Below are 55,174 nucleotides of genomic sequence, written 5' to 3' on the forward strand. Positions count from 1 at the left end.
GACAGCCGCCCTTCGGCCAGGATGCGGGTCAACGCCTCGGACGCGGGCTGGCCATACGCGAGCGCATACACCATCAAGCCTTTGGCGCTGTACAGCTTGCCCTGCACGGGCATGCGCAGCGGAAACACCACCGTCTTGGTGATCGACGGTTCCAAGTGCAGCAGACGGTAAAAGTCGCGGTTGCGCTCGGCCGTCTGGCTGTCGTTGTTCGGGCTATTCTTGTTGTTCGTAAAAATCCACACGATGCCGGAGGCGGACTGGAACGGGCCCGTGATGGTCTTGGTGACGGCTTCCTGGAAATCCGTGTCGGCCAGCGCGCCACCGGCGCTCTTGCGCGCCAGACCGAGATTGGCCAGCTGGCCAGCCACGCCGGCGCCGCCCTGCCCCTGGCCGATCAGTGCGGGCGACACATTGCTGCCGCTGCTCTGGCTGAAGGCCAGCGTATAAACTTTATCGGACGGGTTCGTGGCGGCCTGCGCCACAGCGCCCACGAGGGCTTTCAGCTGCGACTGTTCATCCGTGTAGAACGGCTCCATCCAGCCCGAGTTTTGCACGAGAAACGCTTGCTGGATGCCGGCCGCCTGCACGCTGGCGGTGGCGAAAAAGGCGGCGCAGGCCGCGATCAGGACGCGCGCTTTCATGCCTGCAAGGCCCAGCCATCGATGCGCGACAGCAGCGGGTGGTACGCCCACAGCATGCCTTCATGGACAAACAGGCGCACACGCCACGGCTCGCTGACGGCAAACGTGTGAAACACGGTTTCGCGCAACTCGTCGTCCTGCACCAGCTGGGCCGCCAGGCGCTCGTTCGAGCGCAGCACGCTCGACAGGCCGGCACTGGTGGCAAACTTGACGCCAAAGACGCTGTTGCCAACGCTCGATTCCAGCAGCGGCATGACGGCCTGGTTCTTGCCGCCATCGTCGCCGTGTTCCGGCTCTTCCCACGGCGCCGTTTTCAGCTTGGTGGCGAAGCGGTAATTGAAGCTGCCCGAACACAGACGCGGCGCCAGCGCATCGGCCCGTTCGGCCTGCGCGCCCAGTTTCACGTAGACATAGGTGCCACGGCTACGCTCGAAGCACAGCTGCCACAGGCCGCCGTCGCGCGACACGTAGGGGCTGCCGAATTCGAAATGCGGCACCAGCCCTTCGGGCCACGGGGTGAACGACGCGGCCACGTTGCCGTCCGGCTGCAACTGCAAGCGCAGCTGGCCGTTGGCGCACGGCCACACGGCCATGCGGTTGTAGGCGACGGGCGCGCTGACGCTACCCAGGTCGACCATGCCGTCGAGCAGCACGTCGCTGCCCGGCTTTTGCGCGGCGTCAAGGTTGACGAAGCGGATGCGGCCATCGTCGTCGCGCAGCGGTGCCCACAGCCGGTTCTGGAACCAGACGGGGCTGGCGATGCACGGCGCGCCGCCCACGTGCTCGACCACGTAGGTCAGCGATGGCACGTCGGGACGGATGCAGGCGAGGCCGTGGCTGGTCGGCAAGACCAGCACGCTATTGAATTCCGGCACCAGCTCGGCGCGCCAGGCGCCGTGGGCCAAGTCCGATTCGGCCAGCAGGCTGCCATAATCGGGGTCCAGCGCCAGCCAGCGTTTCGAAGCGGGCAGCCACGCGTGCAAGACGGCCTTGCGCGGGTCGAGCGCCAGCAGCGCGGGCGCGCTGGTGCCGAACTGGGCGGAAAAGAATTCATATTCGCCGGGCGGCGGCATGGGCAGCGAGGCATCGGCTTGCGCATGCTCTTCGCGCGCGCGCTGGTCGGCCAGTTTCAGCGGCACGCTGGCCTGGCGCAAGCCGGCCGGGCCAGCCGGCGGCACGTCGCTGACGGGGTGTGCGCCATAGGGCGGCACCCACGGCGGGGTAATAGAAGTGTCGGGCGGCGCTTGCAAGGCCGCGCCAGAAACGGGGTCGAACGAGAATTCGGGCGGAAACTGGCGCACGGGCGCGTCGGCGGCCGCGGGCAGGCGCCGCGCCAGCATCAGCTTGCCGATATCGGCATGGCTCACCAAGGGCGAGACGTTCTGGCCGTCCGCGCTGCGCTGCATGCTCCACGCGCCGTCGTCATCGACGTACCAGGCGCCGGAGGGCAGTGGCCAATCCCCAGAAGTTTTATGATCCATTTATTTTCTATGACAAGCAATGCATATCAGACGGTGTAACGTGCTGGGGCGGTCGAAACGAAGTCGCAGCCCTGGCAGTTCTCATAGTAACGTCTTTTTATCTGTATGGAAACATTGACGAGCTTCCTCAGCCCTGCTGCGCCCGCACTTTCGTCAACAGCTTGGTGGTCGAGCGGTCGTGCTCGAAATCGATGGCCACGGCCTGGCCGCCATACGCGAGCACGGCCTTGCCTTCCGGAATGGCCGCCATGTCGTAGTCGCCGCCCTTGGCATAGATTTCCGGTTCGATGTCCTGCACCACTTCCAGGGCGCTGTCTTCCGAGAATGGCACGACCAGGCTCACCGATTCCAGCGCGGCCAGCACGGCCATGCGGTCTTCGCAGTTGTTCAGGGGACGGTCGTCGCCTTTGCCCAGACGTTTCACTGAAGCATCAGTATTCACGGCAACGATCAGCGAAGCGCCCAGCGCGCGCGCCTGCGCCAGATAGGTCACGTGGCCGCGGTGCAAAATGTCGAACACGCCGTTCGTCACCACCACCGGTTTCGGCAGGGCCGCGGCGCGGGCGCGCAGTTCGTCACGGCCGCACAGTTTGTTTTCAAAGTCAGGCATGGATATCTCTTGTTGGGTTAATTTATGGTCACGCTCAGGCGTGGCTATCGCTTTGGATGCCGCCGGCATCGCGGCGCCAGGCATCGATCAAGGCCAGAATCGCCGGTTCCAGGTCCTCTTCGGCGATGCGATCTTGCCGGTTGTAAATCATCAGCGCATACACGCCGGCCAGGCGGCTGACGGGCGGCGACAGCGCATATTCATTGCCGCGCGCCGGTTGCCTGGCGCGCCAGTAATTGATCGCCGCTTCCAGCGCCTGCATCCGCAGTTCCATCGCCCTCTCCCTCCGCCGCCCGGTCCCGCATTATAGGGGGCGATCCGCTACAATACGCCATCGGCGCCACAGTTTCACGTTTGCGCCACCTTTCATTCATTGCAAGTAAGTACTTCCTGTGTTTCAATCAACCTATGACACTGACTGAACTGAAATATATCGTTGCAGTCGCGCGAGCGAAGCACTTCGGCCATGCCGCCGAAGCTTGCTTCGTTGCCCAGCCCACCCTGTCAGTGGCCATCAAAAAACTCGAAGACGAATTGGGCGTGGTCCTGTTCGAACGGGGCGGTGCGGAAATCTCCGTCACGCCGCTGGGCGCGCAGATCATTGCGCAAGCCGAGCGTGTGCTGGAACAGACGGCCGCCATCAAGGAACTCGCCAAGCAAAACAAGGATCCACTGGCCGGCCCCCTGCGCCTGGGCGTGATCTACACGATCGGCCCCTACCTGCTGCCGCCCCTGGTCAAGGCCATGATAGACCAGGTACCGCAGATGCCTTTGATCTTGCAGGAAAACTTCACGGTTCGCTTGCTCGAATTGCTGCGCCAGGGCGAACTGGACGTGGCCATCATGGCCCTGCCCCTGCCCGACCACGGCATGGCGATGCAGGAACTGTATGACGAGCCCTTCGTCGTCGCCATGCCGCGCCAGCATCCGTGGACGGCGCGTGACAAAATCGCCGCGCAGGATTTGAAATCGGAAACCATGCTACTGCTGGGCAATGGCCACTGCTTCCGCGACCAGGTGCTGGAAGTGTGCCCCGAAATGGCGCGTTTTTCATCGCCCGGCAACGGCATGCAGCGCACGTTCGAAGGTTCTTCACTGGAAACCATCCGCCACATGGTGGCCAGCGGCATCGGCCTGACGGTCTTGCCGCGCGCCTCCGTCGCCAATATGCACGCCACAGACGGCATGCTCGAATACCGGCCGTTCGCGGAACCCGTGCCATCGCGCCGGGTGGTGATGCTGTGGCGCAAGAGTTTTACGCGCAAGGCCGCCATCGACGCCCTGTGCGCGGCCATCGCCAGCTGCAACTTGCCTGGCATTACCCCCTTGTGCGAAGACGACGAATAGTACATTTACATACTATTTGCGATAATCGACCTTTCTCTTCAACAAGATCGAGTCTTCCATGAACAAGCTGGCGCTGTATTTCCGCCTGATACGGCTGGACAAGCCTATCGGTACCGTATTGCTGCTGTGGCCTACACTGTGCGCGCTGTGGCTGGCGCAGCAGGGCGTGCCGGACTGGCGGCTGCTGCTCATCTTTACTCTCGGCACTTTCCTGATGCGTTCGGCAGGCTGCGCCATCAACGACTACGCCGACCAGGATATCGACAAATTCGTCAAGCGTACGGCGGAGCGCCCCATCACCAGCGGACGCATCAGCGGCAAGGAAGCGCTGGCCGTGGCCGGCGTACTGACCGTGCTGGCCTTTTGCCTGATCCTGCCCTTGAATGCGCTGACCAAGCAACTGTCCGTGGCCGCCGTCATCATCGCCGGCACCTATCCCTACTTCAAGCGCTTCTTTGCCATTCCGCAAGCGTATCTCGGTATCGCCTTCGGTTTCGGCATTCCCATGGGCTTTGCCGCCATCACGGATTCCGTGCCCGTCGTCGCCTGGCTGCTGCTGCTCGGTAATGTCTTCTGGGCCGTGGCCTACGATACGGAATACGCGATGGTCGACCGCGACGACGATTTAAAAATCGGCATCAAGACGTCGGCCATTACCTTCGGCCGCTACGACGTGGCCATCGTCATGTTCTGCTATGCCGTTTTCCTGCTGCTGTGGCTGGGCTGCGGCTGGTACCTGGGCTTGCGTTATTGGTTCGTCGCGGGCCTGGTAGTTGCGGCCGGCTGCGCCGTTTACCACTACACCTTGATCCGCGCACGCGAGCGTATGCCGTGTTTTGCGGCATTCCGGCATAATAACTGGCTAGGAGCAGCGGTGTTTGCGGGCGTGGTACTGGACTTTGCTTTCCGTTAAGCAATACCCCTGGCGCCGCGGTAGCCCTTGAGGCGGCGCAAGACAAGCCTGGCCGCAGCTGCCTACACTGGTATTTCACTGTGCAGTTTCACTTCCATGAGGTAATACATGAGCTCGATACATACCGGCAAATCCAGCAGCGACAGCATCCTCGCCGACGCCGACAAGGCGCGCGACAAACTGGTCGGCGACCTGAAAACCGTCATCAATGAAGCGGAAGGCTGGCTCGACGGCGCAAAGGATCAGACGGGCGAGAATGTCAAAGCCGTCAAGGACAAGTTCATCGCCACCCTGGAAACGGCCAAGAAAGACTTGATCAAGCTGGAAGAAGACTTACTCGAACGGACCAAGAAGGCGGCCAAGGCCACCGACGAGTACGTGCAGGACAATCCGTGGAAAGCCGTGGGCGCGGGCGCCGTCGTGGGCGTACTGTTTGGCCTGCTGCTTTCCTCGTCACGCCGCTAGTTAGTAACGACGCAGCACCGACGGCATAGGCCGTCTCCTGACGCGAAAGGCAGCATATGGCTATCATGCACCATGTCGCCCAAGTCGCAGCGACCCTCGCCGCCATCGTCCAGACCCGTCTGGCCCTGGCGGCAGTGGAAATGGAAGAAGAGTCGCTGCGCTTCCTGTCCTATCTGGCCCTGGCCATGCTGGCACTGCTGTGCCTGTTCGTCGGCCTGGTATTGATCGTGCTCCTCGTCATCGTATTATTTTGGGACACGCACCGCATCGCCGCCATCGCCATCACGGCCGCCGTCTTCATCGTTGCCGCCATCGCTACACTGCTCGGTGTGCGCGCCAGTTTCCGCAGCAAGCCGAAACTGCTGTCCTTCACACTTTCCGAACTGAACAAAGACCTGGACGAGCTGCAACTGCTGGCCCGCCGGGGATCGGAGCGGCCATGACCACGCATCCCACCAAGTTGTCGCACGTCCATACGGCCGCCAGCCTGGCGCAGCGGCGCGATGCGCTGCTGGCCGAATGCGCGCTGCAGCGCCTGGCCCTCGGCGTGCAAACGCGGCAATTGCTGGAACCTTTGACGGGCGGCAATCTGCGCCACACCCTGGCCACGCGCTTCAAAATTCCCCTGATGATAGGCGGCGCCGTGCTGGGCCTGCTGCTCGTGCGGCCGCGCCGTTTCCTGCCGCTGCTGCGGGCCAGCGGCGCGCTGCTCAAGCACGCGACCACCGCCATGCCCGTCGTGCTGGCGCTGGCGCAGCGTTTCAGCAAGAAAGAAACGCCGGAATAAATTATTTTTTTCGTGGCTGCATCCAAATAGCAAACCCCTGCGTAGTAATGGTATCAACCAGCCGGTTGAGCCAACTACCAGGAGTTTGCCATGCTTGCCACCATCGCCCCACGCCATACCGCCCCTTCCCTCACCGTGCTGTGCGCCGCCCTGCTGATGGCCGCCTGCGCCCCCATGAGCGCGCGCTATTCGCAGGAACAATTGCCCAACGCCGTGAAAGTGCCCGATGGCCACCAGGTTGCCATGCAGACGGTGGGCGTGGGCAAGATCGCCTACGAATGCAAGGCCAAGAAAGACATGACGGGCCATGAATGGGTCTTCGTGGGCCCGGACGCGGCCCTGAACGACCGCGGCGGCATGCAGGTCGGCACGTATGTCGGTCCTCCTGCCACCTGGGCCAACCTCGATGGCTCGAAAGTGACGGCGACGCAAGTGGCCGTGGCGCCGGCCGGCGCCGGCAACATCCCGTATCAACTGGTGAAAGCCAACCCGGCCACGGGCAGCGGCGCCATGCAGGGCGTCAGCTACATCCAGCGCGTGGCCACCAGCGGCGGCGTGGCGCCAAGCAGCCCCTGCGGCATGGAGTCCATCGGCGCCAAGCAATGGGTGCCCTACCAGGCTGACTACATCTTCTGGAAAGCCGTATAAATACCTGGCGTTGACGGTTGGCAAGCTGGTTTCTGGCCTATACTCGGCATTGAAAACTTGCTAACCGTTAAACCTTGACGATTGCCCCAACCTTGCCAGCCCACGCCGCCCCTTACGATTACGATGCCGCCCTGCGCGCCTGCGCCAGGGGCGAGCAGCAGGCATTGCATGGCCTGTACCAGCAGGAAAGCCGCTACCTGCTGGGCGTGGCCCTGCGCATCGTGCGCCAGCGGGCCTTGGCCGAAGACGTGCTGCACGACGCCTTCCTGAATATCTGGCGCCGCGCCGGCAGTTTCGACGCCACGCGCGGCAGCGGCAAGGGCTGGATCTATGTGGTGGTGCGGCACCAGGCGCTGGACGTGGCGCGTGCCCGCGCCCATGAACTGTCAGCCGACGAGGATACCGTGGAAACCCTGCTGCACGAACGCCAAAGCCATGATACGGGCGAGGCCTATGCCGACCAGGCGGACCTGGGCAAGCTGCACGATTGCCTCGGCCACCTGGACGAACCCAAACGCAATAGCATCCTGTACGCCTACGTCGATGGCTGTTCCCATAGCGAAATCGCGCAGCGCCTGCAAGCGCCGCTGGGGACCGTCAAGGCCTGGGTCAAGCGGGGTCTGGCCGCCTTGCGGGAGTGCATGCAATGATCAACAGCGACGAGGAATTGCACAGGCTGGCCAGCGAATACGTGCTGGGAACATTGGCGCTGGCCGAACGGGCGGCAGTGGAACAGCGTTTGCCGCGCGAGCCAGCGTTGCGCGACGCCGTCGACGCCTGGGAACAGCGTCTGCTGCCGTTGACCACGCTGGCGCCGCCCGAAGCACCTTCAGCACAGCTGTGGCCGCGCATCAGCGCCAGCCTGTTCACGCCGAAAGCCGTGCGGCAGGCGGGCGGCTGGCAAGCGTGGTGGAACAGCCTGGCCTTCTGGAGACTGCTGGCCGGCGGCGGCCTGGCCGCGACGGCCGCGCTGGCCGTGCTGGTCACTACGCAATTGCAAGCGCCCAGCGGCCCCGGCTATCTGGTGGTGCTGGTGGCGCCGCAGGATAAATCGCCGGGCTGGATCGTGCAGGCGGGCGGACGGGGCGGCAAGAACCGCGACCTGAGCCTGATCCCGCTGGGCCCAACTGCCGTGCCGCAGCAAAAAGCCCTGCAATTCTGGACCAAGGGCAAGGACTGGGGCGCGCCCGTCTCGCTGGGCCTGGTCAAGCCGGGGCAAAGCCTCAAGTTGACCCTGGATAAGCTGCCGCCGCTGCAGCCCGATCAACTGTTTGAAATCACGCTGGAGCCGCAAACGGGCTCGCCGACAGGCAGGCCGACTGGGCCGATCCTGTATATCGGCCGCGCCGTCAAGGTGATGTAGCGTTTATTTGCCCAGCTCGTCCCCCATTTCGCGCCCGCGCTGCGCGGCCGCCTTGATGCCCTTGACGATGGCGGCTTTCACGCCGCTCTCTTCCATGCTGCTGAGGGCCGCATACGTCGTGCCGCCTTTCGACGTGACCCTCTCGCGCAGCAAGGACACGGGTTCGCTGGAGTTCGCCGCCAGTTGCGCCGCCCCCGTAAACGTGGCAATCGCCAGTTGCGTGCCCTGCTCGGGCGTGAGACCCAGCTCGGCCGCCGCCTGCTGCATCGCTTCGATAAAGTAAAACACATAGGCGGGACCGCTGCCGGACACGGCCGTCACGGGGTCGATCTTCGCTTCGTCGTCGAGCCAGACCGTCTGGCCGACGGCGCGCAGGATGGCGTCCGCCGTCTTTTTCTGTTCTTCGCTCACGCCGCCGCTGGCCACCATGCCCGTGATGCCCATGCCGATCAGGGCCGGCGTGTTCGGCATGCAGCGCACGATGGCGGGGTAGTCGCCGAGCCAGCGCGACAGGTCTTGCGCGCGGATGCCGGCCGCGATCGACAGGATCAATGGCGCACGCTCCCCGTCGAGGAAGGGCAGCAATTGCGCCGCCACCTCGCGCATGCTTTGCGGTTTCACGGCCAGCACGATCACGTCCACGCCGCGCAGCGCGTCACCGGCGGCGGTGGCCGTCGTGACGCCGAATTGCGCCTGCAATTTTTCCAGCGCCGGCGCATGCGGGTCGATCACGTGGATGTTGCCGCCCAGGGTCAATTTACCCGCCAGGCCGGCGATCAGGGCCGCGGCCATGTTGCCGCCGCCTACGAATGCGATATTCAATTCTGTCGTCATGCTTGTTCTCTCTTCATCAGGAATAGTTGCGGGAACCGAAAATGGCGCTGCCCACGCGCACGATGGTGGCGCCCTCGAGCACGGCGGCGCGCAAGTCGGCCGACATGCCCATCGACAAGGTGTCGAGCGCCAGCCCGTCCGCCTTCAATTGTTCGTACAGCGCGCGCAGTTGCGCAAAGGCAGCGCGCTGAAGCGTGAGCTCCGTTTCCGGCTCGGGGATGGCCATCAGGCCGCGCAAACGCAGGCGCGGCAGTCGCGCCACGGCATGCGCCAGTGCCGGCAGTTCGGCTGGCGTCACGCCGCTCTTGCTCGCTTCGCCGCTGATATTGACTTGCAGACAGATATTCAGGTCCGGCAAGCCGGCCGGGCGCTGCTCGGACAGGCGCGTGGCGATCTTTTCCCGTTCCACCGTGTGCACCCAGTCGAAGTGCTCGGCGATGGGGCGCGTCTTGTTGCTCTGGATGGGACCGATGAAATGCCATGCCGGAACGTGCTGCGGCGCAGCTTCCTTCACAAAGGCGATCTTGTCGAGCGCTTCCTGCAGATAGTTTTCGCCGAACGCCGCCTGGCCCGCGCGCATGGCGTCCAGCACGGCGTCCGCGCCGAAGGTTTTCGAGACGGCCAGCAGGGTCACGTCGGCCGGGGCGCGCTGCGCGTCAGCGGCGGCCTGCGCAATACTCTCGCGCACGGCTTGCAAGTTCTGTTCGATTGTGGACATAATCATTTTCTAGTGTATAGGGGCGGCGGCACAGTGCGCCAGCCCATCAATGCAGGCACAGGGATTATAAATGGACATCTCCGAACTACTCGCTTTCTCCGTCAGCAACAAGGCTTCCGACCTGCACCTGTCTTCCGGCCTGCCGCCGATGATACGGGTCAACGGCGACGTGCGCCGCCTGAACGTGCCCCCGCTCGAGCACAAGGAAGTGCACAGCATGATCTACGACATCATGAACGACAGCCAGCGCAAGGCGTATGAAGAAGCGCTGGAATGCGATTTCTCGTTCGAGATTCCCGGCCTGGCCCGCTTCCGCGTCAACGCCTACAACCAGGAAAGGGGCGCCTCGGCCGTGCTGCGCACGATTCCGTCAAAAGTGCTGACCCTGGAAGACCTGAACGCGCCGCGCATCTTCGGCGAACTGGCCATGCGCCCACGGGGCCTCGTGCTGGTGACGGGACCGACCGGTTCCGGCAAGTCGACCACCCTGGCGGCCATGGTGAACCACGTCAACGAGCGCCTGAACCACCATATTTTGACCATCGAAGACCCGATCGAATTCGTGCACGAACCGAAGAAATGCCTGATCAACCAGCGCGAAGTCGGTTCGCACACGCATTCGTTCAGCAACGCGCTGCGCTCGGCCCTGCGCGAAGACCCGGACGTGATTTTAGTAGGTGAATTACGCGACCTGGAAACCATCCGCCTGGCGCTGACGGCGGCCGAAACGGGCCACTTGGTGTTCGGCACCCTGCACACCTCGTCGGCGGCGAAATCGATCGACCGCATCATCGACGTCTTCCCCGCCGAGGAAAAGGAAATGGTGCGCGCCATGCTGTCCGAATCCTTGCAAGCCGTCATTTCGCAAAACCTGCTGAAAACCAGGGATGGCGCGGGCCGCGTGGCCGCGCATGAAATCATGCTGGCCACGCCGGCCGTGCGCAACCTGATCCGCGAAGCGAAAGTGGCGCAAATGTATTCGGCCATCCAGACAGGCAGCAACGTGGGCATGCAGACGCTGGACCAGTGCCTGTCCGACCTGGTGCGGCGCGGCACGATCTCGGCCGAGACGGCCCGCTCGGCCGCCAAGGCCCCTGAAAACTTCCCCGGATAAGCCATGCAGACGACGCACGAACACTATGGCGCCATGCACGCGCTGCTGGCGCAGATGCGCGCACGGGGCGGCTCGGACCTGTTCATCACGGCCGGCTTTCCTCCCGCCATCAAGCTCGACGGCAAACTGACGCCGCTGGCGGGCGGCGCGCTCGACGCGCAGCAGGCGGCCGGCTACGTGCGCGCCGTCATGAACGAACGCCAGGCGGCCGAGTTCGCGTCCAGCCGCGAAGCCAATTTCGCCATCAGCCCGGACGGACTCGGACGTTTCCGCGTGTCCGCCTTCGTGCAGATGGGCCAGGCAGGCATGGTCTTGCGCTTGATCAATACCGCCATCCCCACGCTCGATGGGCTCGGCTTACCGGCCATCCTGCAAGACATCGTCATGAGCAAGCGGGGCCTCGTCATCATGGTGGGCGCCACGGGCTGCGGCAAGTCGACCACCTTGGCGGCCATGGTGGGCCACCGCAACGCGCACAGCCATGGCCACATCATCACCATCGAAGACCCCGTGGAATTCATCCATCCGCACGGCAACTGCATCGTCACCCAGCGCGAAGTGGGCGTCGATACGGACGACTGGGCCACGGCCTTGAAAAACACCCTGCGCCAGGCGCCCGACGTGATCCAGATCGGCGAGATCCGCGACCGTGACACGATGGACCACGCCATCGCGTTTGCCGAGACGGGCCATCTGTGCCTGGCCACCCTGCATGCGAACAATGCCAACCAGGCGCTGGACCGCATCATCAATTTCTTCCCCGAAGAACGGCGCCAGCAGCTGCTGATGGACCTGTCACTGAATTTGAAGGGCATGATTTCGCAGCGCCTGATTCCCAACAAGGAAGGCGGCGGACGCAAGGCGGCGCTGGAAATCCTGCTCAACTCGCCGCTGATGAGCGACCTGATCTTCAAGGGCCAAGTGCACGAGATCAAGGAATTGATGAAAAAATCGCGCGAACACGGTATGCAGACGTTCGACCAGGCCCTGTTCGACCTGCACGAAGCGGGCGCCATCAGCTATGAAGACGCGCTGCGCAATGCGGACTCCGTCAACGACCTGCGCCTGACAATCAAACTCAAGGGCGCAACGGCGCCGGAACCCGCCCCGCAAACGGGCGCCACCAAACTGGGACTCCTCTGACATGACCAGCATCCACGATTTCCAGGCCGAGGCGCTGGACGGCACGCCGGTCGACCTGGCGCAATACAAAGGCAAGGTTTTACTAGTCGTCAACACGGCCAGCGCCTGCGGTTTCACGCCGCAATACCAGGGACTCGAAGCGCTGTACCGCGAATTTCACGACCAAGGGCTGGTCGTGCTGGGTTTTCCCTGCAATCAATTCCGCCAGCAGGAACCGGGGTCGAATGCGGAAATCGGCGCCTTTTGCGAGAAAAACTTCGGCGTCACCTTTCCCCTGTTTGCCAAGGTCGACGTGAATGGCCCGCATACGCATCCCGTATTTGCGCAATTAAAACAGGCAGCGCCCGGCATATTGGGCACGCAATCGATCAAATGGAATTTCACCAAGTTTTTGGTGCGCAAGGATGGCAGCGTATTTCGCCGTTACGCGACGGCCAGCAAACCGGCCAGCCTGGCGGCCGACATCCGGCAATTGCTACAGGAATAGCGATTTGACGGTTTGATTAAAAACAATAATTGCTGAAATCAATCAATCCGCACTTATTTCATGCTTGATATCAATATTGTGTTTCCAATAGCAAATTTCGGTGATAATGTTTGCATAATTATTCGCAGATATCGATCAAAAAACGATGCCAGTCTTTGGGAAAATATTATCTTCATGGATGCGGATGGGAATTTATTCCCGCCTCTTTCTTCCTATTTTCTTCCTGATACTCGCCGTTTCCGCCGTTCGCTATCACGCCCTGCTCGGCACGGAAACGGCGCTGGCCAATGCGCGCTACCAGAGCGATGCGCGGCAACTCGACCTGTTCCTCGCCAATAGCGTGCTGCCGCTGGCCGTGCACGCGGACAGTCACGCGATGCACGACAGCGTGCGCCAGGTGCTGCGCAGCGCCCTGCCGCTGAACCGCAGCCTCGTTTCCGCGCGCTGGGACACGGCTGGCGGGCATGTCGAAGTACTGGCCGACAGCAAGCTGGCCGGCACGCTGGCCACGGTGCCGGCGTGGTTCGCGCGCCTGGCCGGCATCACGGCCATCCGCAGCCGCCTGACGGTGGCGCTGCCGGACGGCGGCGACGGCATCCTCGACCTGCACTACACGCCCGGTCTGCCCCTGGCGCAGGTGTGGCTCAGGGTGCGCGAGCAGGCCGTCCTCAGCAGCATCAATATCGTGCTCGTCTTCGTGCTGCTGGGCTTGATCCTGGCCACCCACCGCAAGCTGCTGGCGCGCTTCGTGCAAGCGACCGACCGCTTCCGCGACGGCAACTTCGCCGTGCGCCTGGTGGCCGGCGCCACGCCCGAAGCGCAAGCCGTGTCGCAGTCGTTCAACGGCATGGCCGGCGATATCGAAGCACTGCTGACCACGCTGAAAACCAGCCAGCGCCAGCTGGGCGAGCAATTGAACGAAACCGTGCACATGCAGCAGGCGCTGCAAAAGCTGTCCTGGCAAAACTACAATGATGTGCTGACGGGTTTGCCCAACCGTGCCGCCCTGGCCGCCCGCTTCGAACAGGAACTGTTCCTCGCGCGCGAACGCCAGCGTCTGCTGGCCGTCTGCCTGTTCGACCTCGACCACTTCCAGGCCATCAACGACCGCTACGGCGCCGAGGCCGGCGATGAAATCCTCAAGCAGGTGGCCGGCCGCCTGCACGGCTTTACGGGCCAGGTCCACTACGCGGCGCGCCTGGGCGGCGATGAATTCGTCTTGCTGCTGTGCGGCCAGGCCAGCATCGCCAGCATCGAACAGAACGTCACGCAGCTGATGGCGGAACTGTGCCGCCCCTATCAGTGCGACCAGCAGGCGCTGCACATGACGGCCAGCGCCGGCATCGCCGTCTACGCGGGCAAGGACTTGAATACGGAAAGCCTGCTGCGCCACGCCGACCACGCCGTCTACCAGGCGAAACTGACGGGGCGCAACCAGTACCATTTCTTCGACACCAATCTCGATGAAGAAGTGCGCACCCACCACAACCAGCGCACGGAAGTGCGCCATGCCCTGATCAATGGCGAACTGCGGCTGTACTACCAGCCGAAGGTGAACATGCGCGCCGGCACGGTGGTGGGCATGGAAGCGCTGCTGCGCTGGCAGCATCCGCGCCGCGGCGTGCTGGCGCCCGCGCAATTCCTGCCGCTGGTGGAACAGACGGATTTGATCATCGACATCGGCGAATGGGTGCTGCGCCAGGCCCTGTGGCAGATGCAGCGCTGGGTGGCCAGTGGCAAGCACTGGGTGGTCAGCGTGAATATCGCGGCACGCCATTTCCAGCAACCGGATTTCGTCTCGCGCCTGGAAACCATCCTCGGCGAATTTCCCGGCGTGCGCGCCAGCATGCTGGAACTGGAAATCCTCGAATCGTCGGCCCTGCACGACATCGAAGACGTGCGCCGCATCATCCGCGCCTGCCAGGCGCTGGGCATCACGTTCGCGCTCGACGATTTCGGCACCGGCTACTCGTCGATGTCATACCTGAAACGCCTGCCGGCCAATATCGTCAAGATCGACCAGAGCTTCGTGCGCAATATGCTCAACGACCGCGACGACCTGCACCTGGTGCGCGCCGTCATCGGCCTGGCCCGCTCCTTTAGCCTGACGGTGATCGCCGAAGGCGTGGAAAGCGTCGAACATGGCGCGCGTTTGATCCAGCTGGGCTGCGACCTGGCGCAAGGCTACGGCATCGCCCGTCCCATGCCGGCCGATGCCGTGCTGGAGTGGGCCGCCAACTTCGTGCCGGCGCCGCAATGGCGCATCGCGCAGTACAGCGAAGTGCCTATGTAGGCGCCAAGGCCGAGTCGATCAGCTCGATCCAGTGCCGCACGGGCGTCTCCGTACCCGACTGCAGGTGGCTCAGGCAGCCGATATTGGCCGACACGATCATCTCCGGCTCGCACGCTTCCAGGTTCGCCACCTTGTTGTCGCGCAGCTGCTGCGACAATTCCGGCTGCAGGATCGAATACGTGCCCGCCGAACCGCAGCACAAATGGCTGTCCGCGCACAGGCGCACGTCGACGCCGACGGCGCGCAAGACCTGCTCCACCTTGCCGCGCACCTGCTGGCCGTGCTGCAGGGTACACGGCGGGTGATACGCCACCCGTTTTCCGATGCGCCCTTTCAGCAGCGCCGCCAGTTCGTTTTCAAACGCCGGCATGATCTCGGACAGATCGCGCGTCAGCGCCGCGATGCGCCGCGCCTTGTCCGCATACTGCACATCATGCGCCAGCAAATGGCCATATTCCTTGACGGTGGCACCGCAGCCGGACGCCGTCATGACGATGGCTTCCGCACTTTCCACATACGGCCACCAGGCGTCGATATTGCGGCGCATGTCGTCCAGCGCCGCGTCCTGGTCATTCAGGTGATGGCGCAAGGCGCCGCAGCAGCCGGCCTTGGGCGCGACGATCAATTGCACGCCCAAGGCGTCGAGCACGCGCGCCGTGGCCGCGTTGATGTTCGGCGACATGGCCGGCTGCACGCAGCCATCGAGCAGCAGCATGCTGCGCGCGTGCTGGCGCGTGGGCCATGCACCGGCGGCAGCGCCCGGGCGCAATTTGTCCTGCAAGTTTTTTGAGAGCAGCGGGCGCAGCGCCTGCCCCGCCTTGTACACGGGCGTAAACAACCAGCGGCGCGGCAAGGCTTCCTTCAGGGCGAAGCGCAGCGCGCGTTCGCGCAAGGGACGCTGCACGCGCTGTTCGACGACGTTGCGGCCGATGTCGACCAGGCGCCCGTACTGCACGCCCGAGGGACAGGTCGACTCGCAGTTGCGGCAGGTCAGGCAGCGGTCCAGGTGCGTCTGCGTCTTGGCCGTGACAGGCGCGCCTTCGAGCACTTGCTTGATCAAATAGATGCGTCCGCGCGGGCCATCGAGTTCGTCGCCCAGCAGCTGATAAGTGGGACAGGTGGCCGTGCAAAAGCCGCAATGCACGCAGGCGCGCAAGATGGCTTCGGCTTCGTCGCCTGCCGGCGTATTCTTGATGAAATCGGCGAGATTGGTTTGCATGCGCGCTCAATACATTCTGTGCGGGTTGAAGATGCCGGCCGGATCGAAAGCCTGCCGCAGACGCTGGTGGATGGTGGCCACGGCCGGCGCCAGCGGATGGAATACGCCCACGGCCTTGTCGCCGCCACGGAACAGGGTGGCGTGGCCCCCGGCTGCCGCCACGGCCTGGCGGATGTGCGCGCTGCTGGCCGCATCGGCGTCGCCGTCGAGCTTGAGCCAGCGCTGCGCCCCGCCCCACTCGATCAGCTGGCGCCCTTTTAAAATCATGGCGCTGGCGTGCGGCGGCAGCGACAAGCGCCACAGGCTGCCCGCGCCCGCAAAGAAATCATGCGTTTGCTCGCGCACGGCCAGCCAGAAGGCGGATGCTTCTGCTGCTGCCAGCACTTCGCCTTTCAATGATTGCAGGGCCGCCGAGACAGCCGCCTCGGCGCCGGACAGGCGCACCGTCAATACACCGTCATGCCAGCAGCTGGCCGATATCGGTAGCGGCTTGCCCGCCCATTCATTGAGCATGCGCAAGGCGGCGATTTCCGCGCAGGCCACGCGTAACGTCGCTTCGCGCAACGGCAAGGGCAGCACCTTCATCGACACTTCCAGGATCAGGCCCAGGGTGCCCAGGGCCCCCGCCAGCAGGCGCGAGACATCGTAGCCGGCCACGTTCTTCATCACTTGTCCGCCGAACGCCAGGCGTTCGCCGTGGCCATCCATCAGCACGGCGCCTAGCACAAAGTCGCGCAAGGCGCCCGCGCTGGCCCGGCGCGGGCCGGACAAGGCGCTGGCGACGACGCCGCCCACCGTGGCGCCGGGGCCGAAGTGCGGCGGCTCGAAGGCCAGCATCTGGTTGCGCGCGGCCAGCGCCGCCTCGATCTCGGCCAGCGGCGTGCCGCAGCGGGCCGTGATCACCAGCTCCGTCGGTTCATAGTCGATGATGCCCGCATAGGCGCGCGTGTCGAGCACCTCGCCTTCGAGCTGCTGTCCATACCAGTCTTTCGTGCCGCCGCCGCGCAGGCGCAAGGGCTTGCCCGCCGCGCTGGCCGCCAGGATCTGCTGCCTGAATTGTTCCGCTATCGCTTGCAAAGGGGTCTCCGGAAAATTAAAAACGGGGCAGGTTGGCGAACGGCAGACGTCCCGCCGTCACATGCATCTTGCCGAATTCGGCGCAGCGGTTCAAGGTGGGAATCGCCTTGTCCGGGTTCAGCAAGGTATGGGGATCGAAGGCGCGCTTGACAGCAAAGAAGGCATCGAGTTCGGCGCGCGTAAATTGCACGCACATGGAATTGATCTTTTCCATGCCCACGCCATGCTCGCCCGTAATGGTTCCCCCCACGGCCACGCACAGGGCCAGGATGTCCGCGCCAAACGCTTCGGCGCGCTCGAATTCGCCGGGCATGTTGGCGTCGAACAGGATCAATGGGTGCAGATTGCCGTCGCCCGCGTGGAACACGTTCGCGCAGCGCAAGCCATGCGTCGTTTCCATGGCGGCGATACCCGTCAGCACTTCCGCCAGTTTCTTGCGCGGGATGGTGCCGTCCATGCAATAGTAATCGGGCGAGATGCGACCGGCGGCGGGAAAGGCGTTCTTGCGGCCGGACCAGAATTTCATGCGCTCCGCTTCCGACTGCGACACGGCAATCGCGCTGGCGCCCGCCCCTTCCAGCACGGCCGTCATGCGGGCGATTTCCTCTTCCACTTCTTCGTGCGTGCCGTCCGCCTCGCACAGCAAAATGGCGGCCGCGTCGATGTCGTAGCCGGCCTTGACGAACGGCTCGACCATGCGCGACGACGTCTGGTCCATCATCTCCAGCCCGGCCGGGATGATGCCGGCGGCGATCACATTGGCCACGGCATTGCCGCCCGTGACGACGTCGCCGAACGACGCCATGATGACACGCGCCGTGGCCGGTTTCGGTATCAGTTTCACGGTCACTTCCGTGACGATGCCCAGCATGCCTTCGGAACCGATGAAGACGGCCAGCAAGTCCAGGCCGGGAGAGTCCAGGCATTCGCCACCCAGCTCCAGCACATCGCCATCGATGGTGACGACGCGCACGCGCAGCACGTTATGCACGGTCAGCCCGTATTTGAGGCAATGCACGCCGCCCGAGTTTTCCGCCACGTTGCCGCCGATGCTGCAGGCGATCTGCGACGAGGGATCGGGCGCGTAATACAAGGCATATTGCGCGGCCGCTTCGGAGATGGCCAGGTTGCGCACGCCCGGCTGCACCACGGCCGTGCGCGCGTAGGCATCGAGGCGCACGATGCGGTTCAGACGCGCCGTCGACAGCACCACGCCATCGGCGATCGGCAAGGCGCCGCCCGACAAGCCCGTACCGGCGCCGCGCGGCACGATCGGCACGCCAAGTTCGCGGCAGACGCCGAGGATGGCGATGACCTGCTCTTCCGTATCCGGCAAGGTGACCACCATCGGCAACTGGCGGTAGGCGGCCAGGCCATCGCATTCATACGGGCGCGTATCTTCGGCGTCGGACAGCACGCAACGGGCCGGCAGCACGGCCAGCAGGGCCGCGACGACTGCTTGCTGGCGCGCGGCGGTCAATCCAGGTTCAGGAGCGGCATTAAGCATAAGATGGGGACAAATGGACATGGGCGTGCAACGATTGTAAGCACAAAAGTGGCGCGCACCGCATTTTTTGTCCGATTTGCCCGCAAATCCGCGGCCAGGCGGCGCGCAGTGTCGTATGCTGCCCCCATTCTTCTTTACAGGATCAGCATCATGGGCAACCGACTTTCGAAAATCGCCACGCGCACGGGCGACAATGGCAGCACCGGCCTGGGCGACGGCAGCCGCACCAGCAAGGACAGCGCCCGCATCCACGCCATGGGCGACGTGGACGAACTCAATTCCAATATCGGCTTGCTGCTGTGCGAAGCCATGCCCGACGCCTTGCGCGACGAACTGGTGGCCATCCAGCACGACCTGTTCGACCTGGGCGGAGAAATCTGCATCCCCGGCTACCAGCTGATCAAGGAAGAACACGTGCTGCGCCTCGATGACCTGCTGGCGAAATACAATGCGGACTTGCCGGCCCTTTCCGAATTCATCCTGCCGGCCGGATCGCGCGCCGCCTCGCTCGCGCATGTGTGCCGCACCGTGTGCCGCCGCGCCGAACGCAGCATCGTCGCGCTGGCCAATGCGGAAACCATCCACGAGCATCCGCGCCAGTACGTGAACCGCCTGTCCGACCTGCTGTTCGTGCTGTCGCGCGTACTGAACCGCTTTGCCGGCGGCAGCGACGTGCTGTGGCGGCATGACCGCGCCAGATGACGCGGCCATGCACGTGTTGCTTATTCCGGCATCTCGGGATAGATGCCATTACGGCAGTTTTCAACGCAGAAATTGTAGTTGTCGCGGCAGGAAGCGTCACCCCGGCCTTCGTCGAGACAAATTCCCCTTAATTGGGCGCACTGGAAACCACAGCTTGGAGTGCTGTTTGCCGCCTTGTTGAACGACAGGCTGGCACCTGCAACAAAAAGAAAAAAAGCGATTTTTTTAAACATGCTGTTCCTTAGTGAGCGACGTGAAGTAAACACGCAACATGTCACAGTTTCATGTTGCGCCCAAAGACAAGGGATAGAATCGGCTAGCGCCTTTCTTCAGCACCGGCCAGAATAGTTATTGGATTTTCCTAGCCGCAGGCCTGAAGACACACTTTATTGGCGCGGACGCATGAAGGAACACTGAACTCCATGACACAGGCATCGAGCGCCATATAACACTCGGACTGGCATTCGGAAATGTCGGCGGTACTGCTGGCCATCGCATACGAGGCGCTGACGCCCATGGCAAACAAAAAGAAACCGAGCTTTTTGAACATACGTACTCCTTGGTGGAAATGCGGGATGGCAGGACGGATAAGGTGATTCAGCCAGCCCGGCCACGATACGGGCAGGCCGGCAACCATCATGGACGGCACATTTACGGCAAGTATGGATCGCAGCGGTCGTAGCACATCTGATGAATCTTGGTGCAGGCGCCAGGCGCGGTCGGATGGTCCGTCATGCACTGGTCCAGCCTGTCATCGCATTGCGAATAGCATTCCGGCTCGCCGCCGCCGGCGATCGCATACGAGGCGCTGACGCCCATGGCAAACAAAAAGAAACCCAGTTTTTTGAACATAAGCACTCCTGTTGAATTGACAGACGATCACTGACATCCATGGCGCGCCGTCTCTTACGCGCCATCCACACTGCGTCAGCGCGTTCCTAGCGCAGGCACTGGTTCAGGCATTCCTTGTACTGCTGCATGCAAGCTGGCTGGTCGAACTCCACGCAATCGAGCATGTTGCGTTCGCAGACAAAGGTGCAATCGGGGCTGCCCGCGTGCACACTGAAGGACAGGGCCGTGCCGGCGGCAAACAGGAAAGCGGCAATCTTTTTGAACATGGTCAGCCTTTCAAGTTAACAAGTTGAAGCGTCAGATTTTCTTCAGCGCCGCTTCCAGCGCGCCTGCATTGAAACCCTGGATCTTGCGGTTGCCGATCAACACCACCGGTACGCCGCCGCCACCCAGTGCTTCATGGGCTTTTCTTGCTTCCGGGGATTTCTCGATATCGAGATCGACGAATTCGATCTTGTTTTCCTTGAAGTAGGCGCGCGTCTTGGCGCAATAGCCGCACCAATCCGTGCCGTACAGCACCACTTTCGTCTGGGCATTCGGGAAATACGCGGCGTAATTGCCCTCGGTGTAATTCGACTTGAGCAAGCCGGGCAACAAGGACAGGCCATAACCGCTGCCCAGGCCGGCGGCCAGGATCAAGCCATACATGGCAATGGTTTTAATTTTCTTTTGCATCATAAGTTTCTTAGAGGCGTAGAGGATCGATGGGCGGCCAGCGCAGCAGGCGATGACCGGCCGCCTCGCAATGCAAAAAACGGATATCAGGCGCCGATTTGGCAGACTTTCAGGCAGGCTTTGTAACTGCCGATGCAAAATGGGGATCTGTCACCATTCATCATCGTGCATTCCCGCAGCTCCTCCTCGCAGCTGGAGCAGCCGATATCGGAAGCAATGGCGTAGGAAGCGCTCAGTCCCAGGGTAAAAATAAATGCTGCAATCTTTTTCATTTACTACTCTCCATGTTAGCGATTGCGCCAGGCAAAACTGGCAATCGCGTCAGACCAGTCGTAAAAAAATCCATATGAATTTCATTTTTGCTTGCTACGAAATCGAATATAGACCGCACTTATTTTAGAGTCAACGTTTCCTTTCGATAAATTTCCGGTTTGGAAAATATATCGGGAAAGCCCATGAAATGTGGAATTTGGAGAGATTGGCAAGCGCCAAACGTCTATACAATATTGGCGCCGCAAGCAGGAAAAGGCCGGTTGCGGGCGCAGCCGGCCGAGCGGCTACGCTTCAACGCGAGGATGCCACCGCGCTATCGGCCACCTGCACATGCTCGCGCAGCAAGCCGCGCAGCAACTGCACCTGGGCCACCGCATCGGCTTGCAGGGCTGTCAAGCCCTCGGCCGCGCACGGACCCGGCGCACTGGCATCGGCTGCACCACGCAGCAGCGCATCGATTTCCCCGCTGACGGCGGCAATCCACCGTTGCAATTCGGGCGGCGCCGGCTCGGCCTGGGGACTCAAACTGATGCGCGCCGTACTGCCCGCCACGCGGCGCAGCAGCGGCAAGGTGCGCAGCGCCGCTAGGCCCACGCCGCTGCTGCGGTCCAGGCGGCGCTCGATGCGCAAGCGCTGCAGCACTTGCTCCGCGTTATTACTGGCCAGCCCCGCCTCGCGGCGCAGGCGCGCAATCGCGCTATCCCAGCGTCCGCCCGCCGCCAGCACGGCCAGCAGGTATTTCAGGTTGGCCGACACGGCTTTCGCCAGGCGCTGGTCGAGGTCGTCCGCCTCGCGGTCCGGCCACAGGAAAAACGTGGCCAGCAGGGCCAGCACGCAACCGAGCACGTTGTTGCCCAGGCGGCTCATCGCATACACCATCTCGCTGGCCGGCGCCGCATAGTCGGCCACCAGCACGAAGGCGGGCGTCATGAACAGTACGTGCAGGCTGTAGCTGACACGGCGCAAGGCCATGGTGGCGACAATCAGGGGAAACACCACCAGCGAGATGCCCAGCGGCGTGTAAATGAAGAGGCCGATCAGCACGGCCAGCACGGCGCCCAGCACGCTGCCAGCGACCCGCTCGATGCCGCGCGGCCAGGTGGTCGATACGGATGGCTGCAAGATCAATAAGGTCGCCATCGTGGCCCAGTAGCCGAACGGAATCTGCAAGGCTTCGACCAAGAGGAAGCCGGCCGTCGTCGCCAGCGACACGCGCGCCGCATGGCGCCAGCTCAGTGACTGCGGCGTGGCGTTGACTTTCGCCGTTTGCCACGCCTGCCCCAGCGCCAGGAAGGCCGCTTCGCGCCACGGCAGCTGCGTCGCGCGCGGCAAGCCCAGTTCCATGAAGTCCACGTTCAGGCGCAAGGGGAGCAAGGCGCCCAGCGCCGCTTCCAGGCGCCGTCCGCAGCCCGCCAGGCGGCGCTGCAATGCCAAAGGCGGCGTTTCCGGCTGGCGCTGCACGGCCTGTCCCAGGCGGCGCAGCAACACGGCCATCACTTCCAGGCTGCGCCGCGCGCGCGGGTCCTGGCGCAGGCGCTGCTGCTCGCGCTCGCACGTATGCGTGACGGCGATCAGATAGGCGAAGATGCGCTCGGCGTCGCTGAGCGCCAGCAGCAGGTTGTCGTACAGGGCGCTGCGTCCCGCGCGCGCGGGCGGCACGGCGGCCAGCGCCACGCGCGCCGCTTCCAGCGCTGCACGCGCCTGCGAGCGGTAGCTGGCGCCATGCGCGGTGGCGTCCGGCAGCGCCGGGCCCTGTTCCAGGAAGCGCGCATTGTCGCGCGCGATGCCGGCCAGGCGCGAGTACGCGGCACGGATGGCGCGCCTGGCCGGGCTGAACGGGTGGATGCGCCAGACGGTAAAACTGAGCACGGTGGCAAACAGGCAGCCGAACATATACAAGCCCAGGAAAGGCGCTGTCTGCGTCATCGATTCCAACGGATGCGTGACCATCACCACGCAGGCCGTGGCCGCCAGGATGGCCACTTGCGCCGTGGCCGCACCCCAGATGCGCGCCAGCGCGCCGGCCCAGGAAAACAGCAGCACGGCGCTGGCCGCCGCCACCACGCCATGGCCGGCCGCCAGCGCCGTCAAGCCGCCAGCGACCGTCGACAGCAAGCCGAAGCCCACCATCGAGACAAAACGCATGCGCCGCGTGCCGGCCGCGTCCGCCAGGCAGGTCCAGAAGGCGCCGATGGCAGCCCAGGAAAAATCGGGGTGGTCGAACAGCAGGCCCAGCAGCAGCATGGCGCTCGAGGCGCACGCGGCCCGCAGGCCCTCGGACAGATTCGTTTCATCGATGGCCAGGCTGACCATCCACAGGGGACGGCGCTGCGCCAGCTTGTCGGTATAGGCGTGCATGCCCGTCAGCCAGCGGCCGGCCAGTGCGCGCGAACGGCGGTGAAGTTTCCTGAAATGCAAGTTGGACTTTGAGAGGGTATCAAAGCGTCATCGTAGCATTCCCCGGCGAAAAATGTTGCAGTGCAGCGTAAATTCCTGTCGACAAAAAAAAGGGCTCTGTCATCGGCAAGCAGGGGAAATGCCGGAATCTTCCCTTGGTTGTGTTGTCTGACTCTGCATACTCACCACGCAGGGAGCAGATCATGCAGCCAGCCGAATGGATCAGCTTTATCGCGCAGTTTGCGCAGTTGAACCGACGCCAGCGCCAGGCAGGAATGGCCCTGCTGCGTGGCAACTATCCACACGACGCGACCGTCGCGCTGCTGGAAAGTGTAGCCCAGCCGCGATTGGCCTGTCCCGCCTGTCACTCGGCACACCTGCACCGGCACGGCCATGCGCACGGCTTGCAGCGCTACCGCTGCGTTCCCTGCGGGCGTACCTTCAATGCCTTGACGGGCACGCCGCTGGCCCGCTTGCGCCACAAGGCGCTGTGGCTCGAGTATGCCGATTGCCTGCTCGACTCATCTTCGGTGCGCCAGGCTGCCAGCCAATTGGGTGTGCACCGCAACACCACGTTTCGCTGGCGTCACCGGTTTTTATCGCTGGCAAAGACGGATCGGCCGCATGGCCTGCATGGCATCGCCGAAGCCGACGAGTTATATCTGCTGGAATCGGAAAAGGGATCCAGAAACATGACGCGTCCGCCACGCCGCCGTGACGGCCATGCTCACAAACGCGGCATATCCAATGAACAGGTCTGCATCCTGGTGGCGCGAGACCGCACGGGCCAGACCCTCGATTTCGTCACGGGCAAAGGGGCGCTGACCAAGGCGCAGTTACACCATTGTTTGCTACCCATGATCGACAAGGATGTCTTGCTGGTCACCGATGGTCATGCGGCCTATCGGGCTTTTGCTCGGGAAGCGGGCATCAGCCACCAGGCCGTCAACTTGCGCGCAGGCATCCGCGTACAGGGCGCCGCCCACGTGCAGAACGTCAATGCTTATCACAGCCGTTTGCGGCAATGGCTAGGTCCGTTTCACGGCGTGGCGACGCGCTACCTGCCAAATTATCTGGGGTGGCGCTGGATACTCGACGCCGGGCGCATCCGTTCACCGGAAACGTTATTGAGAGCAACGCTGGGCGCGTTCCCACATCTGACGGTGACATAGCCAAAAAAAGCGGCACCGCAGTGCCGCTTTTCCTATCGACAGATAAATTTAGCTGACGACAGCCAGGCGCGGCTGCGTGGCACCAAAGCGCTGCTCGATCGAGGCGGCAATGCCGGTGGCGTCCAGGCCCACGCTTTTCAGCAGTTGCACGGGGTCGCCATGGTCAATGAAGGTGTCGGGCAAGCCCAGCATCAAAATCGGCTTGACGATGCCCTCCGCCGCCAGGGCTTCAGCCACGGCCGAACCGGCGCCGCCCATGATGCAGCCCTCTTCCACTGTCACTAGGTAATCGTGTTCCGCGGCCAGCTGTTTCACCAGCGCCACGTCGAGCGGCTTGACGAAGCGCATGTTGGCCACTGTCGCGTCGAGCTTGTCGCCCGCCGCCACGCTCGGCGCCACCATGGAGCCGAAGGCCAGGATGGCGATGCGCTTGCCGTGGCGCTTGAGCTCGCCCTTGCCGATTTCAATGCTGGTCAGTTCCGGCATGATGGCCACGCCGGCACCCGCGCCGCGCGGATAGCGGATCGCTGCCGGGCCCGGATAATGGTAGCCCGTCGTCAGCATTTGGCGGCATTCGTTTTCGTCGGACGCGGCCATGACGACCATGTTCGGGATGCAGCGCAGGAACGCCATGTCGTAGTTGCCCGCGTGCGTGGCACCATCGGCGCCCACTAGGCCGGCGCGGTCCAGCGCGAACGTCACGTCCAGGTTTTGCAGGGCCACGTCATGGATCAATTGATCGTAGGCGCGCTGCAGGAAAGTCGAATAGATGGCCACCACGGGTTTCAAGCCTTCGCAGGCCAGGCCGGCGCCGAAGGTCACGGAATGCTGCTCGGCGATGCCGACGTCGAAATAGCGGTTGGGGAATTGCTGTTCAAATTTCACCATGCCCGAGCCTTCGCGCATGGCCGGCGTGATGGCCACCAAGCGCTTGTCGTGCGCGGCCATGTCGCACAGCCAGTTGCCGAACACTTCCGTGTACGTCATCTTGCCCGGCGCCGTGGCCGGCTTGATGCCTTCGGCCGGATTGAACTTCGGCGTGCCGTGGTACAAAATCGGTTCCGCCTCGGCCAGCTTGTAGCCCTGGCCCTTCTTGGTGACCACGTGCAGGAATTGCGGGCCCTTCAATTGCTTGATGTTTTGCAAGGTCGGGATCAGCGAATCGAGGTCGTGGCCATCGATGGGGCCGATGTAATTGAAACCGAATTCCTCGAACATGGTGGCGGGCACGACCATGCCCTTGGCGTGCTCCTCAAAGCGCTTCGCCAGTTCCAGCACGGGGCCGGGCAACACCGACTTGCCGACATTTTTCGCCGCCGCATAGAACTGGCCCGACATCAAGCGCGCCAGGTGACGGTTCAGCGCGCCCACGGGCGGCGAGATCGACATGTCGTTGTCGTTCAAAATCACCAGCAGGTTGACGTCTTCCTGCACGCCAGCATTGTTCATCGCCTCGAAGGCCATGCCGGCCGTCATCGAACCGTCGCCGATCACGGCGATCGCGTGCAGCGGGTCGCCCTTGATCTTGGCGGCCTGCGCCATGCCCAGCGCGGCCGAGATCGACGTCGACGAGTGCGCCGTGCCGAAGGTATCGTATTCGCTTTCGTCGCGCTTCGGGAAGCCGGAAATGCCATCTTTCTGGCGCAAGGTATGCATGCGCTCGCGGCGGCCCGTCAGGATCTTGTGCGAATAGGTCTGGTGGCCCACGTCCCACACGATGCGGTCGTGCGGCGTGTTGAACACGTAATGCAGCGCGACGGTCAGCTCGACCGTGCCCAGGTTGGACGACAGGTGGCCGCCCGTCTTGGAGACGGAGTCGAGCAGGAAGCTGCGCAGTTCCTGGGCCAGCGGCACCAGTTGCGAGCGGGCCAGCTTGCGCACTTGCGCTGGTTCATTGATGGTTTCTAACAGTTTCATTTATGCCTTCCGCTGCACGACCAGGTCCGCCAGCTCGCGCAGACGGCGTGCCTTGTCCCCGAATGGCGCCAGCGCCGCATGGGCGTCGCACCGCAATTGTTCTGCCAGGGCTCTCGATGGTTCCAGCCCCAGTATCGATACGTAAGTCGGCTTGTTGGCAGCCGCATCCTTGCCTGCCGTCTTGCCCAGGGTGGCCGAATCGGCCGTGGCATCGAGCACGTCGTCGACCACCTGGAACGCCAGTCCGACGGCGCGCGCATACGCGTTCAGCGCCGTCATCTCGTCTGGCGTCAAATCCTTGCCGGCCAGCGCGCCGAGGATCACGGCCGCGCGCAGCAAGGCGCCCGTTTTCAACTGATGCATCTGTTCCAGCTGCGGCAAGGTCAAGGCCAGGCCGACGCTGTCGAGGTCGATCGCCTGGCCGCCGCACATGCCTGCCGAACCCGAGGCATGCGCCAGCAGTTTGAGCATGGTCATTTGCCGCGCCGGTGGAATGGCCGCGCCGTCGGCCAGCAGCATGAACGCCTGCGATTGCAGCGCGTCGCCGACCAGCAGGGCCGTCGCTTCATCGTAGGCGATGTGCACGGTGGGCTTGCCACGGCGTAAAGCGTCGTCATCCATGCACGGCATGTCGTCATGCACGAGCGAATACACGTGAATCATTTCCAGCGCGCAAGCGGCGCGCGCGAGGGTATCTTGATCGGCGTCAAACAATTCGCCCGCCGCCATCACCAGCAGCGGACGCACGCGCTTGCCGCCCCCGAGCAGCGCATAGCGCATGGCCGCGTGGAGCTTGTGCGGCACGACATCTGCCGCCGGCAGGAACTGGTCGAGTCTCTTTTCCACGCCGGACTGGGTGCTTTGCATCCAGTCGCCGAAGGTCACGCCGTCTTGTTGCACGCTGGCCATCATTGGGCGGCCTCGCCGGCATCCACGAACGGTTTCAACATGTCGCCTTCCAAAACTTTCACCTGCGCTTCAACGCTGTCGAGCTGGGTAGCGCAATACTTGACCAGTTCCGAGCCGCGCTGATACGCCGCGACTGATGCTTCCAGCGGCAACTGGCCCGCTTCCATTTGCGTTACCAGCTGCGCCAGTTCCGCCATCGCCTCTTCAAACGAGGCCGGCGCTGCGGCAGCGGCAGTTAATTTCTTCGACATAAACTCAGATCTCTTCGTGGCACGAGGGGCTTGTAGGGAGACGCCGGGGATTCCCGGCCAGCATAGAAGCGTTATTTTAGAACAAACCACACTATTAAGTGAAAACTAAAGCGCAATCGGCGCGCTCAAAGTCAATAGCGTTGCCAGCTTGTCAGTGGATTTTAGCGCAATCGTCCCCATCTACCGGAAATTGCGCGCCAAATGACAATGTTTCTCATTAATAGACTATTTACCGGGGGGTTTTGGCAATGCCGAGGCCGATACGCGCTATAATCGCCGGTTCTGTCCGAAATACCGTTTCAACAAATTTGAATTCAGGTCTTTGCGGATTCTTTCTCTCTGTAGCGGTTGCCCAGGGAATGGCCTGGGGCACTGCTGACCGTTGTACATTTATGGGGGGTTGGGATGTCCGATCTGGCTACTCACGCCAAGCTGGCGCGCTCAAACGCGCAACTTCCGGTCCACGTCTATTTTGACGAAACGCTGTTGCAGCGTGAAATGCAGCAATTGTTCCAAGCCGGCCCGCGCTATGTCGGGCACGAGCTGATGGTGCCGGAAACCGGCGATTTTGCGACCCTGGCGTCTGAGAACGAAGGGCGTATGCTCGTGCGCAACGCCAACGGCATCGAAGTGCTGTCCAACGTATGCCGCCACCGGCAGGCGCTGATGTTCAACGGCCGCGGCAACGCGAACCATATCGTCTGCCCGCTGCACCGCTGGACCTACGACCTCAAGGGTGAATTGATCGGCGCGCCGCATTTCCCCGAGACGCCGTGCCTGAACCTGTCGAAAACGCCGCTGCAAAGCTGGAATGGTTTGCTGTTCGAACAGAATGGCTACAACGTGATGGAAAAATTGAAAGATTTGTCCGTCTCGAAAGACCTCGATTTTTCCGGCTACATGTTCGACCACGTGGAAATCCACGAGTGCGACTACAACTGGAAGACTTTCATCGAAGTCTACCTCGAGGATTATCACGTCGAACCGTTCCACCCGGGCCTGGGCAGCTTCGTCAGCTGCGACGACCTGCGCTGGGAGTTCGGCAAGGATTACAGCGTGCAAACGGTAGGCGTGCACCGCGGCTTGCAGCAGGCCGGTTCGCCCGCCTACAAGAAATGGCAGGAGCAGGTGCTGCAATTCCGTGGCGGCGAAGCACCGCCGTATGGCGCCATCTGGCTGACCCTGTATCCGAACATCATGGTCGAATGGTATCCGCACGTACTGGTCGTCTCGACCCTGTGGCCCGATGGTCCGCAAAAGACGCGCAACGTGGTGGAGTTCTATTATCCGGAAGAAATCGTGCTCTTCGAGCGCGACTTCGTCGAAGCGGAACGGGCTGCCTACATGGAAACCTGCGTCGAGGACGATGAAATCGCCCTGCGCATGGATGCGGGCCGCAAGGCCCTGATGGCGCGCGGTGTCAGCGAAGTGGGCCCTTACCAGTCGCCCATGGAAGATGGCATGCAGCATTTCCACGAGTGGTACCGCAATAATATCGAACTATAATTCCCTCCAGGGCCGCATTGCGCGGCCTTTTCTTTTTCATCGTCAGGATTTCTCATGCAATCGCTTTGGATGCTATTTGCCAGTTTCATGTTCGCCATCATGGGCGTGTGCGTCAAGCTGGCGTCGGATATGTATTCGACGTCCGAAATCGTCATGTACCGCGGCATCATCGGCATGATCGTCATGAGCTGCACCATTCTGTACCAGGGCGGCAGTTTTAAAACCACGATGCCGGGCCAGCATCTGTGGCGCGGTGTGGTGGGCGTGATCGCCCTGTGGCTGTGGTTTTACGCGATCGCCATCCTGCCGCTGGCCACGGCCATGACCTTGAATTACATGGCGCCCATCTGGATCGCCGTGATCCTGCTGGCCGGCGGCTTCTGGAAAGGTATGAAACAGGTCGAGTGGCCGCTCGTGGCGGCCATCGCCATGAGCTTTGTCGGCGTGACCCTGCTGCTGCAGCCTGTGTTCGAAACGGACCAGCTGGCCGGCGCCATTACGGCCTTGATTTCCGGCATGCTGTCTGCCCTCGCCTATTTGCAGGTGCGCAAGCTGGGCTTGCTGGGCGAACCCGAATACCGGGTCGTATTTTATTTCTCGGTCGTCAATTTCCTCGCCGGCGTGATCGGCCACGTGACCAGTGCCGGCGGCGGCCCCGTCGTCTGGCATGCGCACACGAGCGCCTACGGCATCGGCTTGCTGGCCGCCATCGGCCTGTGCGCCACCATGGCGCAGATGGCCATGACGCGCGCCTATCGCCTGGGCAAGACCCTCGTGGTGGCCAATCTGCAATACACGGGCATCGTCTTTTCCAGCTTCTGGGGCGTGGTGATCTTTGGCGACCTGTTCGATTGGCACGGCTGGACCGGCATCGGCATCATTCTCGCTTCCGGCATCGCGGCAACCTATTACAATACCCGCAACACGGCCCGTGGCGCGGCGATCGCGCGCACGGATCCGATTGCCAGCGAAGTGTAAAGGAGCGTTGCCGATGTACACCACCTTGATCCAGGCCAGCGAACTGGCCAGCCACCTGAACGACAGCAATTGGGTGATTCTTGATTGCCGCCACGACTTGCTTAACCCCAATGCTGGCAGCGACGCGTTTGCCGCCGGGCACATCCAGAACGCGCAGTTCGCCGATATCGATACGGCCCTGTCCGGCCCCAAGACGGCGCGCGGCGCGGACTTTACGGGACGTCATCCTTTGCCCGACCGCAACGTCCTGCTGGCCACCTTGCGCGGCTGGGGCATCAATGACGACACGCAAGTGGTCGCCTATGACGGCCAGGGCGGCATGTTCGCCGCCCGTTTATGGTGGCTGCTGCGCTGGCTCGGCCATCCGGCCGTCGCCGTGCTCGACGGCGGCCTGGCCGCCTGGCAGGCGCAAGGCTTGCCCCTGGTCACGCCGGTAGCACCCCACCCTGTCGGTAACCTGACGGAAAAAACCAGCCTGACGCGCACGGTCAGCGTGCAAGACGTCATCGCCAACCTGGAAACACAGGCACTGACGGTGATCGACGCGCGCGCGCCCGACCGCTACCGCGGCGAAAACGAAACCATCGACCCCGTGGGCGGCCACATCCCCGGCGCGAAAAACCGTTTCTTCAAGGATAACTTGCAAGCCGACGGCCGTTTCAAGAGCGCGGACGAACTGCAACGCGACTTCAGCGCATTGATAGACTCACCGCAAGCGGCCGTCCTGCAGTGCGGCTCCGGCGTGACGGCTTGCCACAACTTGCTGGCCCTGGAAGTGGCCGGCTTGCCGGGCGCGGCCCTGTATCCGGGCTCGTGGAGCGAATGGTGCGCCGATCCGGCGCGGCCTGTGGCGACGGGCACTGAATAAAAAAATGGCGGACCAACTGGTCCGCCACCTTTTACCAGTGGATAACTACGACGTTATCCCCAGCACTTGATTCAAGCGTTCCAGTTCCGCCAGCCACGCCTGCTGGCTGGCCGGCTTCTGGTGGCGCGGCTTGCGGGCCAGGTCCTCCGCCAGCAATTGCTCCAGTTCGCACAAGCGTTCCAGCTGCACGTCGACGTCCGCCAGTACCGCAGATGCATGCTCCACGCGCGGCACGGGCGTCAACGCCTGCCCATCTTCCACACTCAGCCGTGCATACGCGCTGGCCGCGTCCGGCCACTCTTCCAACTGGCCATCGGCCACCACCCAAAAACGGTTGCACGCCGTCTCGATCAGGTCGCGGTCGTGCGATACCAATAAACAGCCACCCGCAAAGCCGTGCAAGGCTTGTCCCAGTTCCGCCTTGCCCTGCATGTCCAGGTGATTGCTGGGCTCGTCCAGCAGCAGCAAGTGGTAGCTGGCCAGCGACAAGCCCAGGAACAACAGCCGCGCCCGCTCGCCGCCGCTCAGGGTCGCCACCGTCTGGCCATGGCGCGCATAGGGAAAGCCTGCCGCGATCAAGGCCTGCTTGCGCGCCACCTGGCTGCGCGCAGCCTCGTTTTGCACGGCAAACGGATACAGTGCGTCGGACAGGTCGGCGTCATCGGCCAGCTGCTTGAGCGACTGGTCGTAGTAACCGATGTTGGCGGCGTGGTGGTAGCGCAGGTCGCTGCGTTCCTCCTGTGCCTGTATCGCTTGCCAGCACAGCCTTAGCAAGGACGACTTGCCGCTGCCGTTGGCGCCCAGCAAGGCGATGCGGTCGCCCGGTTTCAGCCACAGCTGGCCGACGTGGAACAGCAGCGGCGAGGCCGGCACGGCGTGCACGTCCAAGGCGTCCAGCGCCAGCAGCTGGTCGGCCGCCAGCGCCTTGCCGCGCAGGCTCAAACGCCAGGGAGCGCCCTCGCTGACGAACGACTGTTCATCCTGCAGTTTGTCGATGCGCCGCTGCATGTTTTTGGCCTTGCGCGCCATGCCGACGTTATCGTAGACCTTGCCCCACAGGGCCAGGCGGGTGCTGCTGACGGCCAGGCGGTCGATTTCCTTCTGTTCGGCCGCATGCCGGGCGGCAGCGGCCATGTCCGCTTCGGCCAGCGCCGCCAGCGCGGGGCCGCACGGCAGGTCGAAATCGTACAGGCGGCTATCGCGCAAGATCCAGCTGCGCGTGGCCACGTTGTCGAGCAGGCGCTGGTCATGCGAGACGAGGATGAAGGCGCCGCGCCAGGCCAGCAGGAATTGCTCGAGCCACAGCAGCGACGGCAAGTCCAGGTGATTGCTCGGTTCGTCGAGCAGCAGCACGTTCGGCTCCTGCAGCAGGGCGCGCCCCAGCAGCAACCGCGTGTGCTGGCCGCCGGACAGCGAGTGCACGGGCACTTGCGCCGTTTCCTGATCGAAGCCCAGCTCGGCCAGCAAGCTGTCGACCCGCCAATGCAATTCCGGCTGGTCCAGCACGGGCGCCAGCAAGGCGTCGTACAGGCTCAGGCTGGCAAGTTCGGCTGGCAAATGCTGCTCCACGTGCTGCAAGCGGCAAGCACGGGCGTAATGAATGGTGCCGGACGTCGCTTCCCGCGTGCCGCTGAGCAAGCCCAGCAAGGTGGATTTTCCGCAGCCATTGTGGCCGATCAGGCCGATGCGGTCGCCCTGGCGCAAGGTAAAGGCGAGTTCGTTGAACAGGAAACCGTCGTGGGTATCCAGCTGTAAAGCTTGTGTCGAGATAAGGGTAGTCATGGCTCTTGTCTTTGTTCGGGATGCAAGCATCCGCGTTAACAGGAGCGCTAACGACAACGGAGTACCAGGAAAGGACTCGTCTAGGAGGGTAACTTTGCTCTGGCCAGGTTATCGCAGCGCGATAGAACGTGGGCAAGAGCTGGCAAATGTGCTTAAAGAACGCGCATCCCATAGGGCGAGCATAAAAATTTCCATATTTTCCTCCTTTCTGTGCAAGTTAGTCAGAAAGGCAATACTACACCCACACAGTCAGTACATCAACCGCCGTGGCGCTTGTGCGTCAGGAACAGCACGATGCACACGCCCAGCGCGATCAGGAGCACTTGCGGAATGGTTTCGCGCAAGGTGGCGCGGCGCTGCATCTGCGGCATCAGGTCGGACAAGGCGATATAGATGAAGCCGGACGAGGCGAACACGAGCACGTAAGGAATCAGATTGCTGGCGCGGTCCAGGGTGAAATAGCCGAGCAGGCCGCCCGCCACCGCCATCAGGCTGCACAGCAGGTTGAAGATATAGGCGCGCAGGCGCGAGAAGCCGGCGTTCAGCAGCACGATGAAATCGCCGATTTCCTGCGGGATTTCATGCGCGATGATGGCCAGGCCCGTCACTAGGCCCAGCTTCGGGTCGGCCAGGAAGGCGGCCGCGATCAGGATGCCGTCCGTAAAATTGTGCATGCCGTCGCCGACGAGTATCATCCAGCCGGCCTTGCCCGCCTCGTGCTTGTCGTGGCCGTGCGCATGGTGGTGGCCATCGCCTTCGTGGTGGTGCGAATGGCGCAGGATGGCGAATTTTTCCAGCATGAAAAAGGCCAGCAAGCCGGCCAGCAGGGTGGCGAACAGGGTGCGCGGATCCGCCTGCGATTCGAACGCTTCGGGCAAGGCGTGCAGCAAGGACGTCGACAACATGATGCCGACGGACAAGCTGACCATACGCTCGACCACTTTGGACAGGAATGCAAACGAAAAGATCGCCGCCGCGGTAATGCTCAACACGCCCGCGATCGTGGTCGCGAGCAAAATGGATATAAGGACGGGATCGATGATTTTCTTACCTCAAAATGGCGCCGGGTCACTGGCGCCCGCGATGCTGGCGTCTGGCCTGATGAATGCGTTGTTATCTATTGTTTAATTTTTTGCGCGTTTGGCGGCAGCGTCGCGCGATGAAGATGCAATTGTACTGCATTGGCGCGCAGCGGGCATTTTACAGCCCGGTGCGCCTTTCGCGCCAACTTCTGGGAAATGCGGTGTTTTTCTGTTGCGTCGTCACGCCACGCCGTGGTTCTTGAACCAGGCTAAACAACGCGCATAGCCGTCTTTCGCATCGGCCGCCACGTAGCTGGGACGGTAATCGGCATTGAAGGCGTGACCCGCATCGGGGTACACGACAAACTCCGATTTGTTGCCGCCCTTGGCCAGCGCCTCCTTCATCTTCGCGATCGATTCCTGGCTGATGCCCGTATCCTTGCCGCCATACAAGCCCAGCACGGGGACCTTCAGGGTGGCGGCAATATCGATGGGGTTGCTCCGCTGCAAAGGATTGGGCTCGCCCACCAGGCGGCCATACCAGGCCACCCCCGCCTTGACGGCCGGATTGTGCGCCGCGTACAGCCACGTGATGCGCCCGCCCCAGCAGAAACCCGTAATGCCCAGTCGGCTCGTGTCGCCGCCATTCTGTTTCGCCCACGCCACCACCGCATCGAGGTCCGCCATCACTTGCGCGTCCGGCGTCTTGGCGATAATGCCTTTCATCAACTCCGGGATGCTGCCCACTTTGGTCGGGTCGCCCTGGCGCACGAACAGATCGGGCGCCAGCGCCAGATAACCTTGCTTGGCGAAACGGCGCGCCATGTCGGCGATATGTTCATGCACGCCAAAGATTTCCGAAATGACCAGTACCACGGGCAAACCCGTTTTACCCTCCGGCTGGGCCGCATACACGGGCACGGCCTGGCCGTCGACCATCACCGACATGCTGCCCGTGACAAGCCCGGCGGAATCCGTCTTGATGATGTTTTGCGCCGCCACGGGCAGCACGGCCACGGCAAAGCCCGTGCCCAGCGCCACCTTCAGGAAACCACGCCGGCCGTCCGGCCCGGACAAGCTGCTCTGGCCCAGCAAACTTTCACAATCGGTGATCATGTCACTCATGCGTTTCTCCTGAAAGGTGTGTTGACAAAAAATGTCGGCTTACGCGCTGCGCGCTAAGCCGACCTACGGTCATTGCTGCTATGTCACATTGTTAATGCGCTTCGTCCCAATTTTTACCGACGCCCACTTCCGCCGTCAGCGGCACCTTCAGCGCGGCCACGCTGGCCATCAGTTCCGGCAGCTTGCGCTTGACCAGCTCGAGCTCGGCGTCCGGCACTTCCAGCACCAGTTCATCGTGCACCTGCATGATCATCTTCGTCTGCAAGTTGTCCGTTTCCAGCCAGCCTTGCACGGCGATCATGGCCAGCTTGATCAGGTCGGCGGCCGTGCCCTGCATCGGCGCGTTGATCGCCGCACGTTCCGCACCCTGGCGGCGCGGGCCGTTTGGCGAATTGATTTCCGGCAGCCACAAACGGCGGCCGAACACGGTTTCCACGTAGCCGCGCGCCTTCGCTTGCTGGCGCGTGTCTTCCATGTACTGTTTCACGCCGGAAAAACGGGCGAAGTAACGGTCGATATAGCTTTGCGCGGCCGTACGGTCCACGCCCAGGTTACCGGCCAGGCCGAACGCGCTCATGCCGTAGATCAGGCCGAAGTTGATGACCTTGGCGTAGCGGCGCTGCTCGCTTTGGACTTCCGCAGCTGGCACGCCAAAGATCTCGGCCGCCGTGGCGCGGTGAATGTCGATGCCGTCGGCAAACGCGCGCAGCATGGCTTCGTCGCCAGAGATATGCGCCATGATGCGCAATTCGATCTGCGAATAGTCGGCCGAGACGATGTGGCTGCCGGGCGGCGCAATGAAGGCTTCGCGGATGCGGCGGCCTTCCGCGCTGCGGATGGGAATATTCTGCAAGTTCGGGTCGTTCGACGCCAATCGCCCCGTCACGGCCACGGCTTGCGCATAGTTCGTGTGCACGCGGCCCGTCGTGACGTTGATCATCTTCGGCAATTTGTCCGTGTAGGTCGACTTCAGCTTGGCCATGCCGCGGTATTCGAGCAGCACTTTGGGCAATGGATAATCCTCGGCCAGCTTTTGCAGCACTTCTTCATCCGTCGATGGCGCGCCCGTCGGGGTTTTCTTGACCACCGGCAGTTTCAGTTTCTCGAAGAAGATTTCACCGATCTGCTTGGGCGAACCGAGATTGAATGGCTGCTCGGCCAGTTCATACGCCTTTTTTTCCAGTTCCAGGATTTTCACGGCCAGCTCGGCCGACTGGATGTTGAGCAACTCGTCATCGATCAGCACGCCGTTGCGCTCGATCTTTTGCAAGACCACGGCCGTCGGCATCTCGATCTTTTCATAGATGAAGGTCAGCTTGTCGTCGCCCGCCACATTGCCCCACATGGCATTGTGCAAACGCAAGGTGACGTCGGCATCTTCGGCCGCGTATTTCGCCGCCTGCTCCACTTCCACCTGGTTGAAGGTAATCTGCTTGGCGCCCTTGCCGCACACGTCCTCGAACGGGATCGTCGTGTAGTTCAAGTGGCGCAGGGCCAGGCTGTCCATGTCGTGCTTCTTGTGCGATTCGAACACATACGATTCGAGCAAAGTATCGTGAGCGATGCCGCGCAGGGTCACGCCATGGTTGGCAAAGATGTGGCTGTCATACTTGAGGTTCTGGCCCAGCTTGGGCTTGTTTGCATCTTCCAGCCACGGGCGCAGTTTCGCCAGCACGTGCTCGCGCGTCAACTGTTCCGGCGCGCCCGCGTAATCGTGGGCCAGCGGGATGTAGCAGGCGGCATGTTCGGCAACGGAGAGGGAAATGCCGACCATCTGCGCCGTCATCGGTTCCAGCGACGTAGTTTCCGTGTCGACAGCCGTCAAGGGCGCCGCATCGATCAGCGCGATCCATTTGTCGAGCTGTTCGTCCGTCAAGACGGTTTCATACACGGCCTCGACTGCTGGTGCGGCATCGGCGAACATGTCTCCCGTCGTATTCGCAATGGTGGCACCGGCAACTGTCGGTGCGCCAACGGGAGACATCGGCGGCGGCGCCGCGCCCAGTTCGCGCAGCAGGGCCTTGAAGCCGTAGCGGTTGAAGAAGGCCAGCAGCGCTTCCTTGTCTTCGTGTTTCGCCACCAGCGAGTCGGCGATCGTTGTCATGTGCCCGGACAAATCGCAATCGGTCTTGACGGTGATCAAGGCGCGCGCTTGCGGCAGCCATGGCAGGGCCGTGCGCAGGTTTTCCCCGACGGCGCCGCCCACACTGGCCGCGTTTTCCATCACGCCTTCCAGGCTGTCGTACAAGGTCAGCCATTTGACGGCTGTCTTCGGACCGCATTTCGATACGCCCGGCACGTTGTCGACCGTATCGCCGATCAGCGACAGATAATCGATGATGCGGTTCGGCGGCACGCCGAATTTGACCAGCACGGCCGCTTCGTCGAGCTTTTCATTGCTCATGGTATTGATCAGGGTCACCTGGCTGTTGACCAGCTGCGCCAGGTCCTTGTCGCCCGTCGACACCACCACGTTCATGCCGGCGGCGGCCGCCTGCACGGCCAGGGTCCCAATCACGTCGTCCGCTTCCACGCCGTCGACCATCAAAATCGGCCAGCCCATGGCGCGCACGGCTTCGTGGATCGGTTCGATCTGCAAGCGCAGGTCGTCCGGCATCGAGGCGCGCGTCGCCTTGTACTCTGGATACATGTCGTCGCGGAAAGTTTTCCCTTTGGCATCGAACACGCAGGCGATGTAGGCGGCCGGATAGTCGGCGCGCAAACGACGCAGCATGTTAACCATGCCGTGCATGGCGCCCGTGGGATAGCCGTCCGGGCTGCGCAGGTCGGGCAGCGCATGGAAGGCACGATAAAGGTAACTGGAACCGTCGACTAACAGCAGGGTGTTTTGCATAATGCCAATAAAATAAGGTGAGCCGCGCCAGCCGGGAAGAAACAGCAGCGGACGGGCGGAATATCGCACAATTATCGCAGAGTTTAGGGCCGCGCCACCGGCCGCAACTCTTGCCGTTCCCGGCGTTTTCAGCAAGCTGGCGGCCCTGTGCCGGCGCGCGGGCTGCCGTTGCCAGCCATTTCGGCACATTTAAACAGCATTGCCTACCAGTTTGTTACAATGCCTTATAGATAAATTGACGGCATTACACACTGCACGCACTGCAGTCCCACACATGGAAGCGAACCCATCATGATGCGTACATCGACACTCTGGACATTCCTCGCCCTGCCCCTGCTGGCATGTTCGGCCATTGCCAGCGCACAGACGCCGGCCAAACCGAGCGACGCGCCGCCACAGCTCGAACGTATCGAGGAAATGGGCGAAGCACCGATCACCGTGGCGCCAGCGGCGGCCAAGCAGCAAATCACCGAAAAACGCGAAGCGGGCGTGACGTCCGAAGTCAAAGTCACGAGCGGCGGCAGCACCTATTACATGAAGCCGGCCGCCGGTGGCGACCAGGCCAACGGCAACGCCTTGCGCGGCCCGCAATGGAAAGTGCTGGAATTTGACCTGGGCAAGAAGAAACAGAAACAACGCGATGAAGAGGCAGCGGACGCGCCAGCACCACCCGCACCAGCGAAGTAAGCAGCCACTCTCTTCTGCCCTGCCCCGGCCATCTGCGGGGCAGCCGGCTTTTTTTGACCTTTTAGACCATTCCCCTCTTTCCCATGGCAGTTTTTACCGCGCTACACCTGGACGATATCGGCCAGTGGATCACGCAGTTTCCACTCGGCAAACCTCTGGCGCTCAAGGGCATCGCGTCCGGCATCGAAAACAGCAATTTTTTCCTGAGCACGGAGCGCGGCGAGTACGTGCTGACGATCTTTGAAAACCTCAGCTTCGAGCAATTGCCGTTCTATCTGCAACTGATGCGCCATTTGGCGGACCGGGGCGTACTGGTGCCGGCGCCGATCGCCAATGCCGATGGCGAACTGGTGACGGCCCTGCAAGGCAAGCCGGCCGCCATCGTCAGCAAACTCGACGGCAGCTCGCAGATGGCGCCGCAAGCCGTGCATTGCGCGGCCGTCGGCGCCATGCTGGCGAAGATGCATCTGGCGGCGCAGGATTTCCCCCTGCAGCAGCCGAATTTGCGGGGCCTGGACTGGTGGAACGCCACCACGCCCTTGGTCTTGCACCACCTCGACGACGCCAAAGCGCACTTGCTGCGCGCGGAAATCCATTTCCAGGACGCCTTTGCTGCCTGCGATACCTATAAAGCCATCCCGCGCGGCCCCGTGCATGCCGACTTGTTCCGCAACAACGTCATGTTTGACGGCGAGCAACTAACAGGCTTTTTCGACTTTTACTTTGCCGGCTGCGACACGTGGCTGTTCGACGTGGCCGTCACCGTCAACGACTGGTGCGTGGACCTGGCCACGGGGGTGCTCGATACCGAAAGAGTGCGCGCCCTGCTCGACGCCTACCAGGCCGTGCGCCCGTTTACGCACGAAGAACAAACGGCATGGCAACCGATGCTGCGCGCCGCCGCACTGCGTTTCTGGCTGTCGCGCCTGTACGATTATTACCAGCCGCGCGAAGCGGAAATGCTGACCCCGCACGACCCCACGCATTTCGAACGCATTCTGCGCGAACGTATCGCCACACCTGCTCCGGAACTGTTTTAAAAATGGAAAAATTACCTGCAAGTACAGGCTGGCTCTGGGTGAAACAAGGCTTCGGCCTGTTTCGCAAGCAGCCTGGCGGCATGTCGATGTTGTTTCTCGGCTATATGTTCTGCATGCTGGCCGTCAGCATCGTGCCCGTGCTCGGCCAATTGCTGCCCGTCATCCTGGTCCCCGTGTTTTCTGTCGCCTTCGTGCAAGGCTGCCTGAATATCGACCAGGGCAAGCGCGTCCTGCCCAGCCTCTTGATCTCGGGCTTCCGCAAGCCCGCGTTTTCTTCCCTGTTCGGCCTGGGCGTGCTGTACATCCTGATGGCCATCGTCGCCATCGGCGCCTCGACCCTGGTGGACGACGGTTTGCTGTGGAAACTGGTCACCGGGCAACTGACGGAAGAAGCGGCACGCGCCGCCATCCCCGAATCGCGCCTGGGCCTCGGCATCCTGCTGGCCATCGCGATGTACGTGCCTGCCGCCATGGCCTTCTGCTTTGCCGCACCGCTGATCTACTGGCAACGCATCAGCCTGGGCAAGGCGCTGTTCTTCAGCTTTTTCGCCGTCTGGCGTTCACTGTCGGCCTTCATCGTCTTCGCCGCCACCTGGTTCGCCATCAGCATCGTCACCAGCCAGTTGCTGGCCGTCATCTTCGGCCGCACGCAGCTGATGATGCAACTGATGATGCCGCTGTCGATGATCTTGACCATCATCATGCATTGCTCGTTCTACGCCGCCTACCGCCAGATCTTCGGCCTGCCCGTCGATGAGAGCAAGACGGTGCCGCTGGACAAGCCGAACAACTGATTTCGGCTCTGCACAAAAAAGGGCAGCCTGCGCAGGCTGCCCTTTTTTTGTCGAATGCCATGCAATGCCACAGCGTAGGTCGGATTAGCGGCGGCACGCCGCGTAATCCGATGCTGCGAGGCCGACAATGGTGTCGGATTAGCGGGGCCGAAGGCCACGCGTAATCCGGCAACATTGTTAGCGCCCGCGGTGGTGCCGGGTGACCTTCACAGCCGTTCCAGCTTCGCAATCCCCAGGTCCAGCACCTTCATGCCGTGCTGTCCGAAATTAATTTGCGCGCGCGCATTGCCGCCGCCGCCTTCGATATTGACGATCACGCCTTCGCCGAACTTGGCGTGCGCCACCGATTCACCGATGCGCCAGCCGCCGCCTGTGGCTTTTTGCGCGATCTTTTGCGCAATCGCATTGTCCGAACCGAGGCTGACCACACGCGGTGCCTCGTCCCAGGCCGACTTGCGGTTACCGAACCAGTTGGCCTGCACCTTCGGTGACAGCCATTTCAAGGATTCTTCCGGCAATTCGTCGAAGAAGCGCGACTTCATGTTGTAGCGCGTCTGGCCGTGCAGCATGCGCGTCTGCGAAAAGCTCATGTACAGCCGCTTGCGCGCGCGCGTGATGGCCACGTACATCAGCCGGCGTTCCTCTTCCACGCCATTGTCTTCCTTCGAGCTGCTTTCGTGCGGGAACAGGCCCTCTTCCAGGCCCGTGATGAACACATTGTCGAATTCCAGGCCCTTGGCCGAGTGCACCGTCATCATCTGCAGCGCATCCTGGCCCGCCTGCGCCTGGTTGTCACCCGCTTCCAGCGACGCGTGCGACAGGAAAGCGGACAGAGGCGACATCACGGCCGGCAGCGGCGCATCCGCGTCGAGTATCTCGATGCCATCCTGGTTGACGACGGGCGCGCCCGACTGCGCCTGGGCGGCAGGGCCCAGGTGGGCCGGTGCGCCCTGGCCGAAACCCTCTTCGGAAATGAACTGGCTGGCCGCGCTGACCATCTGCTCCAGATTCTCGATACGGTCGGCACCTTCTTTTTCGTTCTGGTAATGCTGGAGCAAGGTACTCGCTTCCAGCACCACTCTGACCATTTCCGGCAGAGACAATTGCTGCGTTTCGAAACGCACGCCTTCGATCAGCTTGACGAAGCCGGCCAGCACGCTGCCCGCCTTGCCCGCCACATACGGCACGGAGGCGTACAGCGAAATGCCGTACTGTTCCGAGGCGGCCTGCAATTGCTCGATCGAGCGCATGCCGATGCCGCGCGTAGGGAAATTGACCACGCGCAAGAAGGCCGAATCGTTGTGCGGATTGTCCATCAACTGCAAATAGGCAATCGCGTGCTTGACCTCGGCGCGCTGGAAGTAGCGCTGGCCGCCATACACGTGATACGGAATCGCGGCCGAAAACAACGCGTGTTCGATCACGCGCGACTGCGCATTCGAGCGGTACAAGATCGCGATTTCGCTGCGCGAAGCGCCATCGGCGATCAGGCTTTTCGCCTCTTCGATGATCCACTGCGCTTCCTGCAAGTCGGAACTGGCCTCATACACGCGCACCTGCTCGCCATGGCCCGCGTCCGTGCGCAGATTCTTGCCCAGACGCTTGCTGTTGTTTGCGATCAGTACGTTGGCGCTGTCGAGGATGTGGCCATGCGAGCGGTAGTTCTGCTCGAGCTTGATCAAGTTCTTGACCTGGAACTCGTGCTCAAAGGCGCTCATATTGCCCACGTTGGCGCCGCGGAACGCGTAGATGCTCTGGTCATCGTCGCCGACGGCAAACAGGGCGCCGCCATCGCGGCTGCCGTGGCCGGCCAGCAATTTGAGCCAGTTGTATTGCAAGTTGTTCGTGTCCTGGAACTCGTCCACGAGAATATGGCGGAAACGCGCCTGGTAGTGTTCGCGCAGCGGCTGGTTGCGGCTCAGCAATTCATACGTGCGCAGCAGCAATTCCGCAAAATCGACGACGCCTTCGCGCTGGCACTGGTCGTCGTACAGCTGGTACAGCTCGACCATCTTGCGCTCGTGCGCGTCGTACGCTTCCACATCCGTGGCCCGCAAGCCCTGGTCCTTGGCATTGTTGATGAAATACATCACCGTCTTCGGCGGGAATTTTTCATCATCGATGTTGTTTGCCTTCAACAAGCGCTTGATCACCGACAATTGATCCTGCGAGTCGAGGATCTGGAACGTTTGCGGCAAGGCCGCGTCGCGGTAGTGCGTGCGCAGCAAGCGGTTGCACAGGCCGTGGAAGGTACCGATCCACATGCCACGCGTATTGATCGGCAGCATGGCCGACAGGCGCGTGAGCATTTCCTTGGCGGCTTTATTGGTAAACGTCACGGCCAGGATGCCGGGTGGCGATACCTGCTGGGTCTGGATCAGCCACGCGATGCGGGTGGTCAGCACGCGGGTCTTGCCCGAACCGGCGCCCGCCAGGATCAGCGCATGCTGCGCCGGCAAGGTGACGGCAGCCAATTGTTCGGGATTGAGGTTGTGAAGAAGATTTTGCATCCCGTGATTATACCGGCATGGCTAAAAATACTGTGCATTTGTCCAGCGGTCGCGGCATTTTACCCACGCGCGCTACAATCGCCATCCCGACACCGCAGCCTGCATCCCATGACACCACCGACCCACCTCGACGGCGCCCGCGTACTGGCCTGGGCCTGGTCCGACCTGCCCTTCGGCCACATCACCAACGAGCATGGTGGCGCCCCCACCGCCATCCACGGCCTGGCCGTGTGCCGCTACGCAGACGAAGCGCGCGTCTACCGTTTCAGCTGCGATGCGCAGTGGGAAACGGTGCAGGATGACGTGTATGCCAGCGAGGACGACGCCAGGAAGCAGTTGCCGGCGCAATACCGCGCCGTGGCCGCCACCTGGAATCTTGCTTAGCGCACCAGCTTCGCCTTGCCTTCGCTGAGCGCCTGGGCGATTACCTGGCGCGTGGTCTTGTCGGCGATCTTGACGACTTTTTCCTGCTGGCGGCCCAGGTCGCCCATTTGCTTGCCCAGCGCTTCCATCGGCTTGCTGCGCTGCTCCATCTGGCGCGACATCTGCTCCACTTTCTCGGCCTCGCGCTCGTGCACGTCGGCGATGCGGTCGTTGATCTCTTCCATCTCTTCCTGCGCATCTTCCATCTGCTGCTGCAGGTGTTCCACGTCGCGCTCGGCCGCGCGGCGCGCCGTGTCGCTCGTCGCCAGCGCCTGGCGGCGCGAGGCGTCACCGAGCTTGCGGCCCAGCTCCTGCTGCTGGCGGCCCAGCGCGCGCAGCTGTTCCGACTCGCGCGCGCTGCCTTTTTCCAGGCTGCGGGCACCCATCTTGCGGCCCATTTCGCCCATGGCCTTGCCATGCGCGCCCATTTGATCGCCGAGCGCGCTCATCTCCTTGCCGAGCTGTTTCGAAGGCTGCCATGCCGTGCGCACCTTGCCCAGCAAGGCCGCATCCTGCAGCACATAGGCCTGCCCCTGGTCGCGGAACCACAGGAACGGTCCATTGATCGAGCGCTTGAGCTTTTCCACCTGCTGCGAATGAATATCGCTGTCGACGACGATGACGCCCTCGCTATCCGTGGCGCCATCGACGAGCGCATAGCTTTCGCCCCTGTCGATCGAACGGCTGACCTGCACGCTGGGTGCGGCCGGCGGGACAGGCGGCGTGGGCGGCTGCGGCGGCTGCACAGCCAGCGCACTGCCGCCAAGCAGGATACCGGCCAGGCTGAGGATCAAACGGTAGGAAGTGGACATGGCTGCCTCGTCGCAAAAGTAGTGGAGCATTGACTTTAGCGGCGGATGGAGCACGGCTCCAGCGCGGTGCGACAGGCTGCAAAAAGACCGGCCTGGATGGCAGACACGGACGATGGATGGAGGCCGGGCAAAAAAAACGGAGGCCGCAGCCTCCGCAAAAACGCCGTGGTACGGCGTATTTACATTAGTACAAGACGACGGAGCGGATCGATTCGCCGCTCTTCATCAGGTCGAAGCCCTGGTTGATGTCGTCGAGCTTCAGGCGGTGCGTGATCAAATCGTCGATGTTGAGCTTGCCTTCCATATACCAGTCGACGATCTTCGGTACGTCCGTGCGTCCCCGTGCGCCACCGAAGGCGGAACCTTTCCACACGCGTCCCGTCACCAGCTGGAATGGACGGGTGGAAATTTCCTGGCCGGCCGCCGCCACGCCGATGATGATGGACTGGCCCCAGCCCTTGTGGCAGCACTCGAGCGACTGGCGCATGGTGGTGGTGTTGCCGATGCATTCAAACGAATAGTCGGCGCCGCCGTCCGTCAGCTGCACGATCGTGTCGACGACGTTTTCCACCTCATTGGCGTTGACGAAATGCGTCATGCCGAACTTGCGCGCGATGGCCTGACGGGCCGGGTTGATGTCGACGCCGATGATCTTGTCCGCGCCGACCATCTTGGCTGCCTGGATCACATTCAAGCCGATGCCGCCCAGGCCGAACACGACCACGTTAGCGCCCGCCTCGACCTTGGCCGTGAACAGCACGGCACCCACGCCGGTGGTGACGCCGCAGCCGATGTAGCAGACCTTGTCGAATGGCGCGTCTTCGCGGATCTTCGCCAGAGCGATTTCCGGCACGACGATGTAGTTGGAGAACGTGGACGTGCCCATGTAATGGAAGATGGGCTTGCCGTCGATGGAAAAGCGCGAGGTGGCGTCCGGCATCAGGCCGCGGCCCTGGGTCGAGCGGATCGACTGGCACAAGTTGGTTTTTTGCGACAGGCAGAATTTGCACTGGCGGCATTCCGGCGTGTACAGGGGAATGACGTGGTCATCTTTTTTCAGGCTTTTCACGCCCGGGCCCACGTCGACGACGATGCCGGCGCCTTCATGGCCCAGGATGGACGGGAAGATGCCTTCCGGATCGGCGCCCGACAGGGTGTAGTAATCGGTATGGCAAATGCCCGTGGCCTTGATCTCGACCAGTACCTCACCCTCGCGCGGGCCGGCCAGGTCGACTTCTTCGATGGTCAAAGGCGCGCCGGCCTTCCATGCAATCGCTGCTTTGGTTTTCATGTGTGTCCTGTGCTGTGTATGGTTGAACCGGGCGCGCCAAGGCGCCGTATCGCCACATCATAGCAAAGCAGGCGCCAGTAAAACGCTTACTTGGTTTTCGCGCGGTTCAAGAACGCCCCATGCAAGCCGTTCAGGGTTTCCTCGGCCAGCAGCAGCTGGCTGGCGATTTCATTGATCTTGCGGCGGCTGGAACGGGCATGGTCGCGCAGCACTTCGAAAGCCGTGTTGCGGTCCGTCTGGAACTTGCCCATCAGCAAACCGACTGCCAGGCTCGTTTCGCGGCCGGCGGCCAGCGCCGCGTTCAGGTTCAGTTCGGTGCGGCGCAGCTGGCGGATTTCGTCCGCGCGCGCCAGGCCCGCTTCGAACGCGGGCATCAAGCGGCCTTCGTCGACGGGTTTCACCACATAGCCGACGGCGCCGTAGGCCGCCGCCTGCTTGCCCGACTCGCTGTCGCCGCTGCCGGACAGGAACATGAACGGCACAGCCGTCTCGCCATGCAGGCGCTTGGCCAGTTCCAGGCCGGACATGCCCGGCATGTGGATGTCGAGCAAGGCCAAGTCCGGCTCGCGCTGGGCGATCAGCTGCAGCGCCACTTCGGCCGAATGGGCCAAGGCTGTTTCGTAGCCGGCATGGCGCAGGACTTCGCCGAGGAACTCCAACAGGAGCTGGTCATCGTCAACGATCAGGATAAGGCGTTTCGCGGCGGCTGGCTGGCTCATGGGTGGGGGACCTCGGTAATGAATGATGTTCTTATTATATGCCGATTATTCGCCCAAACCAGCCTTGCACGCCACTGTTCATGCCGCAAACAATTGATTGAATTGCTGCACCGCAATATCCACATCGTCCGCCTGGTAGACACTGCTGATCGCCGCCACCATGTCGGCACCGCGCGCGGCCAGCGGAGCGGCGTTCTCCGGCGTCATGCCGCCGATCACCACGCAAGGCAAGGCGATCTCGCGTTTCGCCTGCAGCACGATGTCGAGCGGTGTCGTGACCGGATACTTTTTCACCAGCGATGGATAAAAGCCGCCGAAGGCCACATAGCTGGCGCCGCCCGCCTCCGCCGTTCGTGCCAATGCCATGTCGCCATAGCAGGAAGCGCCGACGATCTTGTCCTTGCCCAGGCGCGTGCGCACCTGTGCCACGGACGCATCCGTGCCGCCCACGTGCACGCCGTCCGCGTCGAGCTCTTCGCACAGCTCGATGAAGTCGTTGATGATGAAAGGCACGCCATACTTGCGGGCCAGGTCCAGCAAGGCGCCCGCCTGCTCGCGCCGCTGATCCGCTTCCGCGCTCTTGTGGCGGTATTGCAGGAAGGCCACGCCTTCCTGCAAGGCTTGCTCGCTCACGTCGAGCAGGCGGTCGGTGTCGTCCCAGTTCGGGGTGACCAGATACAGTCCACGCATGATATTTCCCTTATTGAATGAATCGTTGCGGCATCAGCTGGCCTGGCGCAATCGCATACGCGCCAGCCAGGGCCGCATGGCAATAGCATTGTGCGCCATCGAGCGCCTCTTGCATCGGCACGCCTTGCGCCAGGCGCGCCGCGATGGCGGACGCCAAAGTGCAGCCGCTGCCGTGAAATTCGCCGGGCAAGCGCGGCCAGCGCCACGCGTGCTCCCTGCCATCGGCGTCAAACCAGCGGTTGACGATCACCTCGCCTTCGCCATGGCCGCCCGTCACCAGCACGTTCCGGCAGCCTTGCGCAAGTAAATTGTCTGCGCCACCGAGGGCCAGCGCTTCCGGCCCGTTCGGTACGATGACGGTCGTCACCGGCAGCAAGGGCACCAGCGCCAGCACGGCATCGCCCCGGCTGAGCACGTCGCCATGGCCGCTGGCCAGCACGGGGTCGAGCACGACAGGCAAGTCCGGCCGAATCAGCCGCAATTGCGCGATCAGTTGCGCGATGACGGCCGCATTCGCGGCGCTGCCGGGAATGCCGATCTTCACGGCATCGATGCTGATCTTGTCGATCAGCGCCTGCGCCTGGCGGCGCAGCAATTCCGGCGCCACCGGCTCGACGCCAAAGACCCTGTCGTTGTCCTGCACCGTCAAGGCCGTGATGACGGGCAAGGCATGCGCGCCCTGCGCCGCAATGGCCACGATATCGGCGGCGATGCCGGCGCCGCCCGACGGATCAAGACCGGAAAACACGAGCACAGTGTGGCGCATCGGCATCGTCACGCCAGGCGGCCCGCCATCGGCGACGATGGCGACGCGGCAAATTTACGGGGCATGCGTCCCGCCAGAAACGCTTCGCGTCCGGCCCGCACGGCCAGCTTCATCGCGTGCGCCATGCGCACGGGGTCGCGCGCTCCGGCAATGGCCGTATTCATCAGCACGCCATCGCAGCCGAGTTCCATGGCAATGGCCGCATCCGACGCCGTACCCACGCCGGCATCGACGAGCACGGGCACTTTCGCCTGGTCGATGATCAGCGACAAATTCCACGGATTCAAAATGCCCATGCCCGAGCCGATCAGGGACGCGAGCGGCATGACGGCCACGCAGCCGATATCTTCCAGAATCTTCGCCTGGATCGGGTCGTCGCTGCAGTAGACCATCACGTCAAAGCCATCCTTGACCAGCGCCTCGGCCGCGATCAAGGTTTCCGGCATGTGCGGGAACAGGGTCTTCTCGTCACCGAGCACTTCGAGTTTCACCAGATTGCGTCCGCCCAGAAGCTCGCGCGCCAGTTGCAGGGTGTAGACAGCGTCCTTGGCGTTGTAGCAGCCGGCCGTGTTCGGCAAAATCGTGTACTGGTCCGGCGGCACGACATCGAGCAGGCTGGGCGCGTTCGGGTCCTGCCCGATATTCACGCGCCGGATCGCCACCGTGATGATCTGCGCCTCGGCCGCATCCGTCGCTTCGCGCGTCTGCGGTAAATCCTTGTACTTGCCGCTACCGACCAGCAAGCGCGATTGATACTGTTTGCCTGCGATGGTCAGCAGGTCGTTGTTATTACTGTTCATTGCTTTTTCCTTAGTTCAGCCGCCGCCGATGGCGCGGACTATTTCCACTTGATCCTGGGTTTGCAAGACCTGCCCCTGCCACGCCTTGCGCGGCACGACATTGCGGTTGACGGCCAGCGCCAGCGCCTGGTTTTCCAGCGACAGCGCGGCGATCAGTTGGTCCAGGGTTTGCCCCGGCGGCACCTGGTGCGGTGCGCCGTTGAGCGTGATGTTGATGAATGCAGGCATCACGCTCTCCCTCAGACTTTGCGGTACAGCTCGGCGCCGTTCTTGATGAATTCGATGGCCTTGATTTCCATGCCCTGCTTGAGCGCCTTGTCTTCCGCGATGCCCATGCCGGCCGCGTATTCGCGCACTTCCTGCGTGATCTTCATCGAGCAGAAATGGGGGCCGCACATGGAGCAGAAATGCGCCACCTTGGCCGAATCCTTGGGCAGGGTTTCATCGTGGAATTCACGCGCCTTGTCCGGGTCCAGGCCGATGTTGAACTGGTCATCCCAGCGGAATTCAAAGCGGGCTTTCGACAGCGCGTTGTCGCGGATTTGCACGCCCGGATGGCCCTTGGCCAGGTCGGCCGCGTGCGCCGCAATCTTGTACGTGATGATGCCGTCCTTGACGTCCGCCTTGTTGGGCAGGCCCAGGTGTTCCTTCGGCGTCACGTAGCACAACATGGCCGTGCCATACCAGCCGATCATGGCAGCGCCAATGCCGGACGTGATGTGGTCGTAGCCGGGCGCGATATCGGTCGTCAATGGCCCCAAGGTATAGAACGGCGCTTCGCCGCACTGTTCCAGCTGCAAGTCCATGTTTTCCTTGATCAGCTGCATCGGTACGTGGCCAGGCCCCTCGATCATCACTTGCACGTCGTGCTTCCAGGCGACTTGCGTCAGCTCACCCAGGGTTTTCAGTTCGCCCAGCTGCGCCTCGTCGTTGGCATCGTAGATGGAGCCGGGACGCAAGCCGTCGCCCAGCGAGAACGACACGTCGTACGCTTTCATGATTTCGCAAATCTCTTCGAAATGCGTGTACAGGAATGATTCCTGGTGGTGTGCCAGACACCATTTCGCCATGATGGAGCCGCCGCGCGAGACGATGCCCGTCAGGCGCTTGGCTGTCATCGGCACATAGCGCAGCAGCACGCCCGCGTGGATGGTGAAGTAATCGACGCCCTGCTCGGCCTGCTCGATCAGGGTGTCGCGGAAGATTTCCCAAGTTAAATCTTCGGCCTTGCCATTGACCTTTTCCAGTGCCTGGTAGATGGGCACGGTGCCGATCGGCACGGGGCTGTTGCGCACGATCCATTCGCGCGTCTCGTGGATGTGCTTGCCGGTCGACAGATCCATCACGTTATCGCCGCCCCAGCGGATGGCCCAGGTCATCTTTTCCACTTCCTCGCCGATCGACGAGGTGACGGCCGAGTTGCCAATATTCGCGTTGATTTTCACGAGGAAATTGCGGCCGATAATCATCGGCTCGACTTCCGGATGGTTGATGTTGGCGGGGATGATGGCGCGGCCGCGGGCAATTTCCTCGCGCACGAATTCCGGCGTGATCTCGGCCGGGATGCTGGCGCCAAACGACTGGCCCGGATGCTGGCGGCCCATCAGGTCGGCTAGGCGCTCGCCCATGGGACCGGACGCTTTCAGCTCACGCAAATATTCCTGGCGGCGCATGTTTTCGCGGATGGCCACGAATTCCATTTCCGGCGTGATGATGCCCTGGCGCGCGTAGTGCATTTGCGTCACGTTCTTGCCGGCGATGGCGCGGCGCGGCTTGCGGTGCAGGTTGAAACGCAGCTCGGCCAGCTTCGGGTCCGCCAGGCGGGCGATGCCGTAGTCGGAGGTCGGGCCCGGCAATTCTTCCGTATCGGCACGTTCGACGATCCACGGCAGGCGCGGCGTGTCGAGGCCCGAGCGGATGTCGATCTGCACGTCCGGGTCCGTGTACGGGCCGGAAGTGTCGTAGACGTAGATCGGCGGGTTCTTTTCGCCGCCGAACGACGCTTCCGTGTCGGACTGGCTGATCTCGCGCATGGGCACGCGGATGTCGGGGCGGCTGCCTTCAACATAGATCTTGCGCGAATTGGGCAGTGGCGCGATGGCGGCTTCGTCGACCGTGGCGGTGGCGGAGAGGAATTTCGGGTTGGCGTTCATTTTGGCTCCTTGGCTAGACTATTTTTAAGCCTGGAGCCAGCTAAGGAGGTTCGGCTGCGCGCACGCGGAAAAGCGGGGTGCGTTCATCCTAAAGCTTCCCTTCGCTGGCATTATCCAGATCAGGTTCGGAGGGTATTTCTCACCCGCGCTTGCACTGTGTTTCCACAGCGAAAGGCAGGACCCCTAGCGTTTGCCGCCTTGCGGCAGCGAGCCAATTATACGCGGTTCACGCCGCGCGGCCAGATGATTTCTTGCAGGTGTCGTCTTTGTACATCGCTCTACTTCTTCTTACCCCAGCGCCAGCTGGTCGGTTCACCCTTCAGCTGGCAGATGAAAATGAGCACGGCAACGATGGCCACTTCATAGACGATGTAGCCCACGAGCATGGTCTGCGGCGGGAACAGGAAAGCGCCGCAGGCGAACAGCGCCAGCGCGGCCAGGAACACCAGCCAGCCCTGCCACGTGATGGGCAAGCCCCAGCCCCAGCCATAGGTCTTGGCGGGGAACCAGTATTGCGGCGTTGATTTGTCAGTCATGATTTTTCCTGGTCAGTATCGATAGCACCCAGTATAAATCAGGCAATGCGATGGCGCTCCGTGACATCGAGGCCGATGCCGCGGTAGCCGATGAAGCGGCTGCCATTGTCGAACATCGGTTCGCCGCTCACTTGCAGGTACTGCGTGCTGCCGTCGAGATTGGCGCGGCTGTAGATGAAATCGAGAAACGGTTCGCGCGCGGCAATTTTTGCGTCGAGCAAGGCGCGCTCGGTGGCATTCCAGCGCTGCGGCTCTTGCTCGCTGCCGATGCCCAGCATTTCAGCCACGGGACCGGAAAAGCGCGTCAGGTTTCCCTGCGCATCCTGTTCCCAGTACCAGTCGGACGACAGTTCCGTGAAGCGCTGGAAGCGCGCTTCGCTTTCGCGCAGCTCCGCCGTGCGCTCTTCCACCATCTGCTCGAGCGACTTGTTGTATTCGGCCAGCTTCTGGTACAGCAGGCGCACTTCGAGCATGTTGTGGATGCGCGTCTTGACTTCCACCAGGTCGAACGGCTTGCTGACGAAGTCCTTGGCGCCCGCTTGCAGCGCGCGCAGCTTGTGGCCGGGCTGGGCCGTGATCACCAGCACGGGCAGATAGCTGCCCGCCTCGATGTCGCGCAAGCCTTCCATGACCTCGAAGCCATCCATTTCCGGCATCTGCAAGTCGAGCAGGATCAGGTCGTAGCGGTGCTGCTGGTGCAGCGCGCGCACGGCTTGCGGGTCCATGGTGGACGTGATGCGCGTATAACCGGCATTGCGCAGCACCTGTTCCAGCAGCATGACATTGGCCTCCTGGTCATCGACGATGAGGATGCTGGCGTTCAGGATCTCGGTGGCTTGAAGCATGGCGGTATTCCTAAAAATAAATGCTGAATTAGCGTACTGCGTGAATGTCGTCGGCCAGGCCGTGCGCGGCCGCATGGTGCAGGGCCACGTCGAGCGCATCCATGAATTCGACGACCTTGATCGGCTTGGTCAGGTAGCGGAAGAAGCCCGCTTCCAGGCCCTTCTCGATGTCGCGCGGCACGGCGTTGGCCGACAGGGCCATCACGGGAATATGGCTCGTCAGCGGGTCGTCGTGCAGGATATGCAGGGCGCCGAAACCGCTGATGCCGGGCAGGTTGATGTCCATCAAGATGACGTCCGGCTGATACGTGCGCGCCAGGTCGATGCCCAGGTGCGCATCGATGGCGGTCAGCAGCTTCAAATCGCTGCGGCGGGCGATCAATTGCTCCACCAGCGCCAGGTTGGCGGGATTGTCTTCCACGTACAGCAAGGTGCGCTGGCTTTCCTGCGGCTCCTGCACCTGCGGCAGCGCGTCGCCGTCGCCCAGCACCAGTGCCGGCGCGCTGCTGGCGGCCAGCTCGAACCAGAACGTGGTGCCCACGCCGACCGTGCTGTCGACGCCAATGGTGCCGCCCATCAATTCGACCAGTTGCTTGGTGACGACGAGGCCGATGCCCGTACCCTCCTCCGTGCTGTTTTCCTGGCCCAGGCGGTTGAAGGGCTGGAACAGCTGGGCCACCTGGCCCGCATCGAGACCGGCGCCGCTGTCGCGCACGCTCACGCGCACACGCTCGCCATGCCGGCTGCATTCGACGGTGACGGCGCCGCCGCCCTGGTTGTACTTGATGGCGTTCGACAGCAGGTTGACCATCACCTGTTTCACGCGCGTGCGGTCCGCATGCACATAAAATGCCTGGCCGCAGCGGGGGAAATGCATGCGGATGCCGCGCTTTTCCGCCTGCGGCGCGATCATCGCCTGGCAATCCTGCAGCACGTCGAGCAGCGACATCGCTTCCTGCGACAAGGTGACCTTGCCCGATTCGATCATGGCCAGGTCGAGGATTTCATTGATCAGGCGCAGCAGATACCAGCCACCCTTGAGGATTTGTTCGATCGAGCGCTGCTGCGGCACGGTGGGCGGCGGCACGTCGGAGGCCATCAGCTGCGCAAAGCCCAGCACGGCATTCAGCGGCGTGCGCAATTCGTGGCTCATGCTCGACAGAAATTCGGACTTGGCGCGGTTGGCCTTTTCCGCCACCTGGCGCGCCTTCTTCAACTCCGCATTGTTGGTCTCGACCAGCGAGCGCGTGTACGCCTGCTGCTCCTGCAGGCGCTGGTCCAGCAAGGCCTGTTCCGCCTCGACCTGCTTGCGAGCCGTGTTGTCCGTGCCGATCAGCAAGTAACCGATGACCTTGCTTTGCGCATCGCGCAAGGCCGTCACGGAGACGATGGCGGGGAAACGGCTGCCATCCTTGCGGATGTAGGTCAGTTCATAGATGTCTTCGATGCCGCGCGTGGCCTTGAACACGAGCGCTTCCACGCCAGGCGTGATGACGGTGTCGAGTTCGGCACTGAGGGCGGCGGCGCGCGCAACGATTTCCTGCGCATCAGAAATACCGGCCGGCGTCAGCTTGTCGACCACGTCGCTCGCCGCATAGCCCAGCATGCGTTCGGCGCCCACGTTGAAAATCTGGATCACGCCCTGCGCATCGGTGGCGATGCACGAGAAATTGGCGCTGTTGAAAATCGCATCCTGCAAGGCGCCCGCCTTGAGCAGCTGGCGCGGCAGGCTGGCCGCCAGGGTGCGGCGGTACAGCGCCACGAGCAGCATCAGCAGCAAGAAGACCAGCGCGTCGATGACGCAGGCCGTTTCAAACGGCGCGCGCCAGGCCAGCAGGCCGATGGCCAGCAGCACGATGGCACTGAACGAAAACGCCAGCGCCATGGGCCAGCGCGATGGTGCGCGCGGGGGAATGTTTTCAACAGATTGCATGGGGTAGCCCGGACTGTGACAACGATAAAAGAGAAGATGCGGTGTTCAGCGCGTCTGGCGCTGGCGCACATCCGACAGCAGGCGCGTGAATTCCTTCTTCACCACGCCATAGCATTCGCACACATGGCCTTCGAGACCGGCGCGGTCCAGCACGGAAATATGGCCACGTCGGTAGCTGATGAAGCCCCGCGTCTGCAAACGCCCGGCCGCTTCCGTCACGCCTTCGCGGCGCACGCCCAGCATGTTGGCAATCAACTCCTGTGTCATCGTCAACTCGCGGTTCGGCAGGCGGTCCATGGTCAGCAGCAGCCAGCGGCACAGCTGCTGTTCCACCGTATGGTGGCGGTTGCACACGGCCGTCTGCGACATTTGCGTGATCAGCGCTTGCGTATAGCGCAGCAGCAAGCGCATGACGGGACCGGCGCGGTCGAATTCCTCCATCAGCAAATGCGCCTTCAGCCGGTAGCCGACGCCGCCCGTCTGCACGACGGCGCGGCTCGGCGTCGAATTGCCGCCCATGAACAGCGACACGCCCACGACACCCTCATTGCCGACGCCGGCAATTTCCGACGAGCCGCCGTTTTCCAGCAGGTAGTGAATGGAAACGATGGCCGTGGTGGGGAAATACACATGCTGCAGCTTGTCGCCCGAATCGTAGATCACGTCACCGAGCAGCATCGGCACTTGCTCCAGGTGAGGGGCCAGGCGCGCGAAATCAGCGTCGAGCATGGCGGCGAGCAAATGGTTTTGATTCGGGTTGTGCAGCTGGGCATGCGGACTCGACATGGGCAGGTTTCCTGTTTTCCAGTCGTCAGCTAGGGGATCGATGAAAGGCGTCCGAACGAGGGGCGCCATGTGGTGCAGCGTAACACAGCGCTGGCACAGTGACCCGACTATATTTCTTGTCGGCATTGCCGTCCGTTCGGTAGCGAACGGACGGCATTTCGTCGCGCCCCCTACAGTCAGTCACTGCCCGGCCTGCCTGATCATGGATCGGCACCGGCGCTGCCACGGGACCACCATGCAATCATTCTTCAAACGCATCTCCATTTCCGTTTCCACCTCGGCCCTGCTCACGCTGGCGTTCGGACTGTGCCTGACGGCCCTGTGCTACGCCTCGGCGCGCCAGATCGAGGCGGAGAGCGCCCGGTTGCTGCTGCAGTACCACGCCAGCGGCCACACCTTGGGCGCCGCCCTGCTGCCGGCCAAAGGCATGGGCCTGGACGCCAGCCATCGCGGTTCGCT

The 55,174-nt window shown here is 62.6% G+C and carries 58 protein-coding genes and 1 riboswitch (2 of these 59 running past the window's edge); of the genes, 22 read left to right on the forward strand and 36 right to left on the reverse strand.

The window, feature by feature from the left end; all coding sequences use genetic code 11:
* The 4 genes from JAB6_RS26635 to JAB6_RS26650 form a co-directional block, all read right to left on the reverse strand.
* Positions 1-641: the start of a hypothetical protein gene (locus JAB6_RS26635; RefSeq protein ID WP_070305734.1), read on the reverse strand. It extends 829 nt beyond the left edge of the window; the window shows 641 of its 1,470 coding nt (coding positions 1-641); the start codon lies at positions 639-641; the stop codon falls past the left edge of the window.
* Positions 638-2,122, reverse strand: coding sequence for a hypothetical protein (locus JAB6_RS26640; RefSeq protein WP_139143509.1), 1,485 nt, complete (start codon positions 2,120-2,122; stop codon positions 638-640). Before JAB6_RS26640 ends, JAB6_RS26635 begins: the two co-directional genes overlap by 4 nt.
* A gap of 127 nt (positions 2,123-2,249) precedes the next feature.
* Positions 2,250-2,732: a D-glycero-beta-D-manno-heptose 1-phosphate adenylyltransferase gene (gene rfaE2 / locus JAB6_RS26645; RefSeq protein ID WP_070305738.1), complete on the reverse strand. Its 483-nt coding sequence runs from the start codon at positions 2,730-2,732 to the stop codon at positions 2,250-2,252.
* A 34-nt stretch (positions 2,733-2,766) separates the two neighbouring features.
* Positions 2,767-3,006, reverse strand: coding sequence for a DUF3717 domain-containing protein (locus tag JAB6_RS26650; protein ID WP_070305740.1), 240 nt, complete (start codon positions 3,004-3,006; stop codon positions 2,767-2,769).
* A 134-nt stretch (positions 3,007-3,140) separates the two neighbouring features.
* Here JAB6_RS26650 and JAB6_RS26655 point away from each other — a divergent pair, with 134 nt between their 5' ends.
* From JAB6_RS26655 to JAB6_RS26690, 8 genes are all read left to right on the forward strand, one after another.
* Complete coding sequence (locus tag JAB6_RS26655) at positions 3,141-4,079, forward strand: hydrogen peroxide-inducible genes activator (RefSeq protein ID WP_046683400.1); 939 nt, start codon at positions 3,141-3,143, stop codon at positions 4,077-4,079.
* A 58-nt stretch (positions 4,080-4,137) separates the two neighbouring features.
* Positions 4,138-4,992, forward strand: coding sequence for a 4-hydroxybenzoate octaprenyltransferase (gene ubiA / locus JAB6_RS26660; protein WP_070305742.1), 855 nt, complete (start codon positions 4,138-4,140; stop codon positions 4,990-4,992).
* Between the two features lie 108 nt (positions 4,993-5,100).
* Positions 5,101-5,457 (forward strand): DUF883 family protein, encoded by a 357-nt coding sequence (locus JAB6_RS26665; RefSeq protein WP_046683402.1) that lies wholly within the window; start codon positions 5,101-5,103, stop codon positions 5,455-5,457.
* 65 nt (positions 5,458-5,522) lie between these two features.
* On the forward strand, positions 5,523-5,900 hold the full coding sequence (locus JAB6_RS26670; RefSeq protein ID WP_083293060.1) for a phage holin family protein: 378 nt from the start codon (positions 5,523-5,525) through the stop codon (positions 5,898-5,900).
* Positions 5,897-6,244 carry a hypothetical protein gene (locus JAB6_RS26675; RefSeq protein WP_070305746.1) on the forward strand — a complete coding sequence of 116 codons (348 nt, stop codon included), beginning with the start codon at positions 5,897-5,899 and terminating at the stop codon, positions 6,242-6,244. Before JAB6_RS26670 ends, JAB6_RS26675 begins: the two co-directional genes overlap by 4 nt.
* A 156-nt stretch (positions 6,245-6,400) precedes the next feature.
* A complete protein-coding gene (locus tag JAB6_RS26680) occupies positions 6,401-6,892 on the forward strand; it encodes a DUF3455 domain-containing protein (RefSeq protein ID WP_139143513.1) in 492 nt (163 codons plus the stop codon).
* Between the two features lie 74 nt (positions 6,893-6,966).
* Positions 6,967-7,542, forward strand: a complete 576-nt coding sequence (locus JAB6_RS26685) for a sigma-70 family RNA polymerase sigma factor (RefSeq protein ID WP_230518294.1) — start codon at positions 6,967-6,969, stop codon at positions 7,540-7,542.
* The gene (locus JAB6_RS26690) at positions 7,539-8,255 is read left to right on the forward strand and encodes an anti-sigma factor (protein ID WP_070305750.1); all 717 of its coding nucleotides are present in this window, start codon (positions 7,539-7,541) and stop codon (positions 8,253-8,255) included. Before JAB6_RS26685 ends, JAB6_RS26690 begins: the two co-directional genes overlap by 4 nt.
* Before the next feature lie 3 nt (positions 8,256-8,258).
* Here JAB6_RS26690 and proC read toward each other — a convergent pair whose 3' ends face one another.
* Complete coding sequence (gene proC / locus JAB6_RS26695; protein WP_070305752.1) at positions 8,259-9,089, reverse strand: pyrroline-5-carboxylate reductase; 831 nt, start codon at positions 9,087-9,089, stop codon at positions 8,259-8,261.
* A 16-nt stretch (positions 9,090-9,105) separates the two neighbouring features.
* On the reverse strand, positions 9,106-9,807 hold the full coding sequence (locus tag JAB6_RS26700) for a YggS family pyridoxal phosphate-dependent enzyme (protein ID WP_070305755.1): 702 nt from the start codon (positions 9,805-9,807) through the stop codon (positions 9,106-9,108).
* A gap of 70 nt (positions 9,808-9,877) precedes the next feature.
* Here JAB6_RS26700 and JAB6_RS26705 point away from each other — a divergent pair, with 70 nt between their 5' ends.
* The 4 genes from JAB6_RS26705 (at position 9,878) to JAB6_RS26720 (ending at position 14,844) form a co-directional block, all read left to right on the forward strand.
* Entirely contained in the window at positions 9,878-10,921 is a 1,044-nt protein-coding gene (locus tag JAB6_RS26705) for a type IV pilus twitching motility protein PilT (RefSeq protein ID WP_034749074.1), read from the forward strand.
* Positions 10,922-10,924: 3 nt separating this feature from the next.
* On the forward strand, positions 10,925-12,064 hold the full coding sequence (locus tag JAB6_RS26710; protein ID WP_175444621.1) for a PilT/PilU family type 4a pilus ATPase: 1,140 nt from the start codon (positions 10,925-10,927) through the stop codon (positions 12,062-12,064).
* Position 12,065: 1 nt separating this feature from the next.
* Positions 12,066-12,551 (forward strand): glutathione peroxidase, encoded by a 486-nt coding sequence (locus tag JAB6_RS26715; RefSeq protein WP_070305756.1) that lies wholly within the window; start codon positions 12,066-12,068, stop codon positions 12,549-12,551.
* Between the two features lie 184 nt (positions 12,552-12,735).
* The gene (locus tag JAB6_RS26720) at positions 12,736-14,844 is read left to right on the forward strand and encodes a bifunctional diguanylate cyclase/phosphodiesterase (protein WP_070305758.1); all 2,109 of its coding nucleotides are present in this window, start codon (positions 12,736-12,738) and stop codon (positions 14,842-14,844) included.
* On the opposite strand, the gene glcF is transcribed toward JAB6_RS26720, so the two are convergent.
* Genes glcF through JAB6_RS26735 form a run of 3 tightly spaced genes read right to left on the reverse strand, consistent with a single transcriptional unit; the run spans position 14,837 to position 18,647 of the window.
* Positions 14,837-16,063: a glycolate oxidase subunit GlcF gene (gene glcF / locus JAB6_RS26725; protein ID WP_070305761.1), complete on the reverse strand. Its 1,227-nt coding sequence runs from the start codon at positions 16,061-16,063 to the stop codon at positions 14,837-14,839. The genes JAB6_RS26720 and glcF overlap by 8 nt on opposite strands.
* A 6-nt stretch (positions 16,064-16,069) precedes the next feature.
* Positions 16,070-17,140, reverse strand: a complete 1,071-nt coding sequence (gene glcE / locus JAB6_RS26730) for a glycolate oxidase subunit GlcE (protein WP_070305763.1) — start codon at positions 17,138-17,140, stop codon at positions 16,070-16,072.
* Between the two features lie 16 nt (positions 17,141-17,156).
* Complete coding sequence (locus JAB6_RS26735; protein ID WP_070305772.1) at positions 17,157-18,647, reverse strand: FAD-linked oxidase C-terminal domain-containing protein; 1,491 nt, start codon at positions 18,645-18,647, stop codon at positions 17,157-17,159.
* A gap of 150 nt (positions 18,648-18,797) precedes the next feature.
* Here JAB6_RS26735 and JAB6_RS26740 point away from each other — a divergent pair, with 150 nt between their 5' ends.
* Positions 18,798-19,349, forward strand: a complete 552-nt coding sequence (locus JAB6_RS26740; protein ID WP_034749092.1) for a cob(I)yrinic acid a,c-diamide adenosyltransferase — start codon at positions 18,798-18,800, stop codon at positions 19,347-19,349.
* Between the two features lie 20 nt (positions 19,350-19,369).
* Here the strand turns inward: JAB6_RS26740 and JAB6_RS29170 are convergent, their stop codons facing one another.
* The 7 genes from JAB6_RS29170 to JAB6_RS26770 all read right to left on the reverse strand — a co-directional run bounded on the left by JAB6_RS29170 (position 19,370) and on the right by JAB6_RS26770 (position 23,507).
* Entirely contained in the window at positions 19,370-19,582 is a 213-nt protein-coding gene (locus tag JAB6_RS29170) for a hypothetical protein (protein WP_139143510.1), read from the reverse strand.
* A gap of 128 nt (positions 19,583-19,710) precedes the next feature.
* Positions 19,711-19,899 (reverse strand): hypothetical protein, encoded by a 189-nt coding sequence (locus JAB6_RS26745; protein ID WP_034749095.1) that lies wholly within the window; start codon positions 19,897-19,899, stop codon positions 19,711-19,713.
* A 101-nt stretch (positions 19,900-20,000) separates the two neighbouring features.
* Positions 20,001-20,201, reverse strand: a complete 201-nt coding sequence (locus JAB6_RS26750) for a hypothetical protein (RefSeq protein WP_034749098.1) — start codon at positions 20,199-20,201, stop codon at positions 20,001-20,003.
* Between the two features lie 86 nt (positions 20,202-20,287).
* A complete protein-coding gene (locus JAB6_RS26755; RefSeq protein ID WP_034749100.1) occupies positions 20,288-20,467 on the reverse strand; it encodes a hypothetical protein in 180 nt (59 codons plus the stop codon).
* A 31-nt stretch (positions 20,468-20,498) separates the two neighbouring features.
* The gene (locus JAB6_RS26760) at positions 20,499-20,879 is read right to left on the reverse strand and encodes a glutaredoxin family protein (RefSeq protein WP_034749103.1); all 381 of its coding nucleotides are present in this window, start codon (positions 20,877-20,879) and stop codon (positions 20,499-20,501) included.
* A gap of 83 nt (positions 20,880-20,962) precedes the next feature.
* A complete protein-coding gene (locus tag JAB6_RS26765) occupies positions 20,963-21,148 on the reverse strand; it encodes a hypothetical protein (RefSeq protein ID WP_034749106.1) in 186 nt (61 codons plus the stop codon).
* A gap of 292 nt (positions 21,149-21,440) precedes the next feature.
* Positions 21,441-23,507, reverse strand: coding sequence for an FUSC family protein (locus JAB6_RS26770; RefSeq protein ID WP_070305836.1), 2,067 nt, complete (start codon positions 23,505-23,507; stop codon positions 21,441-21,443).
* 242 nt (positions 23,508-23,749) lie between these two features.
* On the opposite strand from JAB6_RS26770, the gene JAB6_RS26775 reads away from it, so the two are divergent.
* Positions 23,750-24,718, forward strand: coding sequence for an IS1595-like element ISJli1 family transposase (locus tag JAB6_RS26775; protein WP_070305774.1), 969 nt, complete (start codon positions 23,750-23,752; stop codon positions 24,716-24,718).
* Between the two features lie 48 nt (positions 24,719-24,766).
* On the opposite strand, the gene dxs is transcribed toward JAB6_RS26775, so the two are convergent.
* Genes dxs through JAB6_RS26790 form a run of 3 tightly spaced genes read right to left on the reverse strand, consistent with a single transcriptional unit; the run spans position 24,767 to position 27,795 of the window.
* The gene (gene dxs / locus JAB6_RS26780) at positions 24,767-26,635 is read right to left on the reverse strand and encodes a 1-deoxy-D-xylulose-5-phosphate synthase (protein WP_070305776.1); all 1,869 of its coding nucleotides are present in this window, start codon (positions 26,633-26,635) and stop codon (positions 24,767-24,769) included.
* Complete coding sequence (locus JAB6_RS26785; protein WP_254671812.1) at positions 26,636-27,547, reverse strand: polyprenyl synthetase family protein; 912 nt, start codon at positions 27,545-27,547, stop codon at positions 26,636-26,638.
* Positions 27,544-27,795 (reverse strand): exodeoxyribonuclease VII small subunit, encoded by a 252-nt coding sequence (locus JAB6_RS26790; protein WP_046683420.1) that lies wholly within the window; start codon positions 27,793-27,795, stop codon positions 27,544-27,546. Before JAB6_RS26790 ends, JAB6_RS26785 begins: the two co-directional genes overlap by 4 nt.
* Before the next feature lie 405 nt (positions 27,796-28,200).
* On the opposite strand from JAB6_RS26790, the gene JAB6_RS26795 reads away from it, so the two are divergent.
* From JAB6_RS26795 to JAB6_RS26805, 3 genes are read left to right on the forward strand one after another with little or no spacing between them, the layout of a single operon-like run.
* A complete protein-coding gene (locus tag JAB6_RS26795) occupies positions 28,201-29,301 on the forward strand; it encodes an aromatic ring-hydroxylating dioxygenase subunit alpha (RefSeq protein ID WP_034749123.1) in 1,101 nt (366 codons plus the stop codon).
* A gap of 54 nt (positions 29,302-29,355) precedes the next feature.
* A complete protein-coding gene (locus tag JAB6_RS26800) occupies positions 29,356-30,279 on the forward strand; it encodes a DMT family transporter (protein WP_070305778.1) in 924 nt (307 codons plus the stop codon).
* A 13-nt stretch (positions 30,280-30,292) separates the two neighbouring features.
* Positions 30,293-31,147 (forward strand): sulfurtransferase, encoded by an 855-nt coding sequence (locus JAB6_RS26805; RefSeq protein ID WP_070305781.1) that lies wholly within the window; start codon positions 30,293-30,295, stop codon positions 31,145-31,147.
* A gap of 45 nt (positions 31,148-31,192) precedes the next feature.
* Here JAB6_RS26805 and JAB6_RS26810 read toward each other — a convergent pair whose 3' ends face one another.
* The 4 genes from JAB6_RS26810 to polA form a co-directional block, all read right to left on the reverse strand.
* Positions 31,193-32,929, reverse strand: coding sequence for an ABC-F family ATP-binding cassette domain-containing protein (locus JAB6_RS26810; protein ID WP_070305782.1), 1,737 nt, complete (start codon positions 32,927-32,929; stop codon positions 31,193-31,195).
* A 257-nt stretch (positions 32,930-33,186) separates the two neighbouring features.
* A complete protein-coding gene (locus tag JAB6_RS26815) occupies positions 33,187-33,945 on the reverse strand; it encodes a ZIP family metal transporter (protein WP_046683425.1) in 759 nt (252 codons plus the stop codon).
* Between the two features lie 246 nt (positions 33,946-34,191).
* The gene (locus JAB6_RS26820; protein ID WP_070305784.1) at positions 34,192-35,076 is read right to left on the reverse strand and encodes a dienelactone hydrolase family protein; all 885 of its coding nucleotides are present in this window, start codon (positions 35,074-35,076) and stop codon (positions 34,192-34,194) included.
* A 91-nt stretch (positions 35,077-35,167) separates the two neighbouring features.
* A complete protein-coding gene (gene polA, locus JAB6_RS26825; RefSeq protein WP_070305785.1) occupies positions 35,168-37,930 on the reverse strand; it encodes a DNA polymerase I in 2,763 nt (920 codons plus the stop codon).
* A gap of 291 nt (positions 37,931-38,221) precedes the next feature.
* Between polA and JAB6_RS26830 the strand changes: the two genes are divergently transcribed.
* From JAB6_RS26830 to JAB6_RS26840, 3 genes are all read left to right on the forward strand, one after another.
* The gene (locus JAB6_RS26830; RefSeq protein WP_034749142.1) at positions 38,222-38,617 is read left to right on the forward strand and encodes a hypothetical protein; all 396 of its coding nucleotides are present in this window, start codon (positions 38,222-38,224) and stop codon (positions 38,615-38,617) included.
* A gap of 83 nt (positions 38,618-38,700) precedes the next feature.
* Positions 38,701-39,657, forward strand: a complete 957-nt coding sequence (locus JAB6_RS26835; protein WP_070305787.1) for a homoserine kinase — start codon at positions 38,701-38,703, stop codon at positions 39,655-39,657.
* Positions 39,658-39,659: 2 nt separating this feature from the next.
* Positions 39,660-40,451, forward strand: a complete 792-nt coding sequence (locus tag JAB6_RS26840) for a BPSS1780 family membrane protein (protein WP_070305789.1) — start codon at positions 39,660-39,662, stop codon at positions 40,449-40,451.
* A gap of 206 nt (positions 40,452-40,657) precedes the next feature.
* Here JAB6_RS26840 and JAB6_RS26845 read toward each other — a convergent pair whose 3' ends face one another.
* Positions 40,658-42,961, reverse strand: coding sequence for a UvrD-helicase domain-containing protein (locus tag JAB6_RS26845; protein WP_070305791.1), 2,304 nt, complete (start codon positions 42,959-42,961; stop codon positions 40,658-40,660).
* A gap of 108 nt (positions 42,962-43,069) precedes the next feature.
* Between JAB6_RS26845 and JAB6_RS26850 the strand changes: the two genes are divergently transcribed.
* A complete protein-coding gene (locus tag JAB6_RS26850) occupies positions 43,070-43,345 on the forward strand; it encodes a hypothetical protein (RefSeq protein WP_070305793.1) in 276 nt (91 codons plus the stop codon).
* On the opposite strand, the gene JAB6_RS29175 is transcribed toward JAB6_RS26850, so the two are convergent.
* The 12 genes from JAB6_RS29175 to JAB6_RS26910 form a co-directional block, all read right to left on the reverse strand.
* A complete protein-coding gene (locus tag JAB6_RS29175) occupies positions 43,342-44,196 on the reverse strand; it encodes a hypothetical protein (protein ID WP_139143511.1) in 855 nt (284 codons plus the stop codon). The genes JAB6_RS26850 and JAB6_RS29175 overlap by 4 nt on opposite strands.
* 184 nt (positions 44,197-44,380) lie before the next feature.
* Positions 44,381-45,487 carry an S-(hydroxymethyl)glutathione dehydrogenase/class III alcohol dehydrogenase gene (locus tag JAB6_RS26860; RefSeq protein ID WP_034749160.1) on the reverse strand — a complete coding sequence of 369 codons (1,107 nt, stop codon included), beginning with the start codon at positions 45,485-45,487 and terminating at the stop codon, positions 44,381-44,383.
* Positions 45,488-45,573: 86 nt separating this feature from the next.
* Positions 45,574-46,206 carry an ANTAR domain-containing response regulator gene (locus tag JAB6_RS26865; protein WP_034749164.1) on the reverse strand — a complete coding sequence of 211 codons (633 nt, stop codon included), beginning with the start codon at positions 46,204-46,206 and terminating at the stop codon, positions 45,574-45,576.
* Between the two features lie 78 nt (positions 46,207-46,284).
* Positions 46,285-46,896, reverse strand: coding sequence for a thiamine phosphate synthase (thiE, locus tag JAB6_RS26870; protein WP_070305797.1), 612 nt, complete (start codon positions 46,894-46,896; stop codon positions 46,285-46,287).
* A gap of 10 nt (positions 46,897-46,906) precedes the next feature.
* Positions 46,907-47,662, reverse strand: a complete 756-nt coding sequence (locus tag JAB6_RS26875; protein ID WP_070305840.1) for a hydroxymethylpyrimidine/phosphomethylpyrimidine kinase — start codon at positions 47,660-47,662, stop codon at positions 46,907-46,909.
* 8 nt (positions 47,663-47,670) lie between these two features.
* The gene (locus tag JAB6_RS26880; protein ID WP_070305799.1) at positions 47,671-48,462 is read right to left on the reverse strand and encodes a thiazole synthase; all 792 of its coding nucleotides are present in this window, start codon (positions 48,460-48,462) and stop codon (positions 47,671-47,673) included.
* A 15-nt stretch (positions 48,463-48,477) separates the two neighbouring features.
* Entirely contained in the window at positions 48,478-48,690 is a 213-nt protein-coding gene (thiS, locus tag JAB6_RS26885) for a sulfur carrier protein ThiS (RefSeq protein WP_070305801.1), read from the reverse strand.
* 11 nt (positions 48,691-48,701) lie between these two features.
* Positions 48,702-50,615, reverse strand: coding sequence for a phosphomethylpyrimidine synthase ThiC (gene thiC / locus JAB6_RS26890; RefSeq protein WP_070305803.1), 1,914 nt, complete (start codon positions 50,613-50,615; stop codon positions 48,702-48,704).
* A gap of 79 nt (positions 50,616-50,694) precedes the next feature.
* Positions 50,695-50,810, reverse strand: a riboswitch (TPP riboswitch).
* Positions 50,811-50,893: 83 nt separating this feature from the next.
* Complete coding sequence (locus JAB6_RS26895) at positions 50,894-51,151, reverse strand: hypothetical protein (RefSeq protein WP_034749180.1); 258 nt, start codon at positions 51,149-51,151, stop codon at positions 50,894-50,896.
* A gap of 38 nt (positions 51,152-51,189) precedes the next feature.
* On the reverse strand, positions 51,190-51,996 hold the full coding sequence (locus JAB6_RS26900; RefSeq protein WP_034749183.1) for a response regulator: 807 nt from the start codon (positions 51,994-51,996) through the stop codon (positions 51,190-51,192).
* A 28-nt stretch (positions 51,997-52,024) separates the two neighbouring features.
* Positions 52,025-53,929: an ATP-binding protein gene (locus tag JAB6_RS26905; RefSeq protein ID WP_254671813.1), complete on the reverse strand. Its 1,905-nt coding sequence runs from the start codon at positions 53,927-53,929 to the stop codon at positions 52,025-52,027.
* Between the two features lie 45 nt (positions 53,930-53,974).
* Positions 53,975-54,715 carry a Crp/Fnr family transcriptional regulator gene (locus JAB6_RS26910; protein WP_070305805.1) on the reverse strand — a complete coding sequence of 247 codons (741 nt, stop codon included), beginning with the start codon at positions 54,713-54,715 and terminating at the stop codon, positions 53,975-53,977.
* Positions 54,716-54,950: 235 nt separating this feature from the next.
* On the opposite strand from JAB6_RS26910, the gene JAB6_RS26915 reads away from it, so the two are divergent.
* On the forward strand, positions 54,951-55,174 hold the start of the coding sequence (locus JAB6_RS26915) for a bifunctional diguanylate cyclase/phosphodiesterase (protein WP_070305807.1). The gene runs 1,861 nt beyond the window's last position; the window shows 224 of its 2,085 coding nt (coding positions 1-224); it begins with the start codon at positions 54,951-54,953; its stop codon lies beyond the right edge, outside the window.

Source organism: Janthinobacterium sp. HH104, assembly GCF_001758715.1.
GTDB lineage: Bacteria > Pseudomonadota > Gammaproteobacteria > Burkholderiales > Burkholderiaceae_D > Janthinobacterium > Janthinobacterium aestuarii.

Coding starts and splice junctions, on each gene's coding strand:
- JAB6_RS26845 (WP_070305791.1), bottom strand. CDS start 42,961: ATGCAAAATCTTCTTCACAACCTCAATCCCGAACAATTGGCTGCCGTC.
- JAB6_RS26750 (WP_034749098.1), bottom strand. CDS start 20,201: ATGTTCAAAAAACTGGGTTTCTTTTTGTTTGCCATGGGCGTCAGCGCC.
- JAB6_RS26835 (WP_070305787.1), top strand. CDS start 38,701: ATGGCAGTTTTTACCGCGCTACACCTGGACGATATCGGCCAGTGGATC.
- ubiA (WP_070305742.1), top strand. CDS start 4,138: ATGAACAAGCTGGCGCTGTATTTCCGCCTGATACGGCTGGACAAGCCT.
- JAB6_RS26760 (WP_034749103.1), bottom strand. CDS start 20,879: ATGATGCAAAAGAAAATTAAAACCATTGCCATGTATGGCTTGATCCTG.
- JAB6_RS26785 (WP_254671812.1), bottom strand. CDS start 27,547: ATGATGGCCAGCGTGCAACAAGACGGCGTGACCTTCGGCGACTGGATG.
- JAB6_RS26840 (WP_070305789.1), top strand. CDS start 39,660: ATGGAAAAATTACCTGCAAGTACAGGCTGGCTCTGGGTGAAACAAGGC.
- JAB6_RS26690 (WP_070305750.1), top strand. CDS start 7,539: ATGATCAACAGCGACGAGGAATTGCACAGGCTGGCCAGCGAATACGTG.
- JAB6_RS26675 (WP_070305746.1), top strand. CDS start 5,897: ATGACCACGCATCCCACCAAGTTGTCGCACGTCCATACGGCCGCCAGC.
- JAB6_RS26865 (WP_034749164.1), bottom strand. CDS start 46,206: ATGAGCCAGCCAGCCGCCGCGAAACGCCTTATCCTGATCGTTGACGAT.
- polA (WP_070305785.1), bottom strand. CDS start 37,930: ATGCAAAACACCCTGCTGTTAGTCGACGGTTCCAGTTACCTTTATCGT.
- JAB6_RS26655 (WP_046683400.1), top strand. CDS start 3,141: ATGACACTGACTGAACTGAAATATATCGTTGCAGTCGCGCGAGCGAAG.
- JAB6_RS26880 (WP_070305799.1), bottom strand. CDS start 48,462: ATGAACAGTAATAACAACGACCTGCTGACCATCGCAGGCAAACAGTAT.
- rfaE2 (WP_070305738.1), bottom strand. CDS start 2,732: ATGCCTGACTTTGAAAACAAACTGTGCGGCCGTGACGAACTGCGCGCC.
- JAB6_RS26820 (WP_070305784.1), bottom strand. CDS start 35,076: ATGAGTGACATGATCACCGATTGTGAAAGTTTGCTGGGCCAGAGCAGC.
- JAB6_RS26745 (WP_034749095.1), bottom strand. CDS start 19,899: ATGTTCAAAAAGCTCGGTTTCTTTTTGTTTGCCATGGGCGTCAGCGCC.
- JAB6_RS26720 (WP_070305758.1), top strand. CDS start 12,736: ATGGGAATTTATTCCCGCCTCTTTCTTCCTATTTTCTTCCTGATACTC.
- JAB6_RS26900 (WP_034749183.1), bottom strand. CDS start 51,996: ATGCTTCAAGCCACCGAGATCCTGAACGCCAGCATCCTCATCGTCGAT.
- JAB6_RS26810 (WP_070305782.1), bottom strand. CDS start 32,929: ATGACTACCCTTATCTCGACACAAGCTTTACAGCTGGATACCCACGAC.
- JAB6_RS26710 (WP_175444621.1), top strand. CDS start 10,925: ATGCAGACGACGCACGAACACTATGGCGCCATGCACGCGCTGCTGGCG.
- JAB6_RS29170 (WP_139143510.1), bottom strand. CDS start 19,582: ATGTTTAAAAAAATCGCTTTTTTTCTTTTTGTTGCAGGTGCCAGCCTG.
- proC (WP_070305752.1), bottom strand. CDS start 9,089: ATGACGACAGAATTGAATATCGCATTCGTAGGCGGCGGCAACATGGCC.
- JAB6_RS26905 (WP_254671813.1), bottom strand. CDS start 53,929: ATGCAATCTGTTGAAAACATTCCCCCGCGCGCACCATCGCGCTGGCCC.
- thiS (WP_070305801.1), bottom strand. CDS start 48,690: ATGCCTGCATTCATCAACATCACGCTCAACGGCGCACCGCACCAGGTG.
- JAB6_RS26790 (WP_046683420.1), bottom strand. CDS start 27,795: ATGTCGAAGAAATTAACTGCCGCTGCCGCAGCGCCGGCCTCGTTTGAA.
- thiC (WP_070305803.1), bottom strand. CDS start 50,615: ATGAACGCCAACCCGAAATTCCTCTCCGCCACCGCCACGGTCGACGAA.
- glcF (WP_070305761.1), bottom strand. CDS start 16,063: ATGCAAACCAATCTCGCCGATTTCATCAAGAATACGCCGGCAGGCGAC.
- JAB6_RS26775 (WP_070305774.1), top strand. CDS start 23,750: ATGCAGCCAGCCGAATGGATCAGCTTTATCGCGCAGTTTGCGCAGTTG.
- JAB6_RS26830 (WP_034749142.1), top strand. CDS start 38,222: ATGATGCGTACATCGACACTCTGGACATTCCTCGCCCTGCCCCTGCTG.
- JAB6_RS26715 (WP_070305756.1), top strand. CDS start 12,066: ATGACCAGCATCCACGATTTCCAGGCCGAGGCGCTGGACGGCACGCCG.
- thiE (WP_070305797.1), bottom strand. CDS start 46,896: ATGCGTGGACTGTATCTGGTCACCCCGAACTGGGACGACACCGACCGC.
- JAB6_RS26640 (WP_139143509.1), bottom strand. CDS start 2,122: ATGGATCATAAAACTTCTGGGGATTGGCCACTGCCCTCCGGCGCCTGG.
- JAB6_RS26650 (WP_070305740.1), bottom strand. CDS start 3,006: ATGGAACTGCGGATGCAGGCGCTGGAAGCGGCGATCAATTACTGGCGC.
- JAB6_RS26895 (WP_034749180.1), bottom strand. CDS start 51,151: ATGACTGACAAATCAACGCCGCAATACTGGTTCCCCGCCAAGACCTAT.
- JAB6_RS26670 (WP_083293060.1), top strand. CDS start 5,523: ATGCACCATGTCGCCCAAGTCGCAGCGACCCTCGCCGCCATCGTCCAG.
- JAB6_RS26735 (WP_070305772.1), bottom strand. CDS start 18,647: ATGCTTAATGCCGCTCCTGAACCTGGATTGACCGCCGCGCGCCAGCAA.
- JAB6_RS26850 (WP_070305793.1), top strand. CDS start 43,070: ATGACACCACCGACCCACCTCGACGGCGCCCGCGTACTGGCCTGGGCC.
- JAB6_RS26800 (WP_070305778.1), top strand. CDS start 29,356: ATGCAATCGCTTTGGATGCTATTTGCCAGTTTCATGTTCGCCATCATG.
- JAB6_RS26795 (WP_034749123.1), top strand. CDS start 28,201: ATGTCCGATCTGGCTACTCACGCCAAGCTGGCGCGCTCAAACGCGCAA.
- JAB6_RS26755 (WP_034749100.1), bottom strand. CDS start 20,467: ATGTTCAAAAAGATTGCCGCTTTCCTGTTTGCCGCCGGCACGGCCCTG.
- JAB6_RS26765 (WP_034749106.1), bottom strand. CDS start 21,148: ATGAAAAAGATTGCAGCATTTATTTTTACCCTGGGACTGAGCGCTTCC.
- JAB6_RS26700 (WP_070305755.1), bottom strand. CDS start 9,807: ATGTCCACAATCGAACAGAACTTGCAAGCCGTGCGCGAGAGTATTGCG.
- JAB6_RS26910 (WP_070305805.1), bottom strand. CDS start 54,715: ATGTCGAGTCCGCATGCCCAGCTGCACAACCCGAATCAAAACCATTTG.
- JAB6_RS26860 (WP_034749160.1), bottom strand. CDS start 45,487: ATGAAAACCAAAGCAGCGATTGCATGGAAGGCCGGCGCGCCTTTGACC.
- JAB6_RS26680 (WP_139143513.1), top strand. CDS start 6,401: ATGGCCGCCTGCGCCCCCATGAGCGCGCGCTATTCGCAGGAACAATTG.
- JAB6_RS26705 (WP_034749074.1), top strand. CDS start 9,878: ATGGACATCTCCGAACTACTCGCTTTCTCCGTCAGCAACAAGGCTTCC.
- JAB6_RS26770 (WP_070305836.1), bottom strand. CDS start 23,507: ATGCACGCCTATACCGACAAGCTGGCGCAGCGCCGTCCCCTGTGGATG.
- JAB6_RS26740 (WP_034749092.1), top strand. CDS start 18,798: ATGGGCAACCGACTTTCGAAAATCGCCACGCGCACGGGCGACAATGGC.
- JAB6_RS26665 (WP_046683402.1), top strand. CDS start 5,101: ATGAGCTCGATACATACCGGCAAATCCAGCAGCGACAGCATCCTCGCC.
- JAB6_RS26875 (WP_070305840.1), bottom strand. CDS start 47,662: ATGCGCCACACTGTGCTCGTGTTTTCCGGTCTTGATCCGTCGGGCGGC.
- JAB6_RS29175 (WP_139143511.1), bottom strand. CDS start 44,196: ATGTCCACTTCCTACCGTTTGATCCTCAGCCTGGCCGGTATCCTGCTT.
- JAB6_RS26805 (WP_070305781.1), top strand. CDS start 30,293: ATGTACACCACCTTGATCCAGGCCAGCGAACTGGCCAGCCACCTGAAC.
- dxs (WP_070305776.1), bottom strand. CDS start 26,635: ATGAAACTGTTAGAAACCATCAATGAACCAGCGCAAGTGCGCAAGCTG.